Source organism: Limosilactobacillus pontis DSM 8475 (genome assembly GCF_001435345.1).
Lineage (GTDB): Bacteria > Bacillota > Bacilli > Lactobacillales > Lactobacillaceae > Limosilactobacillus > Limosilactobacillus pontis.
On record NZ_AZGO01000060.1, the window covers coordinates 1,219 to 58,889 of the forward strand.

Below are 57,671 nucleotides of genomic sequence, written 5' to 3' on the forward strand. Positions count from 1 at the left end.
CCAATGGTGGGTCAGCGCCCACTGAAGCAGCCAGATCAGCCCGGCGCAAACCAGGGTCAGCGCCATCGTCAGTAGGGTTCCCCAGAGGATTGGAACAACCTGCTGGTTCTGTAAGCCGTCGAAGAGGAGCTGACCGAGCCCGCCAGCGTTGATCGTTGCGGCAATCGTCGTCATCGCCATCGTCGAGGCTAGGGCCACCTGAATTCCGCTGAAGATCGCCGGCAGGGCTAGGGGCAGTTGGACCTTGGTGAAGGTCTGCCACCGAGTCATGCCCATCCCGTGAGCAACCTCAACCAGGCTAGGGTCAACACCGCGGATCCCAGTGATAAAAGACTGCAACAGGATGTACTCACAGTAGACCGTTAGGACGATCACTGCCGTTTTCATACCCAGCCCCGAGACCGGCAGGAGGAGGGAAAAGAAGGCGAAGCTGGGAATCGAATACAGGAGGGAAAAGAAGTAAACCAGGCCGTTCAGCCAGTTCTGGCGGCGCAAGAAGACGAGCACAATCACCATCGCCACCAGCAGGGCAATCACTAGAGAGGTCAGTACCATCTGGGCGTGTTGGGCCACCTCCTGAAGTATCTCACTGGAGTTCATCTGCCAATACTCAATCATGGTCCCGCCCCCATAGCTCCTGGTTCTGCCAAACGGTCCCCAGTAGTTCCTTGACGAAGGTCGTCGCCGGATGGGCCACGATCTCCTGCGGGGTAGCAAACTGTTCAATCCGTCCCGCATGCATCACCATCACCCGTTGGCCAAGGAAGAGGGCCTCGTTAATATCATGGGTCACGAAGAGGAAGGTCTTGTCCCCCAGGCTGTCGTGGATTCGCTTGACCTCGCGCTGGAGTTCCAACCGGGTCAGGGCATCTAGGGCGCCGAACGGTTCGTCAAACAGGACGTATGGCGGGTTGGTTGCCAGGGCCCGGGCCACACTGACCCGCTGCTGCTGACCACCCGATAGCTGACTGGGGTAACGGTCCGCAAAGCTGGTCGGGTTGAGCTGGACCAGCTTGAGCAGCTCCGTTACACGTGAAACAATCCTCTCCGGAGTCCAGTTGAGCATCTTGGGGACTACCCCGATGTTCTCAGCGATCGTCATGTGGGGAAAAAGGCCGATCTGCTGAACCACGTAGCCGATGTGGCGCCGCAGGTTCACCAGGTCTTGGTCGGCCAGTGGTTTTTCACCGATCAGGATCTCACCGGCACTGGGCTCAAGCAGGCCGTTGATCATCTTGAGGACGGTCGTCTTGCCACTCCCCGAAGAACCAAGGATGGTGACAAACTCCCCCGCCCCGACGGTAAAGGAGAGGTCCGGGATGACCAGGTTGCCGCCGAAGCTCTTCTGGACGTGCTTAAATTGAATACTTGTCTTGGTCATTTCGTTGGACCCTCCTAATCAGAAAATCAAAACCGAGCATCGCCAGCAGCGAGAGCAGGGCCACGCTGACCCCACCGATTACGACATAGGACATATCATACAAGCCTAGGCCGGTGAAAATCAGCGTTCCTAACCCCCCGGCACCGATGTAAGTGGCCAGAGTTGCACTGGCGATGATTTCGACCAGGGCCAGCTTAATCCCGTTCAGAATGTAGGGCATCGCTAGAGGAATCTCGATCTGCCGCCGCAGCTGGCGCCGGTCCATGCCGAGTGCCAGGCCGACTTCCTTGTAGGTGGGACTGACCTCGTTGAAACCAAGGATGGTATTGATCATCAACGGTGGTAGGGCCAAGACCACTAGGGCAATCAGCGCCGGTACTACGCCGGTCCCGATGAATGGGATCAACAGGAAGAGCAGGGCCAGGCTGGGAATGATCCGCAGTACCTGAGCAAAGGCAGTACAGAAGCTGGCCACCGGCTTGACCCGGGAGCCGAGGTAGCCTAGCGGCAGGGCGATTACCATCGCAATCACCAGGGTGCTGGCGCTCAGTAGGATGTGTTGGCCGACATACTGCCAGTACTGGCCGCTGTCGGTCTGAAAGTAATGAATTATCTGCGCTAACAAGAGTATCCCTCCTGATATAAAGAAAGCCGTGATCATTTTCTTGTCACAGCTTGCTAACGATTTACTTCATGTTCTTATTATACCAGTTCTGAGCAACGGTCCGGTAATTCTGACCATCAACCCCAACCTGCTTGTTCAGCTGGGTCACCGCCTTGGTCGTCAGCTTAGCGTCGACCTTGTTCAGGGTCTTCTCCATCTTTGGGTAGCGCTTGACGGCTTGTTTGTTGGCCAGCGGAACCAGGTTATATGGCGGCCAGATGTTCTTGTTGTCCTTGACCAGCTGGAACTTGCTGGTGGCCAGCTGACCATCCGTCGTGGAGACCGGCGCCGCGTCAGCCTTCCCCTGCTCCATGATCTTGTAGAGGAGGTTGGCGTCGTAGTCCTTGATCGACTTGAAGCGGAACTTGCCATAGGCCTTGTCCATCAGTGGTAAGGCGTCGGGACGCTTCTCAAACTCACCCTGGGAGGCAAAGCGGATCTTGTCGGCCTTCTTCTGGAGATCACTCAGGTTCTTGATATTGTACTTCTTGGCCACGCTGGTCCGGATGCCGACCCCCTGCCGGTTATCATCGGGCGCGTACTTAAATGTGGTCAGGCCGTCCTTGGCACCCCCCCTTTGGGCAATACTAGCCATTTGAGCCGCGGACTTACCCTGGCCGTTTTTCTTCAGGTAGGCGGTCACGATCGTCCCGGTATATTCTGGGTAGACGTCCACCTGCCCGGTCTTGACGGCCTTATAGACAACCGAGTTAGAGATGTTCTGCTTGCGAGTCACCTTATAGCCAGCATGTTCAAGAGCAATGGCGTAAATCTCACTGACCGTCTTACTCTCCGGGACACTCTTGGAACCAACGATGATCGGCTTGCTGCTGGCGGCACTTACCGTTGCCGGTACTATTGTCCCGACCAGCAGAGTTACGGTAGCAAATAGGACCGCTGCTATTAACTTTTTGAATCTCATTTTCCTTCTCCTTTTGTAACTTGTTAAGTTTCATTTACACCAATGATAATTTCCTGGTTCCTGTTTGTCAACAAACTTGGCCCTTGTTATTTGTAACTTAATAAATTACAATAAAGGCAGAAGGAGTGATTAGCATGAAAGCCTCGACGCGTTTCAGCGACAGCATCCATATTCTCGCTTTCATCAACATCTACCAGGGGAACCTCCCCCTGACCAGTAATAACATTGCCGCCAGCATCGGAACCTCACCGGTAATGGTGCGGCGGCTAATGAGTCAGCTGCGCAAGGCCGGATTACTCAACACTGTCCACGGGGCCGCCGAACCAACACTTGCCAAGAAGCCAGCCGACATCTCGCTATACGACGTCTACCTCGCTGCCGAGGACGGTGCTCCCCTCTTCACGATCGACCGTAAGACGAACCCGCAGTGCATTGTCGGTGGCAACATCCAGGAAACCCTGGGTGAGGTTTACCACGAAGCGGAGGTCGCCGCGGAGGCCAGACTGTCACGGACCAGCCTCCAGGACATTATCGACAGTATCCAAGTTAAGCAGGCAAAAAAGAACGCCCGGTAAAGAAGGGAAGGATAACACATAAAGTACATGATTACCGGCGCCACCGGTCACCTCGGCCAGCAGGTGGTCGCCCAACTCAGTAAACTAACTACCAAGCAGAGCATTCGACTCGGGGTTCATACCCCGGCCAAGGCTGCCCATCTCAAGGACGACGGTTACGAGATTGCAGCAATTGACTACCACAATGTCGACCAGATGACCGCCGCCTTTACGGGGGTCAACGTCCTTATCTATATTCCCAGTCTGACCTACGACGTTCAAGGGCGGATCAACGAGTTCGAAAACTCCCTGACTGCCATGAACCGGGCCGGCGTCACTGATCTGGTGGACGTCAGCTTCATCGCCGACCAGTTCAACAATCCCTTCCAGATGGCCGGCTACTACGCCTACCTGCCTGCTCGACTGGCCTCGTCCAAGCTCCGGTATGCGGTCTTAAAGAACGCCCTCTACGCCGACCCACTGATCCCCTACCTAACCGAGCTGATCGAGCGGCAAAACGTGATCTAACCGGTCGGTGACCAGGCGATGAGTTTCATCAGCCGGAAGGATAGCGCCGAAGCAATTGCCAACGTCGCCCTCAAGCCATACCTGCGTGACCGCGGACAGAACTACCTGCTGACCATGACCCAGAACTATAACATGGTTGAGCTGGCTCATTTGATGACCGCCGCCACTGGCCAGCAGATTAGCTACGCCCCGGTTTCGCTCCAAGAGTTCGCCGATATCTACCGGGCCGAGGGTGACGGCGACGAGCTGGCCTCGATGTACCACGCCGCCGCCATGGGCCTGATGGACGGGGTCACCAACGACTTCCGGCACATCACCGGCCACGCCCCGCAGGATATGGGAACCTTCCTCAAGGAAAATTATCAACAATGATTACAATAGACTGTTCACTAACGTCACAGTCAAGTACTAGGCCAAAAATAGCGCCGCACGATCGCCAAGCTTCGATCATGCGGCGCTTAATTTTAAGCCTAAAGCAGGTCAAGCAGGTGTCTGATCACTGGTCGCAGCATCTGCTCCTTCTTCCAAACCAACTGAACGTGGGTGTCCCAGGCCGGATAGTCCACCGGGGTAAACGTCTGCTGGGTAGTGCAACGGGCAATTGATTCCGGAACCAGGGCCACACCCATCCCGCGGTCAGCCCAGCGGATAGCGGTCCGGGCGTCGTCACACTTAACCACGTAGAACGGGGTCACTCCCGCCTGAGCAAAGTCACGGTTGAAGATCGCCTCGAAGCGCCGGTAGAGGATCAATGGCACCCCAGCCAGGTCGGTCAACCGTAGCGGGCTCGGTAGGTGCGTGATGGCCGGGTCACCAACTGCTACCATCCGGTCCGTGTTGAGGACCTTCTTCGCCAGCCCCCGCATATTCAGCGGGGTCCGCACGACGGCCAGGTCGAGCAGACCACTGTTGAGGCGGTCCACCAGGTCAAAGGTATTACCTTCAGTGATGTTGAAGGTAAGTCGGGGGTAGTTCCTCGTTAGGGTTTGCATGGCGGTATTGGGGATCAACTCCCCAGCTGATGAGATCAGGCCCAGGTTAATCTGCCCGATCTCACCATTTTCCTCCTGATGGAGCTCGTCGTGGGCCTGGCGTTCGAGGTTGACAATCCGCTGGGCGTAACGTTGGAAGGTCTGCCCCGCCGCCGTCAGCCGGATCCCGTGGGCGTTGCGGACGAAGAGCCTGACCCCCAGTTCCTTCTCCAGCTGCTTCATCTGGTAGGACAGCGGCGGTTGCGTTGTGTAGAGTCGTTTGGCCGCGGCCGTAATCTGGTGTTCCCTGGCAACAACCAGGAACGCCTGTAACTGTTTGATGTTCATACTTCCCTCCTGATATATAAATTCTCAATATCTATTATTATAAAACCGTATTTTATATCAGATTCCGGCTAGACTAATCAGTAGAATTTAGCAAGGGAGTTGTGAAGATTCAGACAGAAAAACAGCCTGGCGCTCACTTTTGGCGCCACTGGCTCTGGGTACTGGGCCTGATCGCGTTTGGGCTGGTTGCCGTAGCCGGTTACGAATATCAACTGGCAACGGGCAGCTAATAAGGTGGTCGTCGGCAACAAGAAGCTGCCCACCCAGTTGAAGGATCGGCGACCGTTCTCCGTCCTGGTCATGGGAACCGACGTCGGTGCCCTGGGCCGGGGAACAAGTTACGCCGGCAACACCGACACGATGGAACTGGTGACTGTCAACCCCCAGCAACGGGCGATCACCATGACCGCGATTCCCCGTGACACCCTGGTTGAAGTCGACACCAAACGCGGCCCCGATTACGTCAAGATCAACGCCGCCTACGCAATCGGCGGCGCTAAACAGGTCGAGCACCAGGTCCATGAGCTCCTCGGCGTCCCGGTCGACTACTACGCCCTGCTCAACATGGGTACTTTGAAGAAGGTCGTCGATGCCGTGGGCGGGGTCACCGTTGACAACCCCTTTGCCTTCACCTACGAGGGACATCACTTCAAGAAGGGGATCCAACACCTCAATGGTGACGAGGCCCTGAAGTACTCCCGGATGCGCTACGACGACCCTAACAACGACTACGGCCGCCAGCGCCGTGGACAGCAGGTGATCGAATCGGCGATCACCACCTTCCGCAAGCAGGGGTCGCTCAGCGATGCCAACCAGCTGATGGTGGCCACGGCCGACGGGGTGCGGACCAACCTCCCCATCAATAACGTCGTCACCCTCTACCTGAACTACCATACCGCCATGACGCACGTCGCCAAGGATCACCTGCAGGGTAGGACGCCGTAATCGACGGCACCGACTTCCAGATCGCCACCCCGGCGGAGATCAACCGGGTATCTAACCGCATCAACACTACCCTGGGTCGGCCGACGACGGGACCGATCCACAATCACGAGACCGCCCTATACCATAACCAGACCAGTTGGAACGGCTACAATCACCTCGCCTTCACCCTCCCCCACGGCGCGCAGTACAACGTTCCCGGCAACGGTTACTAAAATAAAGAGCTCGCTCTCCCATCACGGAGAACCAGCTCTTTTTTCATACTATTTATTTGCGTTGATAATTCGTTGGTAGTTGACTGGGTCGGTGGCCCCCTCCGTATTGATCACGATAATCTGGGAGTCCTCATCTAGTCCTAAGGTATTCCGTAAATCACGATAATCAGGGTTGCTCAGCACCTCGTTGACAAAGGCAAAGGCCGCGGCTCCGGACTCCCCGGCCACGATCGCGTGATCATTACCGGCTGGGTTGGCCAGCTGGCGCATCCCCTTGGCGGACACGTCATCGGTCAGGGTGCCGTAGAATCTGGCGGTGTCGCGGATGACTGGCCAGGAGATGGCACTCGGTGTCTGGCAGTTGAGCCCGGCCATGATCGTTTGGGGTGACCCGGGAACCGTGTGGGGCCGGCCATCCGCCTGCTCGGCCGACAGGTAGTAGCAGGCTACGGCGGCCGGCTCAACAATCGTGATGGTTGGCAGCTGGTCCTGTGGGAGGGCGTCGATCAGAGCGTTGATCATCCCCGCGGAGAACTGCCCTACCCCGGCCTGCAGAAAGATGTGTGTCGGGACCTGGTCAAGCTGGTGAAGAAACTCATCAGCCATAATCGAGTAGCCATCGGCAATGTCCGTCGGGATGGTCCGGTAGTCGTCCCAGGCCATGTCCTGGATTAGAATGCCGTGCGGGTCCCGGTCCGCCTGGTCACTGGTAAACTTGACCACCTGGTCGTAGTTGAGGTCGGTGATCTGACACGGCGCCCCCAGGTCACGGATATGCTGGGCGCGCACCTGCTGGGAGCCCCTAGGCATGTTAACAACTGCGTGGGTACCCAGCTGCTTAGCGGCCCAGGCGATCCCCCGGCCATGATTACCATCCGTGACGGTGTAGAAGGTGATCTGATCGGCCAGTTTCCGGACCGCCGGCGTCTGAAGCTGGTCGTAGGTCAGGTTCTGCGGGTCGAGCCCGGCCTTACTGGCGATGTACTGGGCCATCGCATACAGGCCCCCGGTACCCTTGAAGGCCTCCAGCCCGAACCGTTGGCCCTCATCCTTCACACTGATCTCACCAACCCCGTACTGGTGCGCCAGGTTGGTTAGACGGTAAAGCGGCGTCACCTGGTAGCTTGGAACTGACCGGTAGAATCTAATGACATCCGTGTTGATCACCTGGCCGCCGCGGACCCGGTACGTAAACGGCGACTTCTGCATTTGTAAGGTCATGATATCTCCTCCTAGTCTAATTATAGCATCCCCGCCTTTTCAAAAAGTATAAAGCAGTATAAAATAAAAGATAAAGTATAAAGCAGTATAAAAGAAAACAAAAAGTATAAAACGATAACTTAGAAGGAGGACCATCATGAAAAACCCGTTTAACCCTAGCTTTGGCCGGGTCCCAAAGATCTACCTAGATCGGGAACAGATCGTTCATCAGTTGGAGGAAGACATCCAAGACGTGGATAGCCCCTACCTGACAACCCTTATCTATGGAATGCGGGGCTCCGGGAAGACCACCCTACTGACGGACGTCAGCCCTGATATTAAGAAGCAACCTGACTGGATCGTCGTCGACCTTACCATGGGAGACGCCCTGATTCCCACGTTGATTGAGCTGGTCTACAAGCAGGCAGATAGCGGTCTGAAGAGTATGTTGAAGAAGGTCTATGGTATTAGCGTCAGCGCGGCCGGGATCAAGATCGACTACCACCACGAGCAGGCCAGCGTAACCAACTCACCACATCAGCCTCTTCTGGAGTCATTGGCCGAAACGCTACAACAGCGGAAACTAAAGCTGCTGATCACCATCGACGAGATCAGTTCAACCCCGGCATTACGTGAGTTTGCGGCCATCTACCAAATTCTGTTACGCAATGAATACCACATCGCCCTGTTAATGGCTGGGTTACCAAGCAAGGTATCGGAGTTACAAAACGATGATGTTCTCACCTTCCTGTTGCGAAGCCAGCGCATCTACCTAGAACCGCTGAGTCTCCTGACAATTAAGAATAGTTACCGTCAGGCCTTCACCCACGGGAAACGAACTATCGATGAGAACACGCTGAACCTCATCACCAGGATCACCAGCGGCTACGCCTACGCATTTCAATTACTTGGCTTCCTCCTGTGGCGAACAAGGTCACAGGTGATCAACCAAACGACGGTTAACCAGGTATTGCCCGACTACAAGGCCGCGCTTTTTAGGAACGTTTACCTCAAGATGCATCAGGAACTCTCCCGGGTCGACCAGGAGTTTGTTTGGGCGATGGCCGAACTTGGCGGTAATACCGTGAAGACAGCAGCGATCGGTGCCAAGATGGGTAAGCCCAAGAACTATATTTCAACCTACCGGCGGCGCTTGATCGATGACCAGCTGATCAAGGCACCCGCCCGCGGGGAGCTTTCCTTCACCCTCCCTTTCTTCGCTGAATTCGTCCAGGAATATCATGACCTCTATTAGGAAAGTGGCTGGGAGAAAGCTTTGTTTTCTCACCAGCCACTTTTCCTACTTTATTCACCATTTTAGAACCAGTTGCGCAGCCAGTTAATGAACTTATCCCACCAAGACAGGGCCTTCTGCTGGGCGGCCTGACCGTCAGCAGAGTTGAGGAACTTCTTGGCCTTGTTCATGATGTCACCGGAAGAATTCTTGACGTTCTTGATCGTATCGTTGACGTGGGAACTGTAGTCCTTGCTGGAGCTGATCGGTGAGTTATTAAACTGGACCAGGGCGTTGATAATCGGCCCGGTGTAGTTCTTGGTCTGATTGTAGATGTTACGCTCCTGCAGGTTCTGGTTCAGGGTTGTCTGGATCGTTGTCTTGGTCGGTGTCTCACCCTGCTTCTTCTGCTGGTTGATCGACTTGGTGGTGTCACCAACCGCTGCCATCAGCTTACCAGGGTAAGAACCATCGTCCTTGTTGGCCGCAATTGCCCCGTTGGTGGCCCCGAGCATCTGGTTGGCGGACTGGGTGTTCTGGCTATTGAGGTCCACCCCATCGGTCGCGATGGCCTTATAGACCCCGGTCAGGGCCGATTCCCCAGAGACGGGTCGGTTGGCGCTGACGGTGATCGTCACGTCAGTCACTCCCGCCATCTGGGCGACCATCGCATACTGCTGCGCGGTGACCTTGGTGATGTTGTTGTCCCCGTTAAACTTCTTGACGTTGACCTGGACCCCGGAGCCTGGGTCGGTCGGCACAATGGAGACCGAGCTGACCATCGCCGCGTTGGTGGTCGAATCGTTCGGGTTGATGTACTTCTGGTAGTCATCAGCGGTGGCCGTCAGGGTCGTGAAGTCGTCCCCCACGGCTAGGACCTGACTCAATTTACCCTTATCCGCTGCCCCGGCCCCGTAGACCACGTAGGACTTTTTCAGGGTATGGGTCTGGCTGGTCGAGTTAGCGCTAGTGGAACTGCTGGTGACCTGGTCAGCAGCGTGAACGACGGTAGAGCTGACCGGCACCGCCAGTAAGGTTAAGGTTAGGGCCGCGGCCGTCAGGGTCTTTGCTAATTTTGCTGATTTCATTGTCATTTCTCCGTTCCTTAGTTTCTCACTCATCATAGGGAAACTAACCGCGAATTACCAGCTTTTTAGCAAATTCTTAAATGTTTAGTGAACAAACAACGAAGCCAGGAGAACAACCCCGAGGCCGATCATGGAGGTCACACAGGTCAGCACCGACCAGGTCGCCAGGGCTTCCTTAAGGCCCAGGCCAAAGTACTCCTTGACCATCCAGAAACCGGCCCCGTTAACATGATCACCGAATGTCGAGCCGGCACCCACGGCTAAAACCATCAGGACGGGATCAACGGTCGTCCCAGCGGCCAGTGGGGCTACCAATCCGGCGCCAGTCAGTGCGGCGACCATTGTTGAGCCCAGGCAGAAGTGCAGTAGAGCCGGAATCAGCCATGCCGCTACCAATGGCGATATGCTCGAGTGCAGAAATAAGGCGGAGATATCATCGGCTACCCCACCGGTGACCAGCACCTGCTTGAAGGCCCCAGCGCCGCCAATGATCAGTAGCATCATCGCAATCTGCTTGATGGCGTTCTCCATCGACTGACCAATCTTCTTCATTGCCGTTCCCCGATGAACACCGAGGACCAGCACGGCAAAAACTAGTGAGATGATCATCGCTAGGTCAGGGTTGCCGATAAACTGGATAATGCTTGAGAAAAGCTGGTGAGCTGGCAAAAGGTACTTGATAACGGTAGCAATGATGATCAGGACCAACGGTAACGTTGCCGTGATGATGCTAATGCCAAAGCCCGGCAGGTCCTTATCCGAATGAGGCTGGTGAATGTCACCCAGCACCGCACTCTGAACGTTCTTACGATAAACCCGTGGGTAAACCTTCATCAGAAAGTGGTTGTACAGTGGGCCGGCAATCAGGACAACCGGAACGGCACAAAGGATCCCCACCATTAGGACCTGGCCCAACGGTGCATGTAAGATTCCCGCCACGGCTACCGGTGACGGGTGCGGGGGGAGGAACGCGTGTGCCACGTTCAGCGCAACCGCCATCGGCAGCGCCAGGTACAGGAAGGCCACGTCAAGTTCAAGTGCGATCGCATAGATGATCGGCAGCAGGATAACCAGCCCCACCTCAAAGAACATCGCCAGACCAATGATAAACGAGGTTAGCACGACGGCTAGTTCAATATACTTGCGACCAAACCGCGCCGTAAAGGTGTTGGCAATCTGGAAGCCGGCACCCGAATCTGAAATCAGTTGGCCCAGCATCGCTCCCAGGCCAAAGATGATGGCAAGGTGGCCAACCTGGTCCCCAATTCCCTGCTCGACCACCGTTGGTACCTTGGTCCAAGGAATCCCCAGGAGTAGGCCAACAACAATTGAGACGAGGAGCAGGGAGACAAATGTATTCAGCTTGAACTTTATAATCAGGAAGAACAGCAACAGCACGCCCAGCAGCATTATCAGAATCGACATCTTCATTCCCCACTTTCACTAGTATTCGTTATGATAATTATAGTGAATAGCTGAGCAAAATCGCAGGCACGAAAGGTTCATGAGCTGAACAGATTAAGCCTGTCCGCCCAAAAAGTATTGTTATAACCATCATGGGTACTTTGTTAAATGGTCCCCCAACCGATTCAGTATTTGTAGATTGAATAACAATTTACCCGCCGACCCTAATCAAGTTCAAAACAACCAACCAGACTGGCAACGCCATGATTGAGGTAATATTTGAGACGATGGAACACTTGGCCGTCATGAGTGGATACTGGTGATAGTTCACCGAGTATACTACTGGAATGGTCGACGTTGGTGAACACATCAATAGGGCGATGGCTGCTATTCCCGTTAGTGAGACCTGTCCAATCCCCACCAGCTGACAAGCCTCAACACTGCCTAAGCAAACGGCAGGAACCATGAAGGATTTTAGGGCCCCGTAGTACCAGGCTAGACGGTCGGTGAGGATCTCTGTCGGGGAAAGGCGACTCCCTAGGGCGCACCCAACGAGGAGCCACGAGAGCGGTGCGGCGAGGCTGGCGAGATATTGTAGGGGTTGGTAGAGCCACGGCGCCGTCTGGTCAATGCGGTAAAACGCAACAAGGTGCTGACCCACAATCACGTGTGGTGCCAGGGGCTGAAAGAGCCAGCAGCCGAGACCAAGCAGGGTCGCTACCACAATCGGGTTGACAAGAATCTTCATCATCTGTCGCAGTGTTACCTGCTGTTTAGACATCCGGATGTAGACATAGGTGTAAAGCAGGATCCGGTAGGCAATATTAAACAGGGATGCATAGATGACCCCACGTGCACCATAGACCGCACCAACGATTGGAATTCCGAAAACCGTGGTCGAGCCAAAGGTGGTAATAATACCGAGAATCCGCCGCTGGTCGGCTGACGATACGCGCCAGTAAGCAAGCGGACTAATCACCAACAGAACCGCATAGAGAACAAAGTCCAGGCGATCAATGTCATTCCCTGTCGCAATGCCCGAATATCAAGTGGCTGCATAAACGAGTTAAATGATAATGCGGGGACCGCGGCAACCAAAACTAAACGGGAAATCTCCTTTTCAAAGCGATCCGAGAAAACGCGCCCGGCCGTCAAGACGTAGCCAAGCCCAGTTATCAGGACCACCGAGACGATTATTCCGCTGACCCGTGTGTCTGCAAGGACTCTTAATAATTCACGCCAAATATCCATTTTGCTCCCCCATTACAAAAAAAGCCCACTGACAACAATACCAAACAGTTGCAATCGACTATCAAGTATCGTTTACCAGTGGGCGATTATTTTACTATTCTAAATTAACGTACCAATGCCGGACGCTTTGGATCGAACTTCCAGCCTGGAATCAGGTACTGCATTGCAGCTGCATCATCGCGGGCACCCAGGTGGTTATCAACATAGAGTTGGTGGGCCTTCTTGATGGCGTCCATGTCAATCTCAACACCCAGACCTTCGTTGGTCCGCGGAACCGTCAGCTGCCCATTCTCGATCTTGTACGGGTTCTTCGTCAGGTTCTGACCATCCTGCCAGATCCAGTGAGTATCAACATCGTAGAGGCGGCCTGGAGCGGCGGCAGCGGCGTTAGCTACCATCGCCAGGGAAATGTCAAAGTGGTTATTGGAGTGCACACCCCAGTTCAAGTCAAACTCGTTGCAGAGTTGGGCAACCCGAACGGCACCTTCCATGGTCCAGAAGTGAGGGTCGGCCAGTGGAATGGAGATGGCGTTTAAGGCCAGAGCAGCAGACATTTGCCGCCAGTCGGTGTCGACCATGTTAGTGGCAACTGGCATGTGGGTCAGCTTCTGGAAGCGGGCCAGAATCTCACGACCGGAGAAGCCGTTCTCGGCACCAGCTGGATCTTCGATGTAGTGAAGAACATCCTTCAGTTCATCAGCATAGTGAAGGGCCTGCTTAAGGCTCCAGCCACCGTTAGGATCGAGGTCCAACTTGGCATCTGGGAAGGCCTTGTGGAGTGCCTTCATTGCGGCAACTTCCTTTTCACCGTCGAAGACCCCACCCTTGAGCTTGAAGGTCTTGAAACCGTACTTGTCATAAGCAGCTTGAGCAAGTTTTACCAGGGAATCGACGTCCATGGCTGGCTTCCGACGCAGGCGGCCCCATTCGCTGGAATCGTCATCATCTTGAATGTATGGCAGGTCGGTCTTGGAAGCATCCCCAACCCAGAAGAGATAACCGAGGACACCCACCTTTTCCCGCTGTTGACCATCACCCAAGAGGGCAGCAACTGGTACGTGGAGGTGCTTCCCCAGGAGATCCAGGAAGGCTGTTTCAATTGCGGTCAGGGCGTGAACCATAATCCGCAGGTCGAAGGTTTGTTCACCACGCCCCCCCTGGTCTAAGTAGGCAAACTTCTCGCGAATTTTCTGCAGTACGGCCTTGTATTCACCGATGGATGAGCCAACCACGATATCCTTGGACTTTTCCAGTGTATCCGTGATCTTTTCACCACCAGGGACTTCGCCGATCCCAACTTGACCTTCGTCCGTCGTTAAGATAACGATGTTCCGGGTAAAGAATGGGCCGTGAGCCCCACTGAGGTTGAGCAGCATACTATCGTAACCGGCAACCGGGTAAACTTCCATTTTAGCAATCTTTGGAATTGACATTTTATAATCTCCTTAAGCAATTGATGTTTTTAACTTGGATAAATTTATCAAGCTTTCTAATTCTCATTATATGTAAATGTTCAGTGTTGAACAGGTACTGTTGATATAGGAGGCGAACTAGTTGTTCTTGTGACCAAACCCGGTTAAAATTAGTAATATTGATAATTATTCGTGAAGAATTAGATAAGAGGTTACTATGGATATTGATAAGCTAGAAACATTTCTAATGGTTGCTAAATTCGGTAGCTTCCGGGCCGCCGCACAAAAACAGTTCCTGTCGCCACGAGCGGTCTCCAAACAGATGAACCAGATTGAGGCCGAACTTGGCGTCAAGCTATTCGAACGGGAAAAGAACCGCACCAAGTTGACCTCTTACGGGAGCGACTTTATCGTCACGGCCCAAGATATTGTCAACTCATACAAGACCGCGGTCACCAAGATCAAGACCCGGGACACAATCCAAGAGAAGCGCCTGAAGTCTGGAATTTCATCCCCAAGTCAAGCCACTATTTGGCAGACCGCGTTGACTGATTTCCTGAGTAGAAATCCCGATATCAACATTGAGATCCAGCAAGAGACCGGACGGCGCCTCCTCACCCTCGTCGATAACATGGCCCTTGATTTCTGCATCTCGCCTTACTATGGGACCCATGAGATGGACAAGATCCTCCCCAATCTCCAACGCGTGGACCTATACACCGGTACCTTCTACATCGGGATCAGCAAGCTCAACCCGCTAAGCAAGCAGGACTCAATCAGCTTTACCCAACTGCAGGACCTCAAGCTGCTCTACTACACACCCTTTAGTTCAATTCACCTCAAGAAGATCTTTCTGGAGAAGTTTGCGGGCCTTCTGCGTGAAGAACAGGTCGAGTTGATCACCACCCTAGAACAGCGGAATCTGATGGTCGCCGTCAACAAGGGCTTTGGCCTCTTTCCAAGCGTGCTCGTTGATGAGGAAGAGCTCCAAAACCCATTAATCAACTTCCTCCCGATCCGTGATGACTGCAACGACTTCTATTCATCTGCTTTCTGGTATAACCGGCAAAACGACAATCCGGTATTAAAAAAGTTGGTTGACGAATTTAGTAACCGCCAATAATCACAAAAGTGGCTTTCGGTATCCATTTGATGAATATCGAAAGCCACTTTGTTATGCCTTATTTTAGTTAACTATGCCAGGAAGTCGGTTGCTTCAAGCACCCGAACACAGGCATCGTGCTTGATCCCTTCCTGGGCCACTGACAGGTAACCGGTCTCTGGATCACGCTTAAAGAGAATCAATTCGTGTGACATCTGGTTGGCACAGAGCAGGAAGTCACCGTTCTTGCTGAGGTCAAAGTCACGTGGGGAAAACCCGTTGGTCTTGATGGTCTGGATCTTCTCCAAGTGCTTGCCACCATCAATTACCCGGTAGACCGCCAGCGAGTTATGTCCACGGTTAGATGAGTAGACAAACTTACCATCAGCGGAAACCCGAATCCCAGCTGACTGGTTATGTCCAGCATAGCCCTCCGGAATGTTGGAGTAGCTGGCAATCCGACTCAGGTGGCCAGTAGCTGGATCATACTTAACAACGGCGGTCCGGCTGCCAACTTCATTTAAGACGTAGATGTAGTTGTTGGTGTTCTCATTGAACGCCAGCTGCCGAGGGCCAAAGCCTGGTTCAACCTCGTATTCAAACACCTTCGTCAGGCTGGCATCATCGTTCACATCGTAGACAAAGAGTCGATCGGCTCCCAGGGCACAGACGATCAACCGTCCATCCGGCAGTAAGCGGGTAAAGTGGATGTGGGCAGCGTCCTGAACTGCCTTTGGTCCCCGCCCCTCGATTGGGTAACGGTATGATTCGATAAACTGGTAATTGTCATCCAGCTTCCAGGTGTGGATGGCATTGGTGTTGTAGTTAGCGGCGAAGACCATCTTCCGCTTATCATCAAGGTAAACATAAGACGGAACGGTGTACTTCAGGTCATTCCAGTAGTAGAGGTGATCGAAGTAGTTATATGCCTCGTAACTCCCCTTGACGGACTGGTCGAGCATTGATTCAGAAATCAGCTTACCCTTTCCCGTCTCCGGGTCAACGTCAACAATGCCGATGCCACCAGTCTTGTCATCCTTGGTCATGACCACGGCGATCTTGTGGTCCTTGGTTGAGTAGTTAAAGAATGCGGGGTTCTCCAGCTTAACGACGGGTTCGATGGCGGTTACCTCGCCCTTGTCCGTATCCAGGGTCGCCGTGTAGATTCCTTCAGAGCTGTTATGTTTACCATTCGTGTAACTATCGGCGGTGTAGCCACCAAGCAAAAACTTATCTTCCATGTTGATACCTTCTTTTCTATTCAATCGTTTCAATCAAACTCTGCTTAATAATCTCCGGCTTCAGCTCCTGGCCAATTCCGGGACGGTCGGGAACATCAACGTAGCCGTTTTGCGGAATCAGGTCATCATAAACGGCCGCATTCCGGTCCTTGGTGTACATCGCCCGCTGGTAAACCTCATGAATATAGAAGTTTGGAATGACCGCCTCGACCTGCAGGGCCGCCGCAATGGCAATTGGTGAGCCACAGACGTGCACCTGGGCGTTGATGTCGTAGGTGTAGGCCATGTCACAGATCTTCTTCGTTTCGGTGATCCCCCCGGCCAGGGTCAGGTCAGGCTGGACAATGTCGATGGACCGGTCCTCCAGCATTTGCCGAAAGCCCCACCGGGTAAAGGTTCGTTCCCCACCCGCAATAGCCATCTTGGCCGGCATCTTATCACGGACAATCTTGTAGAAGTCTGGGTTCATCGGGTCAACTGGCTCCTCGTAGTAGAGGATGTTCAGCGGTGCAAAGGCATGCGCATATTCAATCGCCGCGGTGGTATCTGTGTTGGCGTGCATATCAATGATAATGTCGAAGTCCGGACCAACGGCGTCCCGAATGGCCTTGACCCGGTCGTAGGCAACCTTAATCTCACGATGATTCAGGGGACCCTTGGTGTGCCATGGCTTCTGCGGGTCGTCACCCCACATGATTGGGTCAAACTTCAGCGCGGTAAAGCCAGCTTCCTTTACCCGCCGTGCCACATCGGCATACTCAGCCGGCGTCGAGAGCTTTGGGTGGGCCAGGTCAGGCGCGGTCCCCCAGTTGTACTGGAGCTGACTGGCGTAAGCCCGCAGATGTTGGTTAGTTTTACCACCCAACAGTTGGTAAACCGGTGACCGGTAGTACTTACCCTTAATATCCCACAGGGCAATATCAATGGCACTGATAGCGGCATTTGGTACCACCCCACCGGCAATGCCCCAGTAGGTTGTCCGCTGCAGCTTGTCCCAGATCTTTTCAATATTCATTGGGTCCTCACCGATAATGGTGTGGGCAAAATCTTGAACCATGCCAAAGCCAGCACGCCAACCCTTACCATAGGCCAGGCCAGCTTCACCAAAACCAGAGATTCCCTCATCCGTATTAATACGGACAATAATCGGTGACCATTCTTCAGTCGATCCGCCACCATTCCCACTGAAGCTGACGTCAGGAGATGGGATCTTCATTACATCAATACTAGTAATCTTCATAAGTTAACCTCCAAATTTACCATAATGGTTAAACAGTCGAAAACGTTTTCTTGACTTTACGTCTTTATCTTAGTGATTATGTTCACACATTAATAGGAACTAAATATTCACCTGAGATACCTTCTAGTCACTGTGAACTAGCGCACAATTAACCTACGATAAAAGCATAGCAATCATTTTGATACTAATTTATTTAGGAGGCATACATCCATGAAAAAAGTATTGTTAAGTGAAAAAATTGACGATGCGGGAATTCAGTTATTAATGGATAATGGTTTTTCCGTCTCAATCGCTTCTGGTACTGATGTTGCGTCAATGAAGGATGGCATCAAGGATGCTTACGCGGTCATCATGCGTTCATCCGAGCTGCCTGCCGAGGTAATTAACGCTGGTCAACAATTGAAGATTATTTCACGTAACGGAACGGGGATTAATAACGTTGACGTCGACGCCGCAACCAAGAAAAACATCCTGGTCGCTAAGGTTAACGGGGCCAACGCCTTCTCCGTTGCCGAATACGTCATCACGACGATGTTGATGCTCAGCCGCAAGCTGATGCGAACCGACCAGCTCCTTCATGAGAAGAAGGAAGAATTAAGCGGCATGTCATTACCTGGCTTCTCTACCAAGTATCAATTAAACGGTAATGAACTCGCCGGTAAGACCTTGGCCATCCTGGGCTACGGTAAGATCGGCCAACAGCTGGCCAAGTTGGCTCAAGCCTTCGACATGAACGTCATCGGTTACGACCCATATGCCAAGAACGCCGACATCAAGCTGTATGACAAGCTGACCGACATCTACCCAATTGCCGACTTCATCTCCATCAACATGCCGTTGACACCGGAGACTAAGGACACGATCACGGCCAAGGAACTCAAGATGATGAAGAATTCCGCCTTCCTGATTAATTCTGCCCGGGGCGGTATTGTCAACGAAGCCGACCTGGCCGATGCCCTAAACAATGGCATTATCGCTGGTACGGCCATCGACTCATTCAATCCCGAACCACCAAGTCCGAATAACCCGCTGTTTACCAGCAAGAACACGATCGTGACGAGCCACGTTGCGGGGACCACCAAGGAAGCCAACCGGCGCCTTGGCCTGGGGGCTGCCCAAGCCATCATTGACTACGCCAACGGCAAGATGCCTCAATTCCCAGTCAATCCTGAAGTTGGAATTTCCAAGGAGGACTAGTGATCATGAAACACACTAAACTAATCAGTGGGGTCATCGCTATCATCCTCGGGGTCATCATCGCCTTCTTCATCCCTGCACCGGCGGGCCTTTCCCACGCCGGCATGGTTGTCCTGGCCTCCCTGGTGACCGCCAACCTCTTCTGGATCTTCAACGTCATCCCAAGTTTCGTCACCGGGCTGTTAATGCTCTCCTCATGTGTCATCCTGCGGGCCGTTGACTTCCCAACCGCCTTCAACATTTTCTCCTCAACCACCATGTGGATCATCATCGGTGGCCTGGGTTTAGGTGCAGCGGCCACCAAGTCCGGCCTGATTAACCGGATCGCCCTAAACATCATGAAGCGTTTCCCCGCTAACTTTAGCGGCCAAACGCTGGCATTGTTTACCGCTGGAACGATCATTTCGCCAATGATTCCGAGTGCCCACCCGAAGACGGCGATGAGTACCCCACTGGCCCTGGGGATCAGTGAATCACTGGGTTACAAGAACAAGACAAAGCAAAGTTCCGGGATCTTCCTGGCCGCCATCTGGGGCTTTCTGGTAATGGAAGCCAGCTTCCTTAGTGCCACCGCCCAAAACTACGCCTTCAAGGGGCTGCTTCCCCAAAAGGCTCAGGCAACGATGAGCTGGGGGAACTGGTTCCTGATGATGCTGCCATGGACGGTAATCACCCTGGTCTTTGGCTTCTTCCTGCTGAAGTTCCTCTTCGCACCGAAAGATGACAAGCCAGCCTCCAAAGAATTTATTTCTGAACAGCTACATAAACTGGGACCAATGTCGCGCAACGAAAAGATCACGGCGGCCGTTATCCTGGTTGCTATTATCTTCTGGATTCTTGAAACCACCCTGAAGATTCCTGCTGCCGTTACCGCCTTGTGCGGGGTAAGTATCCTGGTTGTCACCGGTGTGCTGACGCCACAAGACATCAGTAAACGGCTGAGTTGGAACACTATCATCTTCATCGGGACCGTCATGGCCCTGGGGAACGTAATGCAGGTTGTTAAGCTGACCACCTGGCTGCGGATCATCCTCAAGCCAGTCATCAGCCCAATTCTCGGTAACATTTACATCACGGTCATTGCACTGCCAATCATCATTTACCTGTGCAAGTTCGTCGTTGTTTCATTGATTTCCACTGGGACACTGATCATTATTGCCCTGTTGCCATTCTTCTCCACGATGAGCTTCAGTCCGGCCATCATTGCCCTGATCGTTACGACGAGTGTCAACATCTGGATGCTGTCCTACATGGATGCCCCATTCCTGACTGGGATGGCTGCCGTCAACGATAAGATGGCAACGCGGGCCGCACTAGCTAAATCATCACTTGGCTATATGATTATTAACATCATCGGCCTCCTGCTCTGTGTTCCCGTTTGGAAACTGATGGGGATTGCCTGACTCCTTGCTGTTTCTCTCCCACAGATCCACGCTATTTTAAGATCAAGCAATCAAACATAATTAGCAAAAGGGTCAACCGATTTTTTTCGGCTGACCCTTTTTGTATTCCTCTTCTTTATCTTTCTAAATGCTATAATACATTTAATAACCATTGGAAAGGACGCAGAGTAATGACAAGCTACTCCCGTAATAATCTGACGAGCAAGGCCTACGACGTCATCCTCCAGAAGATCATCAGCGCTGAATACAAACCCGGTCAGAAGATTTCCGAAAAGAAGATCGAAGAAGACGTTAACATCGGCCGGACCCCGGTTCGTGAGGCCCTCCTGCAATTGCGTCAGGAAAAGCTAATCAACGTCATCCCCCAGTCCGGGACCTACATTTCCAAGATCGACCTCAAAGACGTTTTTGAGGCACGCTTCATTCGCTCTAGTATTGAACAGCGGATTATGCGCGAGGCAGCCGCGTTAAATATTGCCCCCGAACAAAAGACGGCTATCAACGACATTATCAAGGAACAGATCCAAGCCCGGGCAACAGATAACTTCCCAGCCCTCCTCAGGTTTGACGACACCTTTCACAAGTACTTCTATCGAATCACCGGACATGAACGGGTCTGGGACTGGCTCCGTAAGGTCAATATTCAGTTCAACCGATTCCGTTTTTTCCGCCTCAAGGTCCAGAAGCTATCGTGGAAGGGTCTAATCGAGGAGCACCAGCGAATCGCTAATGCCGTCTTAAACAGTGACATCAGTGAGGTCGACCGCTTGACGGCCAACCATATGCACCGGATGTTGGACGAGGAGAAGCCATTGATCGAGGCCTTTCCCGATTATTTTGAAAATGCTAACTAAACAAAAAGATCTGGAAGAACGCAAATCCTTCCAGATCTTTTCTTTTACTTAGCATAGAAGTGTTGCCACTCCTTATTAACGTTTTGGCGGGTAGTCTTTGTCCCGGCCCATGATGGTACCTTAACGACCCCGTCAATCTTATCCTTCGGCACAAAGCCCCAGTAGCGACCATCATTGGAGACGCTCCGGTGATCCCCCAAGACGAAGTATTCGCCCTGCGGTACCTTGGTGGCCCCGTTGTGCTTCAGCCAGCTGTTTTGCACGGAGATGCTCTTCAAAGTCCAGTTACCGGTCCCGGCACCCCGCTGCTTCATGCTGATGTAGTCCTGGTTAATCTTCTTGCTATTGACGTAGATGTTACCATCCTTGGACCGGACCGTATCACCCGGCAGGCCAATAACCCGCTTGACGTAGTCGGTCTTGACGGCCACCTGGGGGTCAACCCCATTGGCGTCGAAGATCACGACGCTCCCGTGGTGGATCTGGGACCGTTTCAGGCAGAAGACCCGCTCGTTATTCTGCAGGTTCGGCTGCATCGACGGCCCATCGACCCGGACAACCTGGAACAAAAACTGTTTTATCAGCAGGGCAATCAACAGCCCGATCACAATCGGGATCACCCAGCTCATCACTTGCCGAAATGTTTTCATTAACTTTGCCTCACAATACCAAACTTATTTACTTCTTATCATACTCTTCCATGAGTTGTTTGGACAGCTGATAATCACCAACGTAAGGAATATCGCGGCCACGCTCATGCATGAACTGCTCCCGTCCCTTAGCGGCCATGAACATGGCGTCGCCCGGTTTAGCCATGGCAAAGGCTTCCTTGATCGCCGCCACCCGGTCAACGTTGATGATCACCTGCACGTTCGGGTTGGTGATGTGCTCCTTGATTGCTTCGTCAATATGGTGGGGATCCTCAAAGAAGTTATCCTCACTCGTCAGAATGGCCACGTCCGCAAATTCGGAGAGGGCCCGACCGATATCCTTTCGACGAGACTCGGCCTTCCCACCGGCGGCCCCGATTACCACGATCAGGCGACCGTTCGGGTACTCGTGCTTCATGAAACTGAAGCTTTCCGTAAGACTCAGGTAGTTGTGGGCGTAGTCAACACAGGCCACCAGCCCCTGCTTGTTCTTCAGAAATTCCATCCGACCAGGCACCTTAGTCTCCTGCAGGCCAGCCGCAAAGTCGCTGACGTCATCCTTCAGCTGGGTGCTAACTGCAATGGCCGCCAGGGCGTTACTGTAGTTGAAGTGTCCCGGAATCATGATCCGGAAGTCGCCGGCCACCTGGGGCAGATCCAGATTGTGAGTGGTAACGCTGAAGTGCCCGTGTTGACCACCATGGTAGCGGTAGTCGGCATCACCCTGGTCGCTACCAAAGGTGATCAGCTTCTTACCCAACTCGCGGGCCTTCTGGGAAAGGAGGTCGTAGTAATCCATGTCCCGGTTCAGGATGACAGTATCGCTGTTCACGATAATCTGGCTCTTGCAGTAGAGGTAATCATCGAAGGTCGGGTGCTCAACTGGACTGATGTGGTCCGGTGAAATGTTGAGGAAGACCCCGATGTTGAAGTGGAGACCATAGACCCGCGACTTCTTGTAGGCCTGGCTGGAGACCTCCATCACCAGGTACTTCATCCCGTTATCGACGGCTTCGCGCATCATCTTGAAGAGATCCAATGATTCAGGAGTCGTCAGGTGGGATTCGATGAAGTGTTCACCATCGAGACATTCATCAATCGAGGAGAACTGGCCAACGATCGGCCCGTAGACGTGGCGCAGGATGTGACGGGTGAAGTAGACCGAGGTTGTCTTCCCCTTCGTCCCGGTGAAGCCCACCAGCTGCAGCTCCCGTTCAGGGCAGCCGTAGAAGTGCCGGGCCACCGTGGCCATCGCCTTTTGGATATCGGTTACAATGATCTGGGGAATCGCCTGGGCCGCGGTATTGAGCTCATCATGGTAGACTAGTTCAGACATGAAGGCACTGGCACCCGCCTCAATGGCACTCTCCAGGTACTTCGGGTTGAAATTGTTCCCCTTGCAGAAGAAGAGGGTCCCATCCCCAACCTTTCGGGAGTCATAGGCCAAGGACCGTGGTTCCACCCGGGCCGCACTGTCCGGCAGGGTGTAGGACCAGTGGCCGTTGACAATCGTTTCCTTGTACAGACCCTCTTCCTTCAGGAGGTCGGTCATTTCCTTTAGTGAAAGCATTCCTATTCTGCCACCTCGTCTAACTTCTTTACTTCTTCAGGGATAAAGTCATCAATGAAGTACTGCTTGTACCATACCAGGAAGGTGTAGATCGTCCAGATCTTCCGACGACCGTCGACCTTGTCGTTGTAGTTGTCGTCCAGCAGTTGCAGAATCTTGTCCTGGTCAAAGAATTCCTTGACGAAGTCCTGCTCAAAGAGCTCGCGAACCTCCTCATAGTACTTCTTCTCCCGCAGCCATGCCCGGACAGGAACCGGGAAGCCCATCTTTGGCCGGGTTGCCCATTCCTCTGGTAGGTGCCGGTTGGCGGCCATCCGGAAGGCCCACTTGGTCCCGTGACGGTTGAAGAGGTACTTGGTTGGGGTGTGACCCGCGACCCGCATGACCTCCTTGTCCAGGAGTGGTACCCGGAGTTCCAGGGAGTTGGCCATGCTCATCTTATCGGCCTTCAGGCAGATATCGCCCGGCATGAACTTGTGAATGTCCAAGTACTGCTTCTTGGCAACCTCGTCGATATCCTTGTCCTCAACGTTCTTCAGGATTGGGTCGATGATGTCGTCAATCGTCGGGCCGCAGTTGTACTTGTCCTGGAGAATATCGGCCGCCTCATCTGGTGAGAAGATGTAGGCCTGACCGATGAACTTGGATTCGCGCACGGGGGCCAGGGCCCGGAACATGTGCAACTGACCATGGAAGTGCTTGCCGTCCAACCACTTGGCGATCTTGTAACGCTTAGCCTGTGGCAGTTCACGCAGCTTGTCGGTGAACCAGCGGATCAGCATGGAGTTGGAGTTGAAGCCGTAGTCGATGTAGCCGGCGAACAGCTCATCGGCCCCTTCACCGGACAGCATTGCCTTGTAGCCGTTATCCTTGGCCAAACGGGTCAGGAAGTACAGCGGGATGACGGACGGGTTGGAGTCTGGTTCGTCCAGGTAGTACTGGATCAGTGGGAAGGTGTGGAAGGCCTCCTCGTTCGTCAGCTTGGCATCGGTGTTCTTCAGCTTCAGCTTGGCTGCCAGTTCCCGGGCCTGCTTGGTCTCGTCATAGGTGCTGTCGAAACCGATGGAGAAGGTGTTGTCCGGCCGCATCATCGCCGTCACGTAGCTGGAGTCGACCCCAGCAGACAGGAAGGAGCCAACCTTGATCCCCTTGTCAGCAAAGGAGTGGGCCTTAACCGAGTTGGTAACGACGTTTTCGATGTTGTCGACGGCCTGGTCGAAACTCTCATCCTGGGGGTCGAAGTCGGCGTCCCAGTATTCCTTCATGCTGAACTGGCCATCCTTGTAGTGGAAGCAGTGACCCTCTGGCAGCTTGTAGATCCCCTTAAAGAAGGTCTCCTGGGTTGCTGAGTACTGGAAGGTCATGTAAGGCTTCAACGCTTCCTTGTTCAGCTGCTTATCAAAGTTCGGGTGGTCTAGGAAGGCCTTGATCTCGGAACCCACAAAGAAGGTGCCGTTCATCTTGCCGTAGTAAAGCGGCTTGATTCCGAAGTGGTCCCGGGCACCAAACATCTCCTGGTTCTTAAAGTCCCAGATGATGAAGGCAAACATTCCCCGTAGGCGCTTCAAAACATCATCGCCCCATTCCTCGTAACCATGCAGGATAACCTCGGTATCCGCATGGGTTGAGAAGGTGTGACCACGCTTGATCAGTTCCTCGCGCAGTTCCTGGAAGTTGTAGATCTCACCGTTGAACTCAATGGCCATCGACCGGTTCTCGTTGAAGATCGGCTGGTTACCGCTCTTCACGTCAATAAAACTCAGCCGCCGGAAGCCTAGCGCCACGTGTTCATCCACGTATTGCCCCTCTGAATCAGGGCCCCGGTGGATGATCCGGTTCTTCATTTTCTTAATCAGCTTATCCTTGATTTGTGGCTTTTCGTTGTCCACAAACGCAACAATTCCACACATATTTTTCTCCTATTCTATCTATTAGCGTTGAACGAAGTATTTCTGGTAGTTCTTGTTGATGATCCAGAATGAGTAGTGCATCAACAGCCGTTGCTTGAGCGTGTCGTGCTTGTCGAAGGCCGTAGTTCCCCATTTGCCAGCCGCGAGCAGCTGCTTAGCCTTCTCCTTGTACTCGTTTTCCTTGGCGTACTTGTAGAAGACCTTCTTCGGGCCGTTCATCCACAGCATATCACCATCGGCATAGTCAGTTCCGGTGAAGGGCTTGTGGTCGATCACGTCATCAACCACGTACTTGGCCAGGTTGTAGCCATTCAGGGTGCAGTAGAAGCTACTCCGCCCCTGCCGCAGGTTGATCTCAAAGATCTTGAACTGCTTGTCACGCCGGTCGTACTTCATATCGAAGTCCGCAAAGCCGACGTACTTGACCTCCTCTAAGAACTTCTGAATGGTCTTGTAGATGGCCATGTCCTTCTCGGGGAGGATCACCATGTAGTTACCAACGGCCACCGGTGACGGGTCCTCCAAAAGCGGGTGGGCCAGGCTGATCATCCGGACGTGGTGGTCGGAGTCGACGTAGGCGTTAACCGTCCGCATGTTGGAGTCATCGCCGGGGATGAAGTCCTGGGCGATCATCTTGCCGGTGTAGCCCGCCTGGTAGATCTTTGGCATCAGCTCGTCGAACTGTTCCCGCTTGTCCAGGACATAGGCCTTCTTGCGGCCCTCAAATTGAATATCAAGCCATTCCACACTGTCAGATGGCTTCAGGGCAATTGGAAAATCGAACGGCAGCTCGATCGGCTGCCCAGATTCGACCTCCTCCTTCGTGATGATCTTCGTCTTGGGGTAAGGAAGACCATACTTTTCGGCAGCTTCGTAGAACGTCTCCTTGGTGCCTAACCGCTTGAAAAGCTCGGCATCAACATAGGGACAGATGAAGCTCTTCTTCAGCTCATCTAAGTGCTTAGCAATCAGTTCGGTGTAACCATCCCCACAGGACAGCAGAAGGTACTTCTTGTCGGGATCAAGGTTTGCAGCAATCTTGCGCATCGTCTCAATGAAGACCGGGTCCTCGTTGAAACCTTCAATAACGTGGACATCGACCAGCTTGGTGTAGCGCGTCGGGGCCATGTGCATCACCCCATAGGCAATACTCTTAATTCCGTATTGCGAGTAGAACGACCGCGCCATTCCGTAGCAGTTAAAATCGGTCCCCAACAGAATTGGTTGGAAGTCAGTCCGCTTTTCTTTGCTTGACATCTTATTCATCTCTCAATTGCCTCATTTACTAATTTTAAATCAAACTTAAGTATAACTATCCTAATAATGTTTGTAAATATGGTTGCCTAATTTCCGCTGGCCCGCGCGCCATCCACCGAAAACAAAAAAGGAGAAATCGGCAATGGTGCTTCCTTTCTCCTCAATTCTTTCCCAAATTTACTCTTGCTCGCCCTTCTTGGAGAACTTCCCCTGCCGGACGTAGACGCTCAAGATGGCAATGTCGGCCGGGTTGACCCCGGAGATCCGGGAGGCCTGAGCCAATGTCTCGGGCCGAATCTTCTCGAGCTTCTGCCGACCCTCGGTTGCCAGGCCGTCAATATCCTCGTAGTCAATATCGGCCGGGATCCGCTTGGCCTCCATCCGCTTCATCCGCTCGACCTTGACCTCTTCCTTCTTGATGTAGCCGGCGTACTTAAGCTGGATCTCAACCTGCTCGATCACGTGCCGGTCCAGGGTGTCCTGCGGGGCCGGGATGAAGTTCAATAGGGTCTGGTAGTCGAAGTACGGCCGCTTCAGCAGGTCGGCGGCAGCCACCGCGTCCTTGAGGCGGTTGTCACCGTGCTGCTCGATGAAGGTGTTGACCTTCTCATCACTCGGCTTAAGCTTGATCGACTGCAGGCGCTTGATCTCGGCGGCCACCTTAGCCTTCTTGGCCTCCATCTTGGCCAGGCGCTCGTCGCTAACCAGACCGATGGCATGGCCCTTCTCCATCAGCCGGAAGTCGGCGTTGTCATGACGGAGGATCAGGCGGTACTCGGCCCGGCTGGTCAGCAGGCGGTAAGGTTCCTTAGTTCCCTTGGTGACCAGGTCGTCGATCATCACGCCGATGTAGGCATCCGAACGCTTAAGGACAAATGGCTGCTTGCCCTGGGCCCGTAGCCCGGCGTTGATCCCCGCGATCAGTCCTTGGCCGGCTGCTTCCTCGTAACCGGAAGAACCGTTCGTCTGGCCAGCCGTGTAAAGGTTCTTGACGATCTTGGTCTCCAGGGTTGGGTGGAGCTGGTATGGGGCCACCACGTCGTATTCGATGGCGTAGCCCGGCCGCATCAGCTGGGCGTTCTCCAGCCCCTTGATCGAGTGGACAATCTTGTTTTGAATCTCTTCGGGCATCGAGGTCGAAACCCCATCGAGGTAGTACTCGTCGGTATCGCGGCCCTCGGGTTCCAGGAAGACCTGGTGGCGGGACTTATCGGCGAAGCGGACGATCTTATCCTCAATCGACGGACAATAACGGGGACCAACCCCCTTGATCATCCCGGAGAACATCGGGGCCCGGTCCAGGTTGGCCCGGATGATCCCGTGGGTGGTTGGGTTGGTGTAGGTCAGCCAGCAGGCCAGCTGGTCGGAAACGGCAATGTACTGGCTGTCCGGGGTATCGAAGCTGAAGTGGTGCGGTTCCTCGTCGCCGGGCTGGATGTCGGTCTCGTCGAAGTTGATCGTGTTCCCGTTGACTCGCGGCGGTGTCCCGGTCTTGAACCGTTCCAGGTCGAAGCCGAGATCCTCCAGGTTCTCCGAGAGCTTAACCGCCGACTTGGAGTTGTTCGGGCCGGACTGGTATTGGAGCTCGCCGATAATGATCTTACCCCGGGCGGCAGTACCGACGGTCAGAACCACGGTCTTGGCGTGGTAGCGGGCCCCCGTGTTGGTAATGACCCCCTTGCAGACGCCATCCTCAACGATCAGCTGGTCGACCGTCGCCTGGCGCAGGGTCAAGTTTGGTTCGCGCTCGATGGTTAATTTCATCTGCCGGTGGTAGGCGTGCTTGTCGGCCTGGGCCCGCAGTGCACGGACAGCCGGACCCTTCCCGGTGTTGAGCATCCGCATCTGGATATAGGTCTTGTCGATATTGTGCCCCATCTCACCACCAAGGGCGTCAATCTCGCGGACCACGATCCCCTTAGCCGGGCCACCAACTGACGGGTTGCATGGCATAAAGGCCACCATCTCCAGGCTAATCGTCACCAGCAGGGTCTTGTTTCCCATCCGGGCAGCGGCCAGTGCGGCCTCACTCCCGGCGTGGCCGGCACCGACAACAATGACATCATAGTCGCCGCCCTCGTATTGAACGGCGTCCGAAGTTTTCAATGATTCTGCAGACTTCATGATTTTCCCTACTTTCCTAGGCAGAATTGACTAAACAGTTGGTCGAGCAGCTCGTCCTGGTAGCTGTCCCCGGTGATCTCACCGAGGAGGTCCCAGCAACGGGTCATGTCGATCTGAACCAGGTCGACCGGCATCCCGTCCGCGATCCCCTTCAAGACATCGCTCAGGGCATCGTTAGCCTGGTGAAGAAGGCCGATGTGGCGGGCGTTGGTGACCATGACGTTGTTCTGGCTGCTCTCGATCCCTTGATCAAAGAACATATGGCTGATCTGTGCACCGAGCTGGTCCATCCCCTCGCGCTTGACGATCGAGGTCTCGATCAAAGCGGCATCACCAACCAACTCCTTTAAGCGGTCCAGGTCCAATTGACTCGGCAGGTCGGTCTTGTTCAGGATAACGATCCGCTGCTTATCCTTGGTAGCCGCCAGGAGCTTCTCGTCCTCCGCCGTCAGCGGGGCCGAGTTGTCAATCAGAAGCAGGACCAGGTCGGCGGCGTCCAGGGCCTTACGACTCCGTTCGACCCCGATCTTTTCGACCGTATCAGCGGTGTCGCGAATCCCGGCGGTGTCGATCAGCTTCAGGGGTACCCCGTTGACGTTGACATACTCCTCGATCACGTCCCGGGTCGTCCCGGCGACGTTGGTCACGATCGCCTTGTCCTCATGGAGCAGGGCGTTTAGGAGACTGGACTTACCGACATTGGGCCGGCCGATGATCGCCGTCGCCAGCCCCTCGCGCAGGACCTTCCCCTGTTTAGCCGTCTTGAGGAGGGAATGAATTCGTTGCTGAATGTCGGTGGCCTTCTCCTTCAGCATCTTGGTGGTCATCTCCTCGACATCATCGTACTCGGGATAGTCGATGTTGACCTCGACCTGGGCCAGCACGTCCAGGATGTCCTTACGCAGGTGGCGAATCAGGCGGGAGAGGTCCCCGTCCAATTGATTCAACGCCACCTTCATCGACTTGTCCGTTTTGGCACGAATCAGGTCCATCACCGCTTCGGACTGGGAAAGATCAATCCGACCGTTCAGGAAGGCCCGCTTGGTGAACTCACCTGGTTCGGCCATCCGGGCCCCGTAGCTCAGCACCAGCTGGAGAATCCGGTTGGTAGCAAGCAGGCCCCCGTGGCAGTTGATCTCAATCACGTCCTCACGCGTGTAGGTGTGTGGCGCCCGCATCACCGAGACCATTACCTCATCGACTTCCTGCTTGGTGTCGGGGTCGATGATGTGCCCATAGTTGATCGTGTGGCTGGCCACCTTCTCCAGGTTCTTACCCTGGTAGATCCGTTGGGCCACCTTGATTGCGTCATCCCCGCTGATCCGGACGATCGAAATGCCCCCTTCGCCCACCGGGGTTGAGATAGCCGCGATCGTATCCGCCTCACTGTTTACCATGATATTCGCTCCTTTCTAACAAAAAAAGCGCCCAGTCCACGTCTGAAGGCATTACTGCCGTCATCATGGTCAAAGCACTTTCACTACTTTAACTGATTTAATTTGAATAACCGTCAATATTCTAAAATCATCACTGGTAAATGTCAACCAAAGACTGCCCGCCTAATTCTGTGGGGCGACCACCACACTCCGGTAAGGCTCCCGACCGTGCGAGTAGGTCTTGACGTGGGCGTTATTCTCGAGTTCCTTATGGAGCTGCTTACGTTCCCGTGCTGGCATCGGGTCGAGGAAGACGGCCTGTCCGCTGGCCACCACCTCGGTTTCGGCACGCTGGGCCAGGTCATGTAGGACCTGACGGCGGCGTTCCCGATAGTCGGCGGTGTCGAGCATGACCACCGTCTTCGGGGCACCGTGGTAGTTCATGAAGACGTTACTCAGCTGTTCGAGGGCGTTAATCCGCTGGCCATGGCGACCGATGACCCGGCCAGGCGCCGGCGTCTTAACATCAACCGTGATCGCGTGGGCCTCCACTTGAGTGATCGTTGGTGCCGTCTCAACACCCAGGTCCTTGAAGATTCCCTGCAGGTATTCCACCAGCTGGTCGCCCGCATTCCGGACCTTGCTTATGTTAGCGGCATGGTGGGCCTTGATAACGGCCGGATCCAGTTCATCCCCATCCTTAACGTCAGTTGGGGCCGCGGTCGGCTGGGAAGTAGCAAAACGAGGTGCGGTCGTCGAGTGGGCACTGGCCGGTGCCGAAGTTGTAGCCGGCTGGTCCGGGGTCGGCTTCGCGGCTGGCTTGTTCTTAACTACCGGCTCAGCACTGATCTTGGCCGCCCGCCGACCAATCCCAAGGAAGCCGTTGCGAGGCTCCTGGATGACCTTGATCGTCAGCTGATCAGTGGGCACCCCGAGGGCCGTGGCAGCCGCCTGCTTAGCAATTGCAATTGTTTTACCAGTATAGATTGGCATCTTATTCATTCCTTTGTATCGCGTTCTTCTATATATTGTACCCTTTTCGCTAACGATAGGCGAAAGAAAAAGCTGAGTACCACGATCGGTACCCAGCTCTAAATTCAATTCAATTATTTACGCCGACTCTGGTAGGCACGACGCTTGGTCTTTTCCAGCTTCCGCTTGCGGTGCCGTTCCGCGCGTTGCTTTTCCTCCCGTTCGCGACGAATCTTGAATGGGTTCTGGATCAGCAGGGTCTGAACCACCTGGAAGGCGTTAGAAACCACCCAGTAGAGGGTGATGGCCGACGAGAAGCCCAGGGCCATCACGAAGACCATCACTGGCATAAACCAGGTCATTGCCGTCGTCATCCCGTTCTTTTCCGGCATCGAGGCCATCGACAGCCAGGAACTGATGAAGGTGAAGAGGGCGGCCAGGATCGGCATGACGTAGTACTGATCCAGGTGACCCAACTGCATCCAAAGGAAGGTCCCCTGCTTCAGTTCTGGGGTCCGCCAGATGGCCTGGTAGAGGGCCCACATAATTGGCAACTGAATGATCAGCGGCAGCATGGAGGCCATCGGGTTAACCCCGGCTTCCTTATAGAGTTTCCGGGATTCTTCCTGCATCTTCAGCATGGATTCCCGGTCACGTGACGAGTACTTCTTCTGCAGGGCCTTCAGCTTCGGCGTTAGTTCCTGCGTCTTCATCATCATCTTGGTCTGATAGAACATCAGTGGCAACAGCAATACCCGGATGATCAGCGTGAAGACGATGATCCCCATCCCGTAACCACCGATATGATTAGAGAGCCAGATAATAAACTGCGAGAAGTTGTAAACAATGTAGTGATCCCACAGGCCGGTACTGTGCTTGGTGACCGGCGCGTTAGAACAGGCTGCCAGCAGCAGGGTCAAACTCATGACCGCTGACAGGCTTAAGATCTTTTTTCGCTTCTTTGTCAAAACGTGTTCCTCACTTTTCATTCAATAGGTCTGCCCGCTTCAGGGCGTGGACAAGCTTCTTCTTCACTTCCGGCATCTCAAGGCCGTCCGCGGCTGGCCGCGCAATCACCAAGAAGTCGACGTCCGGCTTGATCTGCGCTTTGACCTCCAACAGGGTCTGCCGGATCCGCCGCTTCACCCAGTTACGATGGACAGCGTTGCCGATCTTTTTGCCGACTGAGATTCCCACGCGAAAATGTTTCTGGCCCGGCTTGGCCATCTGGTAAATGATGAATTTACGGTTGGCGACGGAATTATGGGTTTCAAAGACCCGTTGAAACTCACTTTCCTTTTTAACTCGGTATGATTTTCTCATTATATAATCCCTAGCCTTACATTAGATATGAAAAAAGGGCTAGGCAAACGACTGCTGACTAAGTAAAGCGGTCTGCCCTGCCCTAACACAATAAAAAAAGCCACTGTAAAAGTGGCCGTGTGGTTATGCAGATAATACTTTTCTGCCCTTTTGACGCCGACGTGCTAATACCTTACGGCCGTTACTGGTGCTCATGCGCTTAAGGAAGCCATGGACACGTGCACGGTGACGCTTCTTTGGTTGAAACGTGCGCTTCATACAATTGCACCTCCTATTCAATTGAATGGGTTTGCTTCTAGTCTAAAAAGACGTTCTCTTCAAACATACTTTGGAAGTATACCATACTTTTCGCGATTAATAAATGGCTAAAAATTATTTTGACTTTTTTATTTATCCACAGAACGATAAAAACTATGCACAGGCGTGTGCAAGATGTTCTGCTGTGGAAAACTATCCACCACAATATCTTGTAGTTATTCACAATTCACACCCTGTGTTTAGAGTTATCCACAGGACAGTGAATACTTGTTAATAACCCGTTAAAACACCGTCATTATCGCGTTTACTTATCCACAACCGTTGTGAATTGGTACTAATTCTCCCACTAAGCTAACAGAATCAACAGCCCACAACAAAAATACCACACAGTGTTGTGTAAAAAACTTTCTTACTTATCCACCCTGTGGAAAACTTTTTAATGTAATGATAAAATACCGTTTGGAATTTAATATATTAGGAGGAATTATTTTGACTGAGCTCGATTCTCTGTGGGAAGCGATCCAAAATTCATTTCGTCAAAATACCACTAAGGTCACCTTTGACACATTGATTGCTCCGGCAAAAGCAATTTCTCTCTCCCAAAACCAACTGACCGTTCTGACACCAACTCAGATCCACCAGGAGTTCTGGCGTAAAAATCTGGATGCCAAGCTCCGTGAGTACGCCCGGGCGGACCTAGGCCATGATATTGAGCCACGTTATGTTTTGAAGAGTGAAATCACCCCAACACCCGATAAAAATGCGGCTGGCATCCCGACCTTTGAAATGGATACCCCATTAAACCCCCACTACAACTTTAATACCTTCGTTGTCGGTGAGGGCAACAAGATGGCCCACGCAGCGGCATACGCCGTTGCGGAGAGCCCCGGCGGCCTCTATAACCCGCTTTTCATTTATGGGGGCGTGGGGCTGGGCAAAACCCACTTAATGGAGGCCATCGGTAACCATATGCTTCAGGCCAACCCGAAGGCTAAGGTCAAATACATTACCAGTGAGGAATTTACCAACGACTTCATTAACTCGATCCAGAGCAACTCAATGGAGAAGTTTCGTGAGGAATACCGAAACCTCGACCTGCTCCTGATTGATGATATCCAGTTTCTCGCCACTAAGGAGGGAACCCAGCTGGAGTTCTTCTATACCTTCAACGCCCTGCACGATCGAAAAAAGCAGATCGTTATGACCTCCGACCGGATCCCAAACGAGATTCCCGAGCTCCAGGATCGACTGGTTTCGCGGTTTCGCTGGGGTCTGCCGGTTGAAATTACACCGCCAGACCTGGAGACCCGGATCGCCATCCTGCGTAGCAAGGTCGAAGAAGATCATATCCAAATCGGCAATGATACCCTGAACTATATTGCGGGCCAGATCGATACCAACATTCGTGAACTCGAGGGTGCCCTCAACCAAGTTCAGGCTTTTGCCAACCTCAGCGGCGAACCGATTACCCCTCACCTGGCTTCCCAGGCACTGAAGGGGCTACGGCAAAAGCAACAAACGACCATCTCAATCGCCGAGATCCAAAAACAGGTGGCTAGTTTCTACAATATTACCCAAAGCGATATTCTCGGGAAGAAGCGGGTCAAACAGATCGTGGTCCCACGGCAGATCGCCATGTACCTCTCCCGTGAGCTGACCGATTTTTCCCTACCAAAGATCGGGAATGAGTTTGGTGGCAAGGACCATACGACCGTCCTCCATGCCATCGACAAAATTGAGGCCGCCCTCAAGAAGGACACCGACCTTCAAAAGGACATCAATAACCTGAAGGAACGCCTGCATTCATAGCCTGTGAACAACTCAAGTGGTTATCCGCAATTTTATCCACAGGTTATCAACAGCTACTTTCGCTTGTTACCAAGGGATTTACGCACTTATCCACAGTATTAACATCCCCTACTACTACTACTCTTTTAAACTATAAAATATATTTATATACAAGGAGTGATCAATAATGAAGTTTACAATTAACCGGCCAGCATTCATTAGTCAACTCAACAATGTGTTACGTGCCATTTCATCTAAGACCACAATTCCAATTCTAACGGGCCTTAAAATGGTAGTTGATAAGGAAGGAATCATTTTAACTGGTAGCAATTCCGATATCACCATCGAAAGTGTTATTGAAGCGAGTGACACCGATTATGACCTGACCGTTGAAGATCCAGGCGCCATTGTGTTGCCTGCACGTTTCTTCAGTGAAATTGTCAAGAAACTGCCAGATAAGCAGGTAACTATTGAAGTTACAAGCGGCTTTCAAGCTGACATTACATCCGGAACAGCCAAGTTCCAGATCAATGGTCAGGATGCAGAAAACTTCCCTCACCTGCCCGAAGTTGAAACTAATAAGACAATTACCCTGCCTAATGATGTCTTAAAGGAGGTTATCCGGCAAACCGTCATTGCCGTTTCAAAGCAGGAAAGCCGACCGATCCTCGCCGGAATTCATATCACCCTTCACGACGGCCTACTGACGGCAGTGGCCACGGACAGTCACCGGCTTGCCCAACGGAAGGTCACACTGAACGATGTCGATAATGGGATCGACTTCGACGTTATCATTCCAGGAAAGAGTATGAATGAGTTATCCGGGATGATCAGTGACGTTGACGAGGATGTTCAAGTTCAGGTCACTGAGAATCAGATCCTGTTCATCTTCGGCAACACCCACTTCTACTCGCGGCTGCTGGAGGGGAACTACCCCGAGACTAGTCAGCTGATTCCAGACACGGCCGATACCACCGTCGAATTAGACGCGGGTACCTTCCTGGCCTCCATCGAGCGGGCCTCCCTCCTGTCTCATGAGAGTCGTAACGACGTGGTTAAGCTCACCCTGAATCCTGATGAGAACCTCGTGCGGATCAGTAGCGATTCTCCAGACATCGGGACCGTTGAGGAAGAGGTTGCAACAACCAGTCTGGATGGGAACGACCTTGAGATCTCCTTCAACCCGAACTACATGAAGGATGCGTTACGGTCGTTTGGTCAGACGACCGTTAAGATTGCCTTCACCTCCGCATTGCGGCCATTTACCCTGGTGCCAACGGAGGACGGCGAGAACTTTGTCCACCTGATTACCCCAGTGCGGACGTTCTAATTATTCAAAAATTATCAAGTATCAGGAACCACTCATGATCATTTTCGTGAGTGGCTCCTTTTGTTTCCTTGCTAAATGAATTTTTTGAGGCAAAAGTGACGGAAAGTGGCTTGACCGGTCCGCTGATCATTTCAAAAGCATTTTTGAGAAAAATGATTCAAAGGGCACCAACGGGCTGAGATTGGCTCTTAACGCCTATTTAACAGTCAACTGTGGTATAATAAGATAAGTAAAGTAGGTGAATTAGTGTGGAAGATAAGCAGATTACGATTGACCGGCCGTTCATTACGCTCGGTCAATTACTGAAAGAAGAAGGAATCATTCCCACCGGTGGCGCAGCCAAGTGGTACCTGAAGGAAAATCGGGTTCTCGTCAATGGCGAGTCGGATGATCGTCGGGGCCGCAAGCTCTATCCAGACGACCAAGTGGCTTTGCCGGACTACCCGACCCTGGTTATCAAGACTAAGTAGGCGCTGGCAATGATTCTGACAGAACTACGGTTGCATAACTTCAGAAACTATCAGGATCTGACCGTTCACTTTGCCCCCGGGATCAACGTGCTGATCGGCCGCAATGCCCAGGGGAAGACCAATATGCTGGAGGCCATTTACGCCCTATCGCTGACCCGGAGTCACCGGACCAGCAACGACCGTGAGCTGATCAATTGGCAGCAGCAGTCGGCGTCGATCAGTGGCGTGGTGCAGAAGGCAACGGGAAAGGTTCCGCTGGAGTTGCAATTTACCAAGAACGGTAAGAAGGCCAAGGTCAACCACCTCGAACAGGCGCGCCTCGGCCAGTACGTCGGTCAGCTGAACACCATCCTCTTTGCCCCTGAGGACCTATCACTGGTGAAGGGGGCGCCCGCGGTGCGGCGGCGTTTTATGGATATGGAATTTAGCCAAATGAGCAGCAAGTACCTGTATGACGCGAGCCAGTTTCGCACGCTCCTGCGCCAACGCAACAAGTACCTGAAACAACTGAAGTATGGTCAGCAGCACGACCGGGTTCTGCTCACGGTTCTGTCAGACCAGTTAGCAGCGTATGGTGCCGAGGTAATCGTTGCTCGGCATCATTTTTTGCAGCACTTGGAGAAGTGGGCGGCCGACCTGCATTATCAGATCTCGCTCAACCAGGAGCATCTTCACCTGGCATACGTAACCCAGGTGAAGGTCGGGGATGAGACGACGGTCGACCAGGCCTACCACGAGCTACTTAAGCTCTATCAGGACAACCAGGGCCGCGAGATCGACCAGGGGACCACGATGTACGGCCCCCAGCGTGATGATATCCGTTTCATGGTCAACGACAAGAACATCCAGGCTTTTGGCTCCCAGGGCCAGCAGCGCACGACCGCCTTGTCGGTCAAGCTGGCGGAGATTGACCTAATGAAGGAGCAGACGGGTGAGTACCCGCTCCTGCTTTTGGATGATGTTTTGTCCGAACTCGATCCGGTCCGGCAGACCCACCTGCTGACGGCAATTCAGGATAAGGTTCAGACTTTTCTGACCACCACTAGCCTGAGCGACGTGGCCCGGCAGCTGATCAAAAAACCGACGATTTTTGAGATTAAACATGGCACTTTGAACAAGGAGGAAGCATAGTGAGCGACGAGCACAAGGAAACAAAAGCTGAGTTGGCAAGCGAGTACGATGCCAGCCAGATTCAAGTCCTGAAGGGATTAGATGCGGTTCGTAAGCGTCCCGGGATGTACATTGGATCGACGTCTGCACAAGGTTTACACCATCTTGTTTGGGAAATTGTCGATAACGGGATCGACGAGGCCTTGGCGGACTTTTGTACGGAGATCAACGTTGAGGTTGAACCTGACAACAGCATCACGGTCCGCGACAACGGTCGGGGAATCCCGGTTGATACCCAGAAGGAAACCGGTAAGCCCGCCCTGGAGACGGTCTTTACGGTCCTCCACGCCGGTGGTAAGTTCGGCGGTGGCGGGTACAAGGTTTCTGGTGGTCTGCACGGGGTTGGTGCCTCAGTCGTCAACGCCCTGTCCACTGAGCTGGACGTCAAGGTGTCGCGGCAAGGCAAACGCTACTACATGGACTTCGACCACGGCCACGTTAAGACGTCGATGAAGGTCATCGAGACCGGTCTACCTGAGGACGTTCATGGGACCACGGTCCACTTCAAGCCGGACCCGGACATTTTCCGCGAAACGACGACCTATAATATCAAAACTCTGACCGACCGGTTGCGTGAACTGGCCTTCTTGAACAAGGGGCTGAAGATCACGATTGAGGACAAGCGTGACGAAGATTCTGAGCGCCAAGAGTTCCACTATGAGGGTGGGATCCGTCACTATGTTGAGTACCTCAACCGGGGCCGGGAAGTCCTCTTTGACCCACCGATCTACGTTGAGGGGAAGGAAAACAACATCACGGTGGAGGTTTCCCTCCAATACATCAACGGCTACCGCAGCGAGCTGTTGACCTTTACTAACAACATCCATACCTATGAGGGTGGGACCCACGAGACCGGGTTCAAGATGGCTCTGACCCGGGTTATCAACGATTACGGTCACAAGAGTGGGGCACTGAAGAGCAACGAGACCCTATCCGGGGATGATGTCCGGGAAGGGCTGATTGCGGTGGTTTCCATCAAGCACCCCGACCCGCAGTTCGAGGGTCAGACAAAGACCAAGCTGGGGAATTCTGATGCCCGGACGGCAACCGATCATATCTTTGCCGAGACCTTCAACCGCTTCTTAATGGAGCACCCAGACGAGGCCAAGCAGATCATTGAAAAGGGCCAGTTAGCTTCCAAGGCCCGGGTTGCCGCTAAGCGGGCCCGGGAAGTCACCCGGAAGAAGAGCGGTCTTGAGATCTCCAACCTACCCGGGAAGCTCGCCGATAACACCAGCAAAGATCCGAATATCTCCGAACTGTTCATTGTCGAGGGGGACTCCGCCGGTGGTTCCGCCAAGCAGGGACGGTCCCGGCTGACCCAGGCGATCCTGCCAATTCGGGGGAAAATCCTAAACGTTGAGAAGGCTACCCTGGACCGGGTTTTGGCCAACGACGAGATTCGGTCTCTCTTTACGGCCCTGGGAACTGGTTTTGGTGATGATTTTGACATCACTAAGGCCAACTACCATAAGCTGATTATTATGACCGATGCCGACGTCGATGGGGCCCATATCCGGACCCTGCTCTTGACCCTGTTCTACCGGTTCATGAAGCCAATGATCACCCACGGCTACGTCTACATCGCCCAGCCGCCGTTGTACCAGGTTCGTCAGGGTAAGTTCGTCAAGTACATCGAATCCGACGAGGAGCTGGAGCGGGTCGTCAACTCTCTGCAGCCGAGCCCGAAGCCGGTTATCCAGCGGTACAAGGGGCTTGGTGAAATGGATGCCGAACAGCTCTGGGAGACCACGATGGATCCTGAGAACCGGCACCTGCTCCGGGTTCAATTGGATGATGCCAAGCAGGCGGACGAGATCTTCCCGATGCTGATGGGGACTAAGGTCGGCCCACGGCGGGACTTTATCGAGCAAAATGCCAAGTTTGTAGAGAACCTGGACCTGTAATAAACTACGCGAAATTAAAAAGGAGGAGCGACATTGGCTGAAGAAAATATGTCAAACCGGATCACGGACGTTAAGCTGACGAGCCAGATGAAGAACTCATTCTTGGATTATGCCATGAGTGTCATCGTCTCCCGGGCCCTGCCGGATGTACGTGATGGCTTAAAGCCGGTTCAACGGCGGATCCTGTATGGGATGAACGAACTGGGGGTTACCCCAGATAAGCCGTACAAGAAGTCGGCCCGGATTGTCGGGGACGTCATGGGGAAGTTCCACCCCCATGGTGACTCCTCGATCTACGAAGGGCTGGTCCGGATGGCGCAGGACTTTAGTTATCGTTACATGTTGGTTGACGGTCACGGTAACTTCGGATCGGTCGACGGTGATAGCGCCGCCGCCATGCGTTATACCGAGGCCAAGATGAGCAAGATTGCGGTGGAGATGCTGCGCGACATCAATAAGGACACCGTTGACTTCCACCCGAACTACGACGGTACGGAGAAGGAGCCGGACGTCCTACCAGCCCGCTTCCCAAACCTGCTGGTCAACGGGGCCTCGGGGATTGCCGTCGGGATGGCGACGAACATTCCAACCCACAACCTGGGTGAGGCCATCTCCGCCATTCACATGCTGATGGACAACCCGGACGCCAGTACGGAGGACCTGATGAAGGTTCTGCCGGGGCCGGACTTTCCAACCGGTGGGGTTGTCATGGGCAAGTCTGGTATTCGGAAGGCCTATGAGACCGGTCGCGGGACGATCATTGTCCGTGCCAAGGTCGACATCGAGGAGCAGAAGAACGGTAAGCAACGGATCATCGTCCACGAGATCCCGTACATGGTTAACAAGGCCAAGCTGATTGAGCGGATCGCCGAGTTAGCCCGGAATAAGGAGATTGAGGGGATCACCGATATCAACGATGAGACCGACCGTGACGGGATGCGGATCGTGATCGACGTCCGCCGGGATGCCAGCGCCGAGGTTATCCTAAACAACCTCTACAAGATGACCCTGATGCAGACGACCTTCAACTTCAACATGCTGGCGATCGTCAACGGGGCACCGAAGATCCTTAGCCTGAAGCAAATCCTCCAGTACTACCTGGAGCACCAGGAAGACGTCGTCCGGCGGCGGACTAAGTTTGACCTGAAGAAGGCCCAGAACCGGGCCCACATCGTTGCCGGTTTGCGGATCGCCCTCGACCACATCGATGAGATCATCAAGATCATCCGCAATTCCCAGACCAGTGAAATCGCTAAGGGCGAGCTGATGCAGAACTATGGCCTGTCCGATCGCCAGTCCCAAGCCATCCTGGATATGCGGCTGGTTCGGCTGACCGGTCTAGAACGGGAGAAGATCGAATCTGAATATAAGAAGCTGATGGATGCCATTGCTGACTACAAGGACATCCTGGCTCACGATGAGCGGATCCACCAGATCATCTATGATGAACTGTTGGAGATTCAGCGTAAGTTTGGTGACAAGCGGCGGACCGAACTCCAGGTTGGTGACATTACCAATATTGAGGATGAGGACCTGATCGAGGAGGAAGACATCATTGTCACCCTCACCCATAACGGCTACATCAAGTGCCTGCCGGCCGACGAATTCAAGTCCCAGCACCGTGGTGGCCGTGGTGTCAAGGGGATGGGCGTTCACAAGGACGATTTCATCGAACAACTGATTTCAAGCTCAACCCACGACCTCCTGCTCTTCTTCACGAACTCCGGAAAGGTCTTCTCCATGAAGGGCTACGAGGTTCCAGAATACGGGCGGGCCGCCCAGGGGATCCCGATCATCAACCTGCTGGGGATCAATAACAAGGAGAAGATCAGCGCCGTCATCAACGTTTCCCACGCGGCCAACGATGATGATAAGTTCCTCTTCTTCACGACTAAGCAGGGGACGGTCAAACGGACGCCGGTTCCGGAATTTAAGAATATCCGTAGTAACGGTCTGAAGGCCATCAACCTCCATGACGGTGACGAGTTGATCAATGTTAATGTCATTGCTGATGGTCAGCCAATGATCATTGGGACCCACAACGGCTATGCCCTGAGTTTTAACTCCGACGTGGTTCGGTCGATGGGGCGGTCGGCTGCCGGGGTCCGCGGAATTCGTCTCCGCAATGCTGACTACGTGATTGGTGCTGCCCCATTAAAGAAGGACGGCAATGTCCTGGTTATCAGCGAGAACGGCTTCGGTAAGCAGACGCCAGCTGCTGAGTACCCGATCAAGGGCCGGGGTGGCCTCGGAGTCAAGACAGTCAACGTGACGGCCAAGAATGGTCCGCTAGTTGGCCTAACCACGGTCGATGGTGACGAAGACATCATGCTGGTCACCGACCACGGGGTCATCATTCGTTTTGGCATTGAGACTGTCTCCCAGACCGGTCGTTCCGCCGTTGGTGTCCACTTGATCAAGATGGATAAGGGCACCAAGGTAGCGACGATGGCTAAGGTTGAAAAGGAGTCCGATGAGGATGAGGAGCCTGACCAGGACCAAAAGGAAACGGACCAGGCACCTGCTAAGACGGAAGATCACCAATAAAATTGACTAATTAAGACGAAAATCCTGAGAACTTGCGTATTATATTAATTGAGCGCAACTCTCAGGATTTCTTGTTATTTGTTTCTTGTTTTAAAGCCTAGTCTATGCTATATTTTATATCTGTGAGTATACGTACAGACGTCTACTCTCCTTGTTCTTCTAAAGTTTTAGAAGAGCCAGAGTCCATAAGGAGGTGTAATATTCATGGAAACACGTAAATATGAAATTACTTACATCATTCGTCCTGATATCGAAGAATCAGCTAAGAGCGAACTGGTTGACCGGTTCGACAAGGTTTTGACGGACAATGGTGCAAACATCGCTGAATCAAAGGATTGGTCAACGCGTCGCTTTGCTTACCCAATCGAAAAGTACACTGAAGGTACTTACCACGTGGTTACTCTGACCACTGACACTGACGAAGCATTAAACGAATTTGACCGTTTAGCTAAGTTCAACGACGATATCCTACGTCACATGATCGTTAAGCTTGATGCTTAATTAGATCGTCAATGTAAATAGAGAGGAGAACGATCGAATGATTAATCGTGCAGTTTTGACTGGACGCTTAACGCGAGATCCTGAGTTGCGATACACTACCAGCGGTACTGCGGTAGTTTCATTTACGCTCGCAGTTGATCGGCAATTCCGGAACCAAAATGGTGATCGGGATGCGGACTTTATCAACTGTGTCATCTGGCGTAAATCCGCTGAAAACTTCAGCAACTTCACCCACAAGGGCTCCTTGGTGGGACTCGATGGCCGGATCCAAACCCGGAACTACGAGAACCAACAGGGGCAACGGGTGTACGTTACTGAAGTCGTGGTTGATAACTTTGCCCTGCTCGAACCCCGGCAAAATGGCGGGATGAACCAGGGCGGCCAGCAACCGTTTGGTAACCAGGCCCCATTTGGTGGTCAGCAGGGCCAATACGGTAACAACAATCAGCCGCAATCGACTAACAACGCTCCTCAAGCTAATTCGTCAACTGATGCCGGAGCTCAAAGCTTTGGTGCCAGCCAGAATAGCTCAGCCAACCCATTCTCCAGTAGTAACGATAATGGGGACCAATCGACTGAGATCTCTGATGACGATTTACCATTCTAAATTTTTTTACCAGATAGGAGGGTAATTTCATGGCACAACAACGTCGGGGCGGCCGTCGTCGTCGTAAAGTCGACTTCATCGCCGCAAACCACATCGAATACATCGATTACAAAGATACTGATTTATTACGTCGGTTTATCTCCGAACGTGGTAAGATCTTACCACGTCGGGTCACTGGGACCAGTGCTAAGAACCAACGTAAGTTAACGGTCGCTATCAAGCGTGCCCGGATCATGGGTCTTCTGCCATTCGTTGCTGAAGACTAATCCAAAATTAAAAAAGCTTGCTTCTTCGTGAAGCGGGCTTTTTTTGTATCGGACGAATTGAAAGGAGCAGAACTAAAATGCGTAAAATCGAAGGACACATCCACCTTGTACGGGAAACGGCCGGATCCAAGGGCCAGGGCCGGCTTAGTCCGCTCGGCAACGGTTACGCCATCTGGGATGACGGCGAGATCATCAAGCTGATTCCAGATGGTTGGGGCGACGATAACTTTCTGGCCGAGAAGTACCTGCCGATCATGGACAAGGAGGGAATTGACAAGGCGGTCATCCTTCAGGGAACCCTGAACGGCTACCAAAACTACTACACTTATCAGGTAGTTAAACGTTATCCAGACCGGTTCATCGGGGCCTTTGCGGTTGATCCCTTTGCCGACCGGTCAATGGTGATTGTCCACCGCTACGTCGAGGACCTGGGCTTTCGGGCTATCAAGTTTGAGATCAGTCAGGGCGGGGGTCTACACGGTTTCCACCGGTCCTTCCGCCTCGACATCGACAACCGGGTTTCCCAGATCTTCCACTACTTGGCTGGCTACCCGGGCTTCGTGGTGACGGTTGACTACGGGGCTAGCGACCAGACCAGCTACCAGCCGGAAGCAATCGTCAACCTGGCCCGGCGCTACTCACAATTAGACTTTGTCGTCTGTCACCTCTCCTTTCCTGATGCGGACCATCCCGACCAGCTGGTCAATGCGCTCGACCAGTTTGCCCCACTGACTAACATTAGCGTTGATATCTCGGCAATCCAGGACATCTTGGGCGAGGGGCGTGATGACTTTCCATACCCACGGAGTCAGTGGGCGGTCAGGCTTGCCAAGAAAAAGCTGGGTCCCCAGCGCATCATCTGGGGCAGTGACGCCCCGTGGTCGGCAACCTTCAACAGCTACCACCAGCTGGCAACCTGGTTGGAGCATACCGATATCTTCACCCCGGCTGAGCTGGCTGACGTGATGGCCAATAATGCCGCGCGGGTTTATTTCAAGCCCGCTAACGTGGTCGCAGCCCGGCAGGCGCACGACCCAGTCACTAAGGATTTCACGACCCGGCATTAAGGCTGGTAGATTAAGTGATTTCGACAGCTTTTGGCAACCGGTGTGATATGATAGAATTATCCAATTAGCAGGCGGAATCCAACCGCCGATTTGGGAGGATTACTATGCGTGAATTTTTCAGTCGTGAAAACTGGCTGTTTTATCTGAAACACCCAGCGGTCCGCTGGAATGTCTATTATCTACTGTGCATGACCGTGATCAGCCTGGTCCTGGCCTTCATGTTCAACTGGATGATCGGCCTGGCGGTGGTGGTGCTGGCGGTCATCGGGAGTACGATCAGCCTGCGCCGGCTTCGACAGCTGGTTAATGATACCCACGAGTACCTAAACCACCTGACCTACCAGATCCAGCATGGCCAACAGGAGGCACTATTGGCCATGCCGGTGGGGATGATTATGCTTAATGATCGCAACGAGGTCGAGTGGATCAACCCCTACATGGCACGCTACTTTAAGCTTGAGAAGGTAGTTGGCAAACCGGTGGCCAGTGTTGACGACCAGTTGGCCAAGCTGATTGAAGACGGGCGCGATCACCAGGAACCACGGATTGTCACCTGGCGCGACCACCAGTTTGAGTTTCTGGTTCAGCCCCGTTACCGGGTGGCGTACCTGCTGGATATCAGCAAGTACGCGGCGGTAGAACGGCGCTACCGGCAGGAACAAATCTTTCTGGGCAATATCTACCTGGATAACTATGACGAGCTGATTCAGGGGATGAGTGATACGGACGTCTCTAACCTGCACAACTACGTTACCTCGGAGATCAGTAAGTGGGCCAGTGACAACCACCTCTTGATGAAGATCATCGATGATGATAACTACTTAATCATCGGGCACCAGAGCTCACTTGAAGAATTGGAGAAGAAGAAGTTCAAGATCCTGGATGTCATTCGTCAGAGCACGTCCCAGCGCAACTCACCGGTCACCCTCAGCGTGGGGATTGCCTATGCCGAGAACGACCTGATCAAGCTGGCCGACACGGCGCAGAACAACTTGGACCTGGCACTTGGTCGTGGGGGCGACCAGGTCGTCGTCCGGTCCAAGGACCAGCCAGCTCGTTTCTACGGGGGCAAGACTAACCCGATGGAGAAGCGGACCCGGGTCCGGGCGCGGATGATCAGCCAGGCTCTTCAGGAACTGATCAACCAGGCGGACCAGCTCTTCGTCATGGGGCACCACAACCCGGACATGGACTCGCTGGGGGCCTGTCTGGGAATTCGTCGGATCGCTGAGATGAACGGCAAGAAATGCTGGATCGTGGTGGACGACGAACACCCCCACGCCGACATTCAGCGTCTGATGAACGAGATCAATAACTACCAGACGATCAAGGATCATATCATCACGCCGGACGAGGCCCTAGAGAAGGTCACAGACAATAGCCTGTTGGTGATGGTGGACCACGCCAAGCGCAGCATCACCATCTCGCCCGAGTTGTATGATAAGCTGCAGAATCGGTTGGTGATCATCGACCACCACCGGCGCGGCGAGGAGTTCCCTGAGAATCCACTGCTGGTCTACATCGAACCGTATGCCTCCTCGACCTGTGAGCTGATTACCGAGATGTTCGAGTACCAGCCGCGGGAAGGCAAGGGGCTAAACAAGCTCGAGGCTACAACGATGTTGACCGGGATCCAGATTGACACAAAGTCCTTCACCAAGAGTGCCGGAACACGGACCTTTGATGCTGCCTCCTACCTGCGTTCAGCCGGGGCGGACGGGATGATGATCCAGTCCTTCATGAAGGAGGACCCACAGAGCTTCATGGATCGCAACCACTTAATTTCCCGGGCAATAATCAATGACCAGATTGCCATCTGTGCCGGTGAGGATGACCGGGTCTATGACTCCGTTACGGCGGCCCAGGCGGCTGACATGCTCCTCCAAGTCGAGGGAGTCGAGGCCTCGTTTGTCATCACCCGGCGCGCAGACGGCAAGGTCGGGGTTTCCGCCCGGTCTGCAGGCGACGTCAACGTCCAGATCATCATGGAGCAGATGGGTGGCGGGGGTCACCTGGCCAACGCGGCCACCCAGGTTGCCGATAAGACGGTCGATGCGGTAAAGAATGAATTGATTGATCTTCTGGCGAAGACGGATGATAATAGTAGTCAGGAAGATGAAGAGGAGTGAACAAGATGAAAGTTATTTTTACGCAAGATGTTCGTGGTCGGGGTAAGCGCGGCCAGGTCAAGGAAGTTCCCGATGGTTACGCCCAGAACTACCTGATCAAGCGCGGCCTGGCCAAGCAGGCTACCAAGGCGGCAATGAGCCAGCTGGCCGGCCAACAACGGGCCGAGGCCAAGCACGCCGCTGAGGAATTAGAAGAAGCTAAGCAACTCAAGAAGGTGCTGGAGGACGACAAGACGGTCGTTGAGCTGAGCGGGAAGGCCGGTACGGACGGTCGGATGTTTGGTTCCATTTCCACTAAGCAGATTGCCACGGCCCTGCAGAAGCAGTACAAGGTCAAGATTGATAAGCGCAAGATCGAACTGGCAGCGCCAATTAGGGCCCTGGGCTACGTCAACGTGCCGATTAAGCTCCACCCCGAAGTCAGTGCCGAGATTCGGGTGCACATTGCGGAAAAGTAGTTTAACCGGTATAATTGAATTTTGATTTATTAAAAGCGAGGTATCGTCATGGATAATGCACCAATGCAAGAAGAGCCACACGATATTGAAGCTGAAAAGGCAGTTCTCGGAGCTGCTTTTTTAAGTAAAAACGCGTTGGCTGATGCAATGGAATACCTGCAGCCCGGGGATTTTTATAAGCGGGCCCACCAGATCATCTTCGAAAAGATGGTGGCGTTAAACGATGACGACCAGCCGATCGACGTGGTGACGATCAAGAGTGCCCTGGACAAGGACAATCAGACCGAGAACGTCGGTGGGATGGTCTACCTGGCCGAATTGGCCTCATCGGTCCCGTCAGCGGCCAACGTGGCCTTCTATGCCAAGATTGTCCATGACAAGGCCGTACGGCGGAACCTAATCAACACCGCCACCAAGATCATCAACGAGGGGTACGCGGACGACAACGACACCACCGACCTGCTCGATCAGGCGGAACAGTCAATTCTTCACGTCTCCGAATCCAACAGCCAGGACGGCTTTCAGAACATCCAGCAGGTCCTAAATAGCGCGATGAACCACATCGAGACCCTGTCGGGCAACGACTCGGAGATCACCGGACTGGAGACGGGCTACCCCCAGCTGGACCGGATGACGACCGGCTTCCACCCCGATGAGCTGGTAATCATCGCGGCGCGGCCAGCCGTTGGGAAGACCGCCTTTGCCCTCAACATCGCTCAGAATGTGGCCACCAAGACCGACAAGACGGTGGCGATCTTCAGCCTCGAAATGGGGGCCGAATCGCTGGTCAACCGGATGCTGTGTGCCGAGGGGAATATTGACGCTAACCACCTGCGGACCGGGAACCTGACCAGCGACGAATGGGAGAGCCTGTTCTTTGCTGCTGGGACGTTGTCGAATGCCCACCTCTACATCGATGACACCGCCGGGATCAAGGTGGCCGAGATCCGGGCCCGCTGCCGGCGTCTGAAGAAGGAGACCGGTAACCTGGGGCTGATCGTAATCGACTACCTGCAACTGATCGAAGGGAATAACCCCGATAACCGGCAACAGGAAGTCTCCGAAATCTCCCGGCAGCTCAAGAAGCTGGCTAAGGAGCTTGAGGTCCCGGTGATCGCCCTGTCTCAGCTCTCTCGTGGGGTTGAACAGCGACAGGACAAGCGGCCGGTGCTGTCTGACATCCGTGAGTCTGGATCAATCGAACAGGATGCGGATATCGTCAGCTTCCTCTATCGTGACGACTACTACGAGCACGATGGTGGGGATGACGACCAGCAGGATGGTGGCCAGGACAACGGTGACGACTCCAACGTTAGTGAAGTTGAAGTCATTATTGAGAAGAACCGGAGTGGTCCGCGGGGGACGGTCAAGCTGCTGTTTGCCAAGTCATACAACAAGTTTGCCTCCGTGGCCTACGTACCGGGGGAACAGAATTAAAGTAGGACGGAAAGTAAGTGCCGTGGCGCTGCTTTTCGTGACTGTAGTTATAAGAAAGGGGCGTTTCAGGTTCACTGGAGTGCTCTTTTCGTTCGCTTAAGGAAAAACAAGGAGGCGTTAGGATGAACCGTCAAACACAGGGAATTGAGTTGAAATGGCTGTTGCTGGGGATGTTCTTCGGGAGTATCGGCAACAGTTTTGTCTGGCCGTTGACCACGATCTACATGCATGAACAACTGCACGAGTCATTAACCGTATCAGGGATTGTGCTGCTCTTCTATTCCGGGGCCAATGTGGTCGGCAGCTATATTAGCGGCATGCTCTTTGATAAACGGAATCCGCGCCACCTGATGCTGGGCGGGACAATTGCCGCGACAGTCGTTATTGCGACCATGATCTTCTTCAACGGTTGGCCGATCTACGCGATCCTACTGACGGCGATCGGCTTTTTTAACGGTTGGATCATCACGATGGTCAACTCGTTCGGAACCCGGCTGCATAAGGATGGCCGTTACGTCTTCAACATGCTCTACTTTGCCAACAACCTGGGGATGGTGATCGGGACCACGATTGTCGGCCCGCTCTACCAGCACGCCCACGGCAATATTGCCCCGCTCTTCACGATCACGACTATCCTCTACATCCTCTTCTCGATCGTCGTCTTCGTCTACTTTAAGGAGGACCCGCATCCGGAGCCGGTGGACGAGGCCCGCTTCAAGGACGATTCACCGGTAACAACGACCAGTCTGCCCCGTGCCAACCTGTGGATCAACTGGATCTTTTTTGTGGCCCTCTGCGTGGTCTGGACAATGTACGAGCAGTGGTCCAGTAACCTGTCCGTCTTCATGACCGACCAGGGGATCTCGATGACCAAGTACAGCCTGCTCTGGACACTCAACGGGGTCCTGATCGTGGTCATGCAGTTATTGCTGACCTGGCTAAACCGCTGGTACAATAACCCCTACGCCCAGGTCTTCGTCGGCATCTTTACCGTCGGCTTGTCCTTTGTCCTCCTCCTGTTTGCCAAGAGCTACATCTGGTACATCATCGCCATGGTGATCCTGACGATCGGGGAGGCGACGGCCTTTCCGACAATGCCGGCAATCGTCAACAGCCTCTCCCCAGTCGAGGTCAAGGGGAAGTACCAGGGGATCCTCAACGCCTTCTCGTCGCTGGGGAAGGCGTTTGGTCCCCTATTTGGGGGGCTGATCATCGGGGCGGCCTCCTACCACATCCTCTTTGTGATCTGTGCGGCCTCGATATTTGTGATGGAAATCATTGTCTGGGCGGTTGTCCAGCTGAATAAGTCCCAGACGGTTAAGTACTAAGGAAGTAATCGCGTGTTCTACAACAACTTTGATAATGTTCAAGGCGAGGATCGTTACGGGATGGTCGGTAAAACTGGCGACGGTTTTCGTGAGAATCGTCGGCTGTTGGTACCGTGCTATCGCTGCCAGCAGGAGCCGCTGGTGATTGCCGAGCGCAACTGGATGGACACCAACCAGGATGACTCCCAGCGCTACCAGATCGTGGTGGTCTGCGAGCACTGCGGGGCGGTCGACGAGTTTGTTGTCAACAACGGCCGCGAGGGCAAGATCGGTAAGCTGAAGCATGGCAAGCACCCGGTCAGCCCCGAACAATTACAACAACAATAAAGGCGCGGTGCCCAGCGGATGGGTTCCTCGCCTTTTTCTAATATGTTGGTTTTATCATATAAAGTTTAAGTCGTCGATCGGTCCAGATCGGTCCTGGAGCGGTGTCCGATCAATTCATTTGTGAAAGCGCTTACTAATAACGATCAACTATGATACGCTTAATACTGTTGAGACAATTGGACATAACATGAGGAGATGCTTTGGAATGAAGATTAAAGCAGCGGTTGTTGACAAGAAGGGTGCCAAGTTTGACATCCGGGATGACGTCGAGCTCGCCGACATGCAGGCTGATGATCTCTTGATCCACATGGTGGCCTCCGGAATCTGCCACTCCGACGAGGCCCTACGAAAGGGTGACGCCGAAATTGGCTACCCGATCATTCTGGGTCATGAGGGTGCCGGGATCGTTGAGAAGGTCGGCCCCGAGGTCAAGAACTTCAAGCCGGGAGATCACGTCATTCTCTCTTTCTACGGTTGTGGTAACTGTATCAACTGCCTGAAGGGTAAGCCAACCAAGTGTCTAAACTACGCAGCCAATAACCTGTCTGGGGTTCGACCAGACGGTAGTGCCCACTTCACCGAGGATGGTCACCAGGTTGATGACATGTTTGACCAATCATCCTTCACCACGACCACGGTGGTTCGGGAGCGGAACGCCGTCAAGGTGCCAAAAGACCTCGACCTGCGAAAGTTAGGACCACTGGGCTGTGGTTACGTTACTGGCTCCGGAACGGTCTTCAATACGCTGAAGCCAGAACCAGGATCCACGATTGCGGTCGCCGGTACCGGGGCGGTTGGTCTGGCAGCCATGATGGCCGGCAAGATCTCCGGTTGCACTAAGGTCATCGCAATTGATCGGGTTCCGGAGCGGCTGGCATTAGCCAAAGAACTGGGTGCTACCGACACGATCAATACCAACGACGTCGACATGGTCAAGGCTGTCCAGGACCTGACCGGTGGTAAGGGTGTTGACTACCTGGTTGACACGACCGGGGTCACCAAGGTGCTGGAAGACTCTATCCAAGCCTTGGCCCAGGGGGGTGTTCTGGCTGCCATCGCGGTGACGGTCAACCACATCGACGTCAACACCTGGACGGACCTCTGCCCAGCCGACCGGACAATTGTCGGAGTCAACATGGGGGACTCCATCCCGCAGGTTGACATTCCACGCCTGATCGAATTCTACAAGCAGGGGATGTTTGACTTTGACAAGACTGAGAAGTTTTATGACTTCGCTGATATCAACCAGGCTAACGCCGATTCCGTTTCCGGAAAGACGATCAAGCCGGTGCTGATTATCGATAAGGACTACCAGCCGGGTGAATAAGTAAGCTGAGGGACCGCTGACGGAAGTTGCCACCGGTCCTTTTTTATTTCCCGGGAAACCTTTTGCCTGCTCGCCCGGTGAAGATGCTAAAATGGGGTCTGTAAACGCTAAGGGAGGAATGACGGATGGATACGAAACAGTACCGCTACACTAAGGATAACTTTAATATCAAGAAGGCCCCAACCTGGGTGGCTGACTCTGCCGATGAGCTTGACCAGATCAAGGCAACGATCGATAAGAATGTCAAGCGGATTAAGGACGCCCAGAAGAAGATGTACGCCCGCCACCGCTACGGCGTCATCGTCGCCTTCCAGGCAATGGATGCGGCCGGCAAGGACAGCATGATCTCGCACATCTTCTCCGGGGTCAACCCGGTCGGCTTCAAGGTGGCCAACTTCAAGCAGCCAACCTCCGCAGAGCTGCAGCACGATTACCTCTGGCGGATCAATGAGGCCCTACCGAAGCGCGGCTCGATCGGTATCTTCAACCGTTCCTATTACGAGGACGTCCTGGTCTCCCGGGTCCATCCTGAGATCATCCTCAAGGCTAACCTGCCCGGGGTCACCACCCTGCTGGACGTCAACAAGGACTTCTTCGACGGGCGCTACGAGGACATCCGCGAATACGAGAAGTACCTGTCCCGCAACGGCTACGTGATCCTGAAATTCTTCCTCCACGTCTCCAAGGATGAGCAGAAGAAGCGGTTCCTGTCCCGGATCGAGACGCCGCGAAAGAATTGGAAGTTCTCGGCGGCCGATATTCACGAGCGGCAGTTCTGGGATAAGTACCAGTCGGCCTACGACAAGGCGATCAATGCCACGGCCACCAAGGAAAATCCCTGGTACGTTATTCCGGCCGATGACAAGTGGTATTCTCGCCTGATCGTCTCGGACATCATCACCAAGCGGATTGAGAAGCTCCCGCTGGCCTATCCAGAGATGACACCAGACCAGGAGGGAGAGCTCGCCCGGGCCCACCAGATCCTGCTGAATGAGGGTAAGGATTAGTCATTAAAAGCAAAGCGGCGATCGACGCATGAAGTGAAGCGCCAACCGCTGCTTTTACTTTTTACTTAATTTGCGTTTGACCATGTCCGGGTCGGCCTTGCCGGGGTTGAGCTCCACCAGCTTACCCGATCCAATATAGATGACCCATTCGGCCAGGTTGACGATATGATCGCCCGCCCGTTCGAGGAAGCGGATCACCGACAGGTAGTCGCCGTATGGCTTGACGTTGGCCCCGGCTGTAGTCAGAGCGGTCATGATCGCCTGTTGCTGCTGGACATAGATCATGTCGACCTGAATATCTTTGTTGGCGACCTCGTAGGCCAGCTGCTCGTTGGTGTATGCGTAGGCGTCGAGGACCCGCTCCAGCATCTCCCGGATCATCATCATCATCTGTTCGATCTGCTCCTCGATGGTCGGGTTGTGTCCCCGGTCACTCAGGTCAATTGCGGCTCGGGCGATGTGTGTGGCATAGTCGCCCAGCCGCTCAATATCACTGCTGGCCTTAAGGATCCCGATGATTTTACGGAAGTCACTAGCTACCGGCTGCTGGAGGGCCATCAGCTTTAAGGCCTCCTTCTCCAGTTTGACCTCCTCGTCATTGATTCTGGTATCCGCTGCCAGAACCTGTTTGGCCAGCTGCGGATCATTTTCCGTGAAGGCCTTGGTTGCCTGGTAGATCTGTTCGCTGGCGTCGATCCCCATCTCCATGAAGTGACCACGGAGGCGTTTCAGTTCATCGTTAAAAATAGCACCCATCATATTCCTCCTAACCAAACTTGCCGCTCAGGTAATCGGCTGTCTGTTGCTCGTGCGGGTTCATGAAAATCTTAGCCGTCTGGTCGAATTCAATCAGGTGCCCCTGGTGCATGAAGGCTGTCCAGTTGGCTGACCGCGACGCTTGCTGCATGTTGTGGGTCACCATGATGATCGTAAACTGCTCCTTTAATTGTACAAGGGTATCCTCGATTTGCGAAGTCGAAACCGGGTCTAGGGCGCTGGTCGGTTCGTCCATGAGAATGATCTCCGGGCGCACCGCCAGGGTTCGGGCGATGCACAGGCGCTGCTGCTGACCACCGGAGAGGGCGAGGGCACTGGCCTTCAATTGGTCCTTGACCTCATCCCAGAGGGCGGCCTGACGCAGGCTCTCCTCGACCCGCTGGTCTAACACGGCCCGGTCCTTGACTCCAGCCAGACGGAGGCCGTAGATCACGTTTTCGTAGATTGACATTGGGAAGGGGGTCGGTTGCTGGAAGACCATCCCGATTCGCTGCCGGACCCGGTAGACGTTGACCTGGGGCTGGTTGATGTTGACCCCGTGGAAATTGATGGCTCCGGTGACCGTGGCGAGGTCATCGTTCATCCGGTTGAGACTCCGCAGGACGGTGGACTTACCCGAACCAGAGGCGCCGATTAGGGCCGTGATCTGCTTGGGTGGGAACTTGAGGTTGACGTCATGGATAACGTGCTTGTCACCGTAAAAGACCTGAAGATCCTTTAGTTCTAAGATTGAATCAGTTGGCATAGTTTTTCCTCACTTTGCTAGGTGTCGTTTGATGCGGTGCCCAACGTAGCGGGCGACCAGGTTGAACAGTAGGATGGTGATGATCAAAACGGCTGCGGAGCCATTGGAAACCGCTCGGGCATCAGGGACGAGGCCTTCACTGTTGACCTTCCAGATGTGAACCGCCAGTGTTTCGGCGGGCCGCATGGGGTTAAGGAAGCTGGTCGGGCTAAACGGGTTCCAGTCGGTGTAGCTGATCAAGGGAGCACTCTGCCCGGCGGTGTAGATCAGGGTCGCCGCCTCGCCGAAGATTCGGCCAGCACTGAGGATAGCTCCGGTGATGATTCCCGGGAGGGCCGCCGGCAGGACAATCTTGGTCGTCACCCGCCATTTCGACATCCCCAGACCTAGTCCCGCCTGGCGCTGGAGGTAGGGGACCTGGCGGAGGGCATCCTCGCAGCTACGGGTCAGGATCGGCAGGTTCAGAATGGTCAGGGCCAGGGCCCCGGCGAGCAGGGAGAAGTCCATGCCGAATTTGAGGACGAAGACGAGGTAGCCGAACAGCCCCACGACCACGGAGGGCAGGGAACTCAAGACCTCGATTGCCAGGCGCAGCAAGCGGGTGGCCTGGTTGTCGGGAGCGTACTCATTCAAGTAAATGGCCGCCCAAAGCGCCAGCGGTACGGAGACGATCAGGGTCAAAACAACTAGGTAGAGGGAGTTAAACAGCTGGTCGCGGATCCCCCCACCGGCCGCAAAAGATTCGGCCTCGCTGGTTAGAAAGTGCCAGGAGATGTGGGGGATACCTAGCGCTAGGATGTAGATGAGGAGGCTCAAGACGACGAGTCCGATGAGTCCGGCTACTCCCAGGATGATGGTGCTGGCGACCTTATCAATGCGTTCTGGAGACATCAGCGCGCTCCTTTCTTACTTGCCAGGTGGATCAGGAGGTTGAAGACCAAGGACATTAGCAGAAGGATCAGGGCCAGAGACCAGAGAGCGTTATTTTCTGCTGTGCCCATAACGGTATTGCCGATTCCGGTGGTCAAGACGCTGGTCAGGGTGGTCGCAGATTCGACCAATCCCGTAGGCATCACGGTGGTGTTACCGATCACCATCTGAACGGCCAGCGCCTCCCCGAATGCCCGGGCCATGCCGAAGACCGTCGCCGTCAGGATCCCACTCCTGGCACTCGGAATGACCACCCGAGAAATGGTCTGCCAGCGGGTTGCCCCCAAACCAGCTGAGGCTTCCCGGTATTTCTGGGGGACGGCCCGCAGACTGTCGATGGTCATCGAAGTCATGGTTGGCAGAATCATCAGGAAGAGGACCCCGGTGGCGGCGAGGATCCCGAATCCAGTCCCACCGAAGAGCCGTTGTAGGGCGGGGACGATGGTGGTCAGCCCCAGGTATCCATATACCACGGAGGGGATGCCGACCAGCAGCTCAATCAGGGGCTGGAAGACGAGTTTGACCTTGCCAGGCAGGATCTCCGTAATTGCGACGGCGACCACTAGTGCCAGGGGAAGCGACACCGCACCCGCAAGAAGGGTCACGCCAAAGGAGGTCACGATCATCGGGAGAGCCCCGAAGTGATGATGGCCGGGCTGCCAGTCGGTCTGGGAAAGAAATCTCCAGACTGAGACCCATTGTCGGTAAACAGGGCCACCCCCTTGACCGTCAGGAAAATCAGGATTGTGCCAACCAGGCCCCCGATAAGGACGATCGCGAGACGGCTGGTGAACTTACCGGTCCATTCCTGCCGACTCTCCGGGGACGACTGGGTCAGTTGTTGTTGAAAGTCATTCATTTGTTTACTCCTTTACCCGAATCGTGCCATCGGCGGCCCGCTGCACCTGCATGTCATGGATATTGATATAGTGGGCGTCAGTCACGAGGGTCTGCTGGACCCGCTTACTCTGCATGAAGGCGATGAATTCGGGTTGCCCGACTTGGCTTCTGCCGGGTGTACATGTGCTCGTAGGACCACAGGGGCCAGCGGTTAGTCGTGATGTTGTTGGTGGTGGGTGTCACTTTATCGATTGTCAACGGCTGGACCTGCTTATTGAGGTAGGCGGCAGATATGTATGAGATGGCGCCCGGGGTGTTAGCCACGATTGTTTTGACTGTCCCGTTGGAATCCTGTTCTTGAGCGTTGAGTGGTGGCCGGTTCTTTAAGACGACCTGCTCAAACGCCACCCGGGTACCGCTGCCGGCCGCCCGGTTGATCACCGTAATCGGACGATCTGGGCCCCCAACCTGTTGCCAGTTGGTGATCTCACCAGTGTAGATTTGCCGGAGCTGGGCCAGGGAGAGGTTCCTGATCCCCAGGTCGCGGTTGACGATGGAGACGATCCCAGAAACCGCGACGACGTGATCGCGGAGCCGGTGGGGATCAATCCCATCCTTTTGCTCGGCGAAGATGTCCGAGGCCCCAATGTTAACGGCATCGGCCTGGACCTGACTCAATCCAGTGCCGGAACCGCCGCCCTGAACGGTGATGCTTACCTGGGGATGGTCGGTGCGGTATTCCTTGCTGACAGCCTCGGTCAGCGGCTGGAGGGCGGTAGAGCCAACCACCGTCACTTTGGCCAGCGGCGGCTGCTTCCTGGCAGTGGCCCAACCGATCCCCAGGCTACCGATGACCAATATTAAGGCCACAAGGGTGATAATTCTCTTCATCTCTGCTACTCCCTTAGTTGTTTTCACTGTTTTCATTCATATGATACAAATAGAGAATATCAAGGCGATGTAAATATTTGATCTGCTTATTGTAAAGGTTGTGTAAACCTGGGAGGAATATATGACGAACCATTTCTTGCTAATGGGTCAGGATCCCGATCTGATTCACCAGCTCGACCAGCTTGGCAAGCAGGCCCACTGGTCATTTGATCAGGTCACCACCCCGACCGGCCTGGTGGTGGCCTTAGAGAACCACCAGCCTACCGGGATCTGGTGGGAACTTTCCGCGACCGACCTGGATACCACGATTGCGACGATGACCCTGGTCCGCCACCAGGTCCACGGACCGATCACCGTCTTTACTCCCAAACTGACGGAGCGGATCCAGCGAAAACTCTACCGGGCCCGGGTTGATGACATCGTCGCCTTTCCATTAACTGCGGCGGTCCTACGTGCCCAGCTCGAACAGCGCCAGTGGCTCTACCAGCACGCCCAATTTAAGGCCGCGGTCACGCCAAGCAAGCAGCCCTCACGGCAACTGATTACCATTGGTCGGTGGCGGCTGGACCGGCAAAACTATACCGTGACTAAGGACGGCGCCCGTGTCGACCTGCCCCCTAAGGAGTTCCAGCTCCTTTCCTACCTAATTGACCACCACGATCAGGTTCTCAGTCGTGATCAGCTGGTCGCTGGGGTCTGGGGGTACGATATGCTGAACACCTCGCGGATCGTCGACATCCACATCAGTCACCTTCGCGACAAACTGGAGGATGATCCCCATCACCCGGCCCACCTGCTAACGGTCCGAGGATTTGGGTATAAAATCGTGAAGTAATGCAAATGGCCGCTAACGTTCGATTGGTTCAGAACGCCAGCGGCCATTTATTTAGATACGAAAAAAGCACCCGCCGAAACGAGTGCTTGAGGATGGGCAGTCAGGGGATCGAACCCTGGACCCACGGATTAAGAGTCCGTTGCTCTGCCAGCTGAGCTAACTGCCCATAACCTCTTAACAAGGTACTTAATTAATCTACCACCGTCCGCTGTAGCTGTCAACCAGAATTTGCCAAAAAATGATAAAAAGTCCAGCTGTGCTATAATGGGGGCACGGTTACTAAGTTTAGGTTAAGTAAAACAATCACCCATGGAGGGGATTTTGAAATGGCAAAGAAGATACTAGTCGTTGACGACGAGAAACCAATTTCAGATATCATCAAATTCAATCTTGAAA

53 protein-coding genes, 1 tRNA gene and 3 pseudogenes (1 of these 57 running past the window's edge) are annotated in these 57,671 nt (G+C 53.8%); 28 read left to right on the forward strand and 29 right to left on the reverse strand.

The genetic code is table 11. The features are described 5' to 3' along the window. From FD34_RS05960 to FD34_RS05975, 4 genes are all read right to left on the reverse strand, one after another. Positions 1–618, reverse strand: a 618-nt coding sequence (locus tag FD34_RS05960; RefSeq protein ID WP_057807732.1) for an ABC transporter permease, incomplete at its 3' end; no start/stop codon positions are given. After that, complete coding sequence (locus FD34_RS05965) at positions 611–1,381, reverse strand: ABC transporter ATP-binding protein (protein ID WP_057807734.1); 771 nt, start codon at positions 1,379–1,381, stop codon at positions 611–613. The genes FD34_RS05965 and FD34_RS05960, both read right to left, overlap by 8 nt. After that, entirely contained in the window at positions 1,356–2,042 is a 687-nt protein-coding gene (locus tag FD34_RS05970) for an ABC transporter permease (RefSeq protein ID WP_083479910.1), read from the reverse strand. Before FD34_RS05970 ends, FD34_RS05965 begins: the two co-directional genes overlap by 26 nt. Before the next feature lie 25 nt (positions 2,043–2,067). Continuing rightward, positions 2,068–2,967, reverse strand: coding sequence for a glycine betaine ABC transporter substrate-binding protein (locus FD34_RS05975; protein WP_057807739.1), 900 nt, complete (start codon positions 2,965–2,967; stop codon positions 2,068–2,070). 134 nt (positions 2,968–3,101) lie between these two features. On the opposite strand from FD34_RS05975, the gene FD34_RS05980 reads away from it, so the two are divergent. Further along, positions 3,102–3,542 carry an Rrf2 family transcriptional regulator gene (locus FD34_RS05980; protein WP_057807741.1) on the forward strand — a complete coding sequence of 147 codons (441 nt, stop codon included), beginning with the start codon at positions 3,102–3,104 and terminating at the stop codon, positions 3,540–3,542. Positions 3,543–3,560: 18 nt separating this feature from the next. Next, positions 3,561–4,421: pseudogene (locus tag FD34_RS08475) on the forward strand (NAD(P)H-binding protein). A 98-nt stretch (positions 4,422–4,519) separates the two neighbouring features. Here FD34_RS08475 and FD34_RS05990 read toward each other — a convergent pair. Next, the gene (locus FD34_RS05990; protein ID WP_057807743.1) at positions 4,520–5,368 is read right to left on the reverse strand and encodes a LysR family transcriptional regulator; all 849 of its coding nucleotides are present in this window, start codon (positions 5,366–5,368) and stop codon (positions 4,520–4,522) included. Positions 5,369–5,469: 101 nt separating this feature from the next. Here FD34_RS05990 and FD34_RS08890 point away from each other — a divergent pair, with 101 nt between their 5' ends. Then, a complete protein-coding gene (locus FD34_RS08890; protein ID WP_265890572.1) occupies positions 5,470–5,598 on the forward strand; it encodes a hypothetical protein in 129 nt (42 codons plus the stop codon). Between the two features lie 4 nt (positions 5,599–5,602). Further along, the gene (locus FD34_RS05995; RefSeq protein WP_235806005.1) at positions 5,603–6,313 is read left to right on the forward strand and encodes an LCP family protein; all 711 of its coding nucleotides are present in this window, start codon (positions 5,603–5,605) and stop codon (positions 6,311–6,313) included. A gap of 260 nt (positions 6,314–6,573) precedes the next feature. Here FD34_RS05995 and FD34_RS06000 read toward each other — a convergent pair whose 3' ends face one another. After that, positions 6,574–7,746, reverse strand: a complete 1,173-nt coding sequence (locus FD34_RS06000) for a diaminopropionate ammonia-lyase (RefSeq protein ID WP_057807745.1) — start codon at positions 7,744–7,746, stop codon at positions 6,574–6,576. 136 nt (positions 7,747–7,882) lie between these two features. Between FD34_RS06000 and FD34_RS06005 the strand changes: the two genes are divergently transcribed. Then, positions 7,883–8,980: a P-loop NTPase fold protein gene (locus tag FD34_RS06005; protein WP_057807747.1), complete on the forward strand. Its 1,098-nt coding sequence runs from the start codon at positions 7,883–7,885 to the stop codon at positions 8,978–8,980. Positions 8,981–9,042: 62 nt separating this feature from the next. Here the strand turns inward: FD34_RS06005 and FD34_RS06010 are convergent, their stop codons facing one another. The 5 genes from FD34_RS06010 to FD34_RS06030 all read right to left on the reverse strand — a co-directional run bounded on the left by FD34_RS06010 (position 9,043) and on the right by FD34_RS06030 (position 14,135). Beyond that, complete coding sequence (locus FD34_RS06010) at positions 9,043–10,047, reverse strand: DUF1002 domain-containing protein (RefSeq protein WP_057807749.1); 1,005 nt, start codon at positions 10,045–10,047, stop codon at positions 9,043–9,045. 84 nt (positions 10,048–10,131) lie between these two features. Next, positions 10,132–11,472 (reverse strand): gluconate:H+ symporter, encoded by a 1,341-nt coding sequence (locus FD34_RS06015; RefSeq protein ID WP_057807920.1) that lies wholly within the window; start codon positions 11,470–11,472, stop codon positions 10,132–10,134. 190 nt (positions 11,473–11,662) lie between these two features. Continuing rightward, on the reverse strand, positions 11,663–12,487 hold the full coding sequence (locus FD34_RS06020) for an AEC family transporter (RefSeq protein ID WP_083479912.1): 825 nt from the start codon (positions 12,485–12,487) through the stop codon (positions 11,663–11,665). Beyond that, positions 12,427–12,702 (reverse strand): AEC family transporter, encoded by a 276-nt coding sequence (locus tag FD34_RS08930; protein WP_057807753.1) that lies wholly within the window; start codon positions 12,700–12,702, stop codon positions 12,427–12,429. Before FD34_RS08930 ends, FD34_RS06020 begins: the two co-directional genes overlap by 61 nt. A 104-nt stretch (positions 12,703–12,806) precedes the next feature. Beyond that, positions 12,807–14,135 (reverse strand): enolase C-terminal domain-like protein, encoded by a 1,329-nt coding sequence (locus FD34_RS06030; protein WP_057807755.1) that lies wholly within the window; start codon positions 14,133–14,135, stop codon positions 12,807–12,809. 196 nt (positions 14,136–14,331) lie between these two features. Between FD34_RS06030 and FD34_RS06035 the strand changes: the two genes are divergently transcribed. After that, complete coding sequence (locus FD34_RS06035) at positions 14,332–15,237, forward strand: LysR family transcriptional regulator (protein ID WP_057807757.1); 906 nt, start codon at positions 14,332–14,334, stop codon at positions 15,235–15,237. 71 nt (positions 15,238–15,308) lie between these two features. Here FD34_RS06035 and FD34_RS06040 read toward each other — a convergent pair whose 3' ends face one another. Continuing rightward, a complete protein-coding gene (locus tag FD34_RS06040; protein ID WP_057807759.1) occupies positions 15,309–16,457 on the reverse strand; it encodes a lactonase family protein in 1,149 nt (382 codons plus the stop codon). 16 nt (positions 16,458–16,473) lie between these two features. Continuing rightward, entirely contained in the window at positions 16,474–17,697 is a 1,224-nt protein-coding gene (locus FD34_RS06045; RefSeq protein WP_057807761.1) for a mandelate racemase/muconate lactonizing enzyme family protein, read from the reverse strand. Between the two features lie 210 nt (positions 17,698–17,907). Between FD34_RS06045 and FD34_RS06050 the strand changes: the two genes are divergently transcribed. The 3 genes from FD34_RS06050 (at position 17,908) to FD34_RS06060 (ending at position 21,151) form a co-directional block, all read left to right on the forward strand. Beyond that, complete coding sequence (locus FD34_RS06050; protein ID WP_057807763.1) at positions 17,908–18,894, forward strand: hydroxyacid dehydrogenase; 987 nt, start codon at positions 17,908–17,910, stop codon at positions 18,892–18,894. Positions 18,895–18,899: 5 nt separating this feature from the next. Continuing rightward, on the forward strand, positions 18,900–20,297 hold the full coding sequence (locus FD34_RS06055) for an SLC13 family permease (RefSeq protein WP_057807764.1): 1,398 nt from the start codon (positions 18,900–18,902) through the stop codon (positions 20,295–20,297). A gap of 170 nt (positions 20,298–20,467) precedes the next feature. Next, a complete protein-coding gene (locus FD34_RS06060) occupies positions 20,468–21,151 on the forward strand; it encodes a GntR family transcriptional regulator (protein ID WP_057807766.1) in 684 nt (227 codons plus the stop codon). Between the two features lie 44 nt (positions 21,152–21,195). Here FD34_RS06060 and lepB read toward each other — a convergent pair whose 3' ends face one another. The 10 genes from lepB to rpmH form a co-directional block, all read right to left on the reverse strand. Further along, a complete protein-coding gene (gene lepB / locus FD34_RS06065) occupies positions 21,196–21,801 on the reverse strand; it encodes a signal peptidase I (protein WP_057807768.1) in 606 nt (201 codons plus the stop codon). Positions 21,802–21,829: 28 nt separating this feature from the next. After that, positions 21,830–23,371, reverse strand: coding sequence for a UDP-N-acetylmuramyl-tripeptide synthetase (gene murE / locus FD34_RS06070; protein WP_057807771.1), 1,542 nt, complete (start codon positions 23,369–23,371; stop codon positions 21,830–21,832). Between the two features lie 2 nt (positions 23,372–23,373). Beyond that, positions 23,374–25,281, reverse strand: coding sequence for an asparagine synthase (glutamine-hydrolyzing) (gene asnB / locus FD34_RS06075; RefSeq protein WP_057807772.1), 1,908 nt, complete (start codon positions 25,279–25,281; stop codon positions 23,374–23,376). 21 nt (positions 25,282–25,302) lie between these two features. Next, on the reverse strand, positions 25,303–26,538 hold the full coding sequence (locus FD34_RS06080) for a carboxylate--amine ligase (protein ID WP_057807922.1): 1,236 nt from the start codon (positions 26,536–26,538) through the stop codon (positions 25,303–25,305). Between the two features lie 177 nt (positions 26,539–26,715). Then, complete coding sequence (gene mnmG, locus FD34_RS06085) at positions 26,716–28,662, reverse strand: tRNA uridine-5-carboxymethylaminomethyl(34) synthesis enzyme MnmG (protein ID WP_057807774.1); 1,947 nt, start codon at positions 28,660–28,662, stop codon at positions 26,716–26,718. A gap of 8 nt (positions 28,663–28,670) precedes the next feature. Next, positions 28,671–30,059 carry a tRNA uridine-5-carboxymethylaminomethyl(34) synthesis GTPase MnmE gene (gene mnmE, locus FD34_RS06090; protein ID WP_057807776.1) on the reverse strand — a complete coding sequence of 463 codons (1,389 nt, stop codon included), beginning with the start codon at positions 30,057–30,059 and terminating at the stop codon, positions 28,671–28,673. Positions 30,060–30,221: 162 nt separating this feature from the next. Continuing rightward, positions 30,222–31,031 carry an RNA-binding cell elongation regulator Jag/EloR gene (gene jag / locus FD34_RS06095; protein ID WP_057807778.1) on the reverse strand — a complete coding sequence of 270 codons (810 nt, stop codon included), beginning with the start codon at positions 31,029–31,031 and terminating at the stop codon, positions 30,222–30,224. A 113-nt stretch (positions 31,032–31,144) separates the two neighbouring features. Beyond that, complete coding sequence (yidC, locus tag FD34_RS06100; RefSeq protein WP_202812840.1) at positions 31,145–31,978, reverse strand: membrane protein insertase YidC; 834 nt, start codon at positions 31,976–31,978, stop codon at positions 31,145–31,147. A gap of 10 nt (positions 31,979–31,988) precedes the next feature. After that, on the reverse strand, positions 31,989–32,333 hold the full coding sequence (gene rnpA, locus FD34_RS06105) for a ribonuclease P protein component (RefSeq protein WP_057807780.1): 345 nt from the start codon (positions 32,331–32,333) through the stop codon (positions 31,989–31,991). 123 nt (positions 32,334–32,456) lie between these two features. Beyond that, a complete protein-coding gene (rpmH, locus tag FD34_RS08480) occupies positions 32,457–32,591 on the reverse strand; it encodes a 50S ribosomal protein L34 (RefSeq protein WP_083479914.1) in 135 nt (44 codons plus the stop codon). Positions 32,592–33,080: 489 nt separating this feature from the next. Between rpmH and dnaA the strand changes: the two genes are divergently transcribed. The 17 genes from dnaA to FD34_RS06190 all read left to right on the forward strand — a co-directional run bounded on the left by dnaA (position 33,081) and on the right by FD34_RS06190 (position 52,257). Next, positions 33,081–34,400 carry a chromosomal replication initiator protein DnaA gene (gene dnaA, locus FD34_RS06110; protein ID WP_057807782.1) on the forward strand — a complete coding sequence of 440 codons (1,320 nt, stop codon included), beginning with the start codon at positions 33,081–33,083 and terminating at the stop codon, positions 34,398–34,400. A 166-nt stretch (positions 34,401–34,566) separates the two neighbouring features. Further along, positions 34,567–35,709 carry a DNA polymerase III subunit beta gene (gene dnaN / locus FD34_RS06115; RefSeq protein WP_057807784.1) on the forward strand — a complete coding sequence of 381 codons (1,143 nt, stop codon included), beginning with the start codon at positions 34,567–34,569 and terminating at the stop codon, positions 35,707–35,709. A 248-nt stretch (positions 35,710–35,957) separates the two neighbouring features. Continuing rightward, the gene (gene yaaA / locus FD34_RS06120) at positions 35,958–36,179 is read left to right on the forward strand and encodes a S4 domain-containing protein YaaA (protein ID WP_057807786.1); all 222 of its coding nucleotides are present in this window, start codon (positions 35,958–35,960) and stop codon (positions 36,177–36,179) included. Positions 36,180–36,188: 9 nt separating this feature from the next. Next, the gene (recF, locus tag FD34_RS06125; protein ID WP_057807788.1) at positions 36,189–37,310 is read left to right on the forward strand and encodes a DNA replication/repair protein RecF; all 1,122 of its coding nucleotides are present in this window, start codon (positions 36,189–36,191) and stop codon (positions 37,308–37,310) included. Beyond that, positions 37,310–39,256 carry a DNA topoisomerase (ATP-hydrolyzing) subunit B gene (gene gyrB, locus FD34_RS06130; protein WP_057807790.1) on the forward strand — a complete coding sequence of 649 codons (1,947 nt, stop codon included), beginning with the start codon at positions 37,310–37,312 and terminating at the stop codon, positions 39,254–39,256. Before recF ends, gyrB begins: the two co-directional genes overlap by 1 nt. A gap of 33 nt (positions 39,257–39,289) precedes the next feature. After that, entirely contained in the window at positions 39,290–41,803 is a 2,514-nt protein-coding gene (gene gyrA / locus FD34_RS06135; protein WP_057807792.1) for a DNA gyrase subunit A, read from the forward strand. A gap of 204 nt (positions 41,804–42,007) precedes the next feature. Beyond that, positions 42,008–42,304 carry a 30S ribosomal protein S6 gene (gene rpsF / locus FD34_RS06140; RefSeq protein ID WP_057807794.1) on the forward strand — a complete coding sequence of 99 codons (297 nt, stop codon included), beginning with the start codon at positions 42,008–42,010 and terminating at the stop codon, positions 42,302–42,304. 37 nt (positions 42,305–42,341) lie between these two features. Then, entirely contained in the window at positions 42,342–42,911 is a 570-nt protein-coding gene (gene ssb / locus FD34_RS06145; protein ID WP_057807795.1) for a single-stranded DNA-binding protein, read from the forward strand. Positions 42,912–42,940: 29 nt separating this feature from the next. Continuing rightward, positions 42,941–43,177: a 30S ribosomal protein S18 gene (rpsR, locus tag FD34_RS06150; protein WP_025022578.1), complete on the forward strand. Its 237-nt coding sequence runs from the start codon at positions 42,941–42,943 to the stop codon at positions 43,175–43,177. Between the two features lie 77 nt (positions 43,178–43,254). Continuing rightward, positions 43,255–44,244: an amidohydrolase family protein gene (locus tag FD34_RS06155; protein ID WP_057807797.1), complete on the forward strand. Its 990-nt coding sequence runs from the start codon at positions 43,255–43,257 to the stop codon at positions 44,242–44,244. 104 nt (positions 44,245–44,348) lie between these two features. Then, entirely contained in the window at positions 44,349–46,373 is a 2,025-nt protein-coding gene (locus FD34_RS06160; RefSeq protein WP_057807799.1) for a DHH family phosphoesterase, read from the forward strand. Between the two features lie 5 nt (positions 46,374–46,378). Beyond that, the gene (gene rplI / locus FD34_RS06165; RefSeq protein ID WP_057807926.1) at positions 46,379–46,831 is read left to right on the forward strand and encodes a 50S ribosomal protein L9; all 453 of its coding nucleotides are present in this window, start codon (positions 46,379–46,381) and stop codon (positions 46,829–46,831) included. A 48-nt stretch (positions 46,832–46,879) separates the two neighbouring features. Beyond that, a complete protein-coding gene (gene dnaB, locus FD34_RS06170) occupies positions 46,880–48,268 on the forward strand; it encodes a replicative DNA helicase (RefSeq protein WP_057807801.1) in 1,389 nt (462 codons plus the stop codon). Between the two features lie 122 nt (positions 48,269–48,390). Beyond that, positions 48,391–49,596 (forward strand): MDR family MFS transporter, encoded by a 1,206-nt coding sequence (locus FD34_RS06175; protein WP_057807803.1) that lies wholly within the window; start codon positions 48,391–48,393, stop codon positions 49,594–49,596. 12 nt (positions 49,597–49,608) lie between these two features. Beyond that, entirely contained in the window at positions 49,609–49,923 is a 315-nt protein-coding gene (locus FD34_RS06180; RefSeq protein WP_057807805.1) for a hypothetical protein, read from the forward strand. Between the two features lie 205 nt (positions 49,924–50,128). After that, a complete protein-coding gene (locus FD34_RS06185) occupies positions 50,129–51,250 on the forward strand; it encodes an NAD(P)-dependent alcohol dehydrogenase (protein ID WP_057807807.1) in 1,122 nt (373 codons plus the stop codon). Positions 51,251–51,375: 125 nt separating this feature from the next. After that, positions 51,376–52,257 (forward strand): PPK2 family polyphosphate kinase, encoded by an 882-nt coding sequence (locus tag FD34_RS06190; RefSeq protein ID WP_057807809.1) that lies wholly within the window; start codon positions 51,376–51,378, stop codon positions 52,255–52,257. Between the two features lie 54 nt (positions 52,258–52,311). Here FD34_RS06190 and phoU read toward each other — a convergent pair whose 3' ends face one another. The 5 genes and pseudogenes from phoU to FD34_RS06215 form a co-directional block, all read right to left on the reverse strand. Then, a complete protein-coding gene (gene phoU / locus FD34_RS06195) occupies positions 52,312–53,013 on the reverse strand; it encodes a phosphate signaling complex protein PhoU (protein WP_057807811.1) in 702 nt (233 codons plus the stop codon). Positions 53,014–53,023: 10 nt separating this feature from the next. Then, positions 53,024–53,779 (reverse strand): phosphate ABC transporter ATP-binding protein PstB, encoded by a 756-nt coding sequence (gene pstB, locus FD34_RS06200; RefSeq protein WP_057807812.1) that lies wholly within the window; start codon positions 53,777–53,779, stop codon positions 53,024–53,026. Positions 53,780–53,788: 9 nt separating this feature from the next. Beyond that, the gene (gene pstA, locus FD34_RS06205; protein ID WP_057807814.1) at positions 53,789–54,670 is read right to left on the reverse strand and encodes a phosphate ABC transporter permease PstA; all 882 of its coding nucleotides are present in this window, start codon (positions 54,668–54,670) and stop codon (positions 53,789–53,791) included. Then, positions 54,670–55,568: pseudogene (pstC, locus tag FD34_RS06210) on the reverse strand (phosphate ABC transporter permease subunit PstC). Before pstC ends, pstA begins: the two are co-directional and overlap by 1 nt. Before the next feature lie 4 nt (positions 55,569–55,572). Then, positions 55,573–56,440, reverse strand: a pseudogene (locus FD34_RS06215) (phosphate ABC transporter substrate-binding protein). 121 nt (positions 56,441–56,561) lie between these two features. Between FD34_RS06215 and FD34_RS06220 the strand changes: the two are divergent. Next, positions 56,562–57,275: a winged helix-turn-helix transcriptional regulator gene (locus tag FD34_RS06220; RefSeq protein WP_057807816.1), complete on the forward strand. Its 714-nt coding sequence runs from the start codon at positions 56,562–56,564 to the stop codon at positions 57,273–57,275. Between the two features lie 93 nt (positions 57,276–57,368). On the opposite strand, the gene FD34_RS06225 is transcribed toward FD34_RS06220, so the two are convergent. Continuing rightward, positions 57,369–57,441: transfer RNA gene (locus FD34_RS06225), tRNA-Lys, on the reverse strand. Positions 57,442–57,601: 160 nt separating this feature from the next. Here FD34_RS06225 and yycF point away from each other — a divergent pair. Beyond that, positions 57,602–57,671 carry the start of a response regulator YycF gene (yycF, locus tag FD34_RS06230; RefSeq protein ID WP_057807818.1) on the forward strand. It continues 638 nt past the right edge of the window, so the window shows 70 of its 708 coding nt (coding positions 1–70); the start codon lies at positions 57,602–57,604; its stop codon lies off the right edge, out of view.

Coding starts and splice junctions, on each gene's coding strand:
- FD34_RS05965 (WP_057807734.1), bottom strand. CDS start 1,381: ATGACCAAGACAAGTATTCAATTTAAGCACGTCCAGAAGAGCTTCGGC.
- FD34_RS05970 (WP_083479910.1), bottom strand. CDS start 2,042: ATGATCACGGCTTTCTTTATATCAGGAGGGATACTCTTGTTAGCGCAG.
- FD34_RS05975 (WP_057807739.1), bottom strand. CDS start 2,967: ATGAGATTCAAAAAGTTAATAGCAGCGGTCCTATTTGCTACCGTAACT.
- FD34_RS05980 (WP_057807741.1), top strand. CDS start 3,102: ATGAAAGCCTCGACGCGTTTCAGCGACAGCATCCATATTCTCGCTTTC.
- FD34_RS05990 (WP_057807743.1), bottom strand. CDS start 5,368: ATGAACATCAAACAGTTACAGGCGTTCCTGGTTGTTGCCAGGGAACAC.
- FD34_RS06000 (WP_057807745.1), bottom strand. CDS start 7,746: ATGACCTTACAAATGCAGAAGTCGCCGTTTACGTACCGGGTCCGCGGC.
- FD34_RS06005 (WP_057807747.1), top strand. CDS start 7,883: ATGAAAAACCCGTTTAACCCTAGCTTTGGCCGGGTCCCAAAGATCTAC.
- FD34_RS06010 (WP_057807749.1), bottom strand. CDS start 10,047: ATGAAATCAGCAAAATTAGCAAAGACCCTGACGGCCGCGGCCCTAACC.
- FD34_RS06015 (WP_057807920.1), bottom strand. CDS start 11,472: ATGTCGATTCTGATAATGCTGCTGGGCGTGCTGTTGCTGTTCTTCCTG.
- FD34_RS08930 (WP_057807753.1), bottom strand. CDS start 12,702: ATGGATATTTGGCGTGAATTATTAAGAGTCCTTGCAGACACACGGGTC.
- FD34_RS06030 (WP_057807755.1), bottom strand. CDS start 14,135: ATGTCAATTCCAAAGATTGCTAAAATGGAAGTTTACCCGGTTGCCGGT.
- FD34_RS06035 (WP_057807757.1), top strand. CDS start 14,332: ATGGATATTGATAAGCTAGAAACATTTCTAATGGTTGCTAAATTCGGT.
- FD34_RS06040 (WP_057807759.1), bottom strand. CDS start 16,457: ATGGAAGATAAGTTTTTGCTTGGTGGCTACACCGCCGATAGTTACACG.
- FD34_RS06045 (WP_057807761.1), bottom strand. CDS start 17,697: ATGAAGATTACTAGTATTGATGTAATGAAGATCCCATCTCCTGACGTC.
- FD34_RS06050 (WP_057807763.1), top strand. CDS start 17,908: ATGAAAAAAGTATTGTTAAGTGAAAAAATTGACGATGCGGGAATTCAG.
- FD34_RS06055 (WP_057807764.1), top strand. CDS start 18,900: ATGAAACACACTAAACTAATCAGTGGGGTCATCGCTATCATCCTCGGG.
- FD34_RS06060 (WP_057807766.1), top strand. CDS start 20,468: ATGACAAGCTACTCCCGTAATAATCTGACGAGCAAGGCCTACGACGTC.
- lepB (WP_057807768.1), bottom strand. CDS start 21,801: ATGAAAACATTTCGGCAAGTGATGAGCTGGGTGATCCCGATTGTGATC.
- murE (WP_057807771.1), bottom strand. CDS start 23,371: ATGCTTTCACTAAAGGAAATGACCGACCTCCTGAAGGAAGAGGGTCTG.
- asnB (WP_057807772.1), bottom strand. CDS start 25,281: ATGTGTGGAATTGTTGCGTTTGTGGACAACGAAAAGCCACAAATCAAG.
- FD34_RS06080 (WP_057807922.1), bottom strand. CDS start 26,538: ATGTCAAGCAAAGAAAAGCGGACTGACTTCCAACCAATTCTGTTGGGG.
- mnmG (WP_057807774.1), bottom strand. CDS start 28,662: ATGAAGTCTGCAGAATCATTGAAAACTTCGGACGCCGTTCAATACGAG.
- mnmE (WP_057807776.1), bottom strand. CDS start 30,059: ATGGTAAACAGTGAGGCGGATACGATCGCGGCTATCTCAACCCCGGTG.
- jag (WP_057807778.1), bottom strand. CDS start 31,031: ATGCCAATCTATACTGGTAAAACAATTGCAATTGCTAAGCAGGCGGCT.
- rnpA (WP_057807780.1), bottom strand. CDS start 32,333: ATGAGAAAATCATACCGAGTTAAAAAGGAAAGTGAGTTTCAACGGGTC.
- rpmH (WP_083479914.1), bottom strand. CDS start 32,591: ATGAAGCGCACGTTTCAACCAAAGAAGCGTCACCGTGCACGTGTCCAT.
- dnaN (WP_057807784.1), top strand. CDS start 34,567: ATGAAGTTTACAATTAACCGGCCAGCATTCATTAGTCAACTCAACAAT.
- recF (WP_057807788.1), top strand. CDS start 36,189: ATGATTCTGACAGAACTACGGTTGCATAACTTCAGAAACTATCAGGAT.
- rpsF (WP_057807794.1), top strand. CDS start 42,008: ATGGAAACACGTAAATATGAAATTACTTACATCATTCGTCCTGATATC.
- ssb (WP_057807795.1), top strand. CDS start 42,342: ATGATTAATCGTGCAGTTTTGACTGGACGCTTAACGCGAGATCCTGAG.
- rpsR (WP_025022578.1), top strand. CDS start 42,941: ATGGCACAACAACGTCGGGGCGGCCGTCGTCGTCGTAAAGTCGACTTC.
- FD34_RS06155 (WP_057807797.1), top strand. CDS start 43,255: ATGCGTAAAATCGAAGGACACATCCACCTTGTACGGGAAACGGCCGGA.
- FD34_RS06160 (WP_057807799.1), top strand. CDS start 44,349: ATGCGTGAATTTTTCAGTCGTGAAAACTGGCTGTTTTATCTGAAACAC.
- rplI (WP_057807926.1), top strand. CDS start 46,379: ATGAAAGTTATTTTTACGCAAGATGTTCGTGGTCGGGGTAAGCGCGGC.
- dnaB (WP_057807801.1), top strand. CDS start 46,880: ATGGATAATGCACCAATGCAAGAAGAGCCACACGATATTGAAGCTGAA.
- FD34_RS06175 (WP_057807803.1), top strand. CDS start 48,391: ATGAACCGTCAAACACAGGGAATTGAGTTGAAATGGCTGTTGCTGGGG.
- FD34_RS06185 (WP_057807807.1), top strand. CDS start 50,129: ATGAAGATTAAAGCAGCGGTTGTTGACAAGAAGGGTGCCAAGTTTGAC.
- FD34_RS06190 (WP_057807809.1), top strand. CDS start 51,376: ATGGATACGAAACAGTACCGCTACACTAAGGATAACTTTAATATCAAG.
- phoU (WP_057807811.1), bottom strand. CDS start 53,013: ATGGGTGCTATTTTTAACGATGAACTGAAACGCCTCCGTGGTCACTTC.
- pstB (WP_057807812.1), bottom strand. CDS start 53,779: ATGCCAACTGATTCAATCTTAGAACTAAAGGATCTTCAGGTCTTTTAC.
- pstA (WP_057807814.1), bottom strand. CDS start 54,670: ATGTCTCCAGAACGCATTGATAAGGTCGCCAGCACCATCATCCTGGGA.
- FD34_RS06220 (WP_057807816.1), top strand. CDS start 56,562: ATGACGAACCATTTCTTGCTAATGGGTCAGGATCCCGATCTGATTCAC.